This window comes from Streptomyces sp. NPDC054770, assembly GCF_053611985.1.
Genome location: NZ_JBSHBL010000069.1, coordinates 1 through 55,192 on the forward strand (window position 1 = coordinate 1; position 55,192 = coordinate 55,192).

At 70.9% G+C, this 55,192-nt stretch carries 55 protein-coding genes and 1 rRNA gene; 31 read left to right on the forward strand and 25 right to left on the reverse strand.

What is annotated here, in order from left to right:
- Positions 1-273 precede the first annotated feature (273 nt).
- From ACWGKQ_RS39855 to ACWGKQ_RS39870, 4 genes are all read left to right on the forward strand, one after another.
- Positions 274-1,422, forward strand: coding sequence for a S1C family serine protease (locus ACWGKQ_RS39855; protein WP_453296948.1), 1,149 nt, complete (start codon positions 274-276; stop codon positions 1,420-1,422).
- Positions 1,423-1,461: 39 nt separating this feature from the next.
- On the forward strand, positions 1,462-1,695 hold the full coding sequence (locus ACWGKQ_RS39860; protein ID WP_453296949.1) for a hypothetical protein: 234 nt from the start codon (positions 1,462-1,464) through the stop codon (positions 1,693-1,695).
- 100 nt (positions 1,696-1,795) lie between these two features.
- A complete protein-coding gene (locus ACWGKQ_RS39865) occupies positions 1,796-2,530 on the forward strand; it encodes a response regulator transcription factor (protein ID WP_453296950.1) in 735 nt (244 codons plus the stop codon).
- Positions 2,527-3,951 carry a HAMP domain-containing sensor histidine kinase gene (locus ACWGKQ_RS39870; protein WP_453296951.1) on the forward strand — a complete coding sequence of 475 codons (1,425 nt, stop codon included), beginning with the start codon at positions 2,527-2,529 and terminating at the stop codon, positions 3,949-3,951. Before ACWGKQ_RS39865 ends, ACWGKQ_RS39870 begins: the two co-directional genes overlap by 4 nt.
- Here the strand turns inward: ACWGKQ_RS39870 and ACWGKQ_RS39875 are convergent.
- From ACWGKQ_RS39875 to ACWGKQ_RS39890, 4 genes are all read right to left on the reverse strand, one after another.
- Entirely contained in the window at positions 3,923-4,099 is a 177-nt protein-coding gene (locus tag ACWGKQ_RS39875) for a hypothetical protein (RefSeq protein WP_453296952.1), read from the reverse strand. The genes ACWGKQ_RS39870 and ACWGKQ_RS39875 overlap by 29 nt on opposite strands.
- A gap of 161 nt (positions 4,100-4,260) precedes the next feature.
- Positions 4,261-4,542 carry a hypothetical protein gene (locus ACWGKQ_RS39880; RefSeq protein WP_453296953.1) on the reverse strand — a complete coding sequence of 94 codons (282 nt, stop codon included), beginning with the start codon at positions 4,540-4,542 and terminating at the stop codon, positions 4,261-4,263.
- A 112-nt stretch (positions 4,543-4,654) separates the two neighbouring features.
- A complete protein-coding gene (locus tag ACWGKQ_RS39885; RefSeq protein ID WP_453296954.1) occupies positions 4,655-4,897 on the reverse strand; it encodes a hypothetical protein in 243 nt (80 codons plus the stop codon).
- 9 nt (positions 4,898-4,906) lie between these two features.
- On the reverse strand, positions 4,907-5,959 hold the full coding sequence (locus ACWGKQ_RS39890; RefSeq protein WP_453296955.1) for an Lrp/AsnC family transcriptional regulator: 1,053 nt from the start codon (positions 5,957-5,959) through the stop codon (positions 4,907-4,909).
- A 139-nt stretch (positions 5,960-6,098) separates the two neighbouring features.
- Between ACWGKQ_RS39890 and ACWGKQ_RS39895 the strand changes: the two genes are divergently transcribed.
- Positions 6,099-7,013 (forward strand): alpha/beta hydrolase, encoded by a 915-nt coding sequence (locus ACWGKQ_RS39895; RefSeq protein ID WP_453296956.1) that lies wholly within the window; start codon positions 6,099-6,101, stop codon positions 7,011-7,013.
- Between the two features lie 49 nt (positions 7,014-7,062).
- On the opposite strand, the gene ACWGKQ_RS39900 is transcribed toward ACWGKQ_RS39895, so the two are convergent.
- Together ACWGKQ_RS39900 and ACWGKQ_RS39905 are read right to left on the reverse strand one after the other, a co-directional pair.
- Positions 7,063-7,485 (reverse strand): organic hydroperoxide resistance protein, encoded by a 423-nt coding sequence (locus tag ACWGKQ_RS39900; protein WP_453296957.1) that lies wholly within the window; start codon positions 7,483-7,485, stop codon positions 7,063-7,065.
- A gap of 29 nt (positions 7,486-7,514) precedes the next feature.
- Entirely contained in the window at positions 7,515-8,435 is a 921-nt protein-coding gene (locus tag ACWGKQ_RS39905; protein ID WP_453296958.1) for a helix-turn-helix domain-containing protein, read from the reverse strand.
- Between the two features lie 154 nt (positions 8,436-8,589).
- Here ACWGKQ_RS39905 and ACWGKQ_RS39910 point away from each other — a divergent pair, with 154 nt between their 5' ends.
- A complete protein-coding gene (locus ACWGKQ_RS39910) occupies positions 8,590-9,366 on the forward strand; it encodes a PH domain-containing protein (protein WP_453296959.1) in 777 nt (258 codons plus the stop codon).
- Positions 9,367-9,433: 67 nt separating this feature from the next.
- Positions 9,434-10,147: a response regulator transcription factor gene (locus ACWGKQ_RS39915; protein ID WP_453296960.1), complete on the forward strand. Its 714-nt coding sequence runs from the start codon at positions 9,434-9,436 to the stop codon at positions 10,145-10,147.
- Here the strand turns inward: ACWGKQ_RS39915 and ACWGKQ_RS39920 are convergent.
- From ACWGKQ_RS39920 to ACWGKQ_RS39930, 3 genes are all read right to left on the reverse strand, one after another.
- Positions 10,137-11,927: an ABC transporter ATP-binding protein gene (locus ACWGKQ_RS39920; protein WP_453296961.1), complete on the reverse strand. Its 1,791-nt coding sequence runs from the start codon at positions 11,925-11,927 to the stop codon at positions 10,137-10,139. The two genes, ACWGKQ_RS39915 and ACWGKQ_RS39920, sit on opposite strands and share 11 nt — an antisense overlap.
- 497 nt (positions 11,928-12,424) lie before the next feature.
- Positions 12,425-12,586, reverse strand: coding sequence for a hypothetical protein (locus ACWGKQ_RS39925; RefSeq protein WP_453296962.1), 162 nt, complete (start codon positions 12,584-12,586; stop codon positions 12,425-12,427).
- 207 nt (positions 12,587-12,793) lie between these two features.
- A complete protein-coding gene (locus ACWGKQ_RS39930) occupies positions 12,794-14,590 on the reverse strand; it encodes a bifunctional metallophosphatase/5'-nucleotidase (RefSeq protein ID WP_453296963.1) in 1,797 nt (598 codons plus the stop codon).
- 168 nt (positions 14,591-14,758) lie between these two features.
- Between ACWGKQ_RS39930 and mshD the strand changes: the two genes are divergently transcribed.
- A complete protein-coding gene (mshD, locus tag ACWGKQ_RS39935) occupies positions 14,759-15,688 on the forward strand; it encodes a mycothiol synthase (RefSeq protein WP_453296964.1) in 930 nt (309 codons plus the stop codon).
- A 34-nt stretch (positions 15,689-15,722) separates the two neighbouring features.
- Here mshD and ACWGKQ_RS39940 read toward each other — a convergent pair whose 3' ends face one another.
- Genes ACWGKQ_RS39940 through ACWGKQ_RS39955 form a run of 4 tightly spaced genes read right to left on the reverse strand, consistent with a single transcriptional unit; the run spans position 15,723 to position 19,523 of the window.
- Complete coding sequence (locus ACWGKQ_RS39940) at positions 15,723-17,264, reverse strand: ABC transporter permease (protein ID WP_453296965.1); 1,542 nt, start codon at positions 17,262-17,264, stop codon at positions 15,723-15,725.
- Entirely contained in the window at positions 17,261-18,133 is an 873-nt protein-coding gene (locus ACWGKQ_RS39945) for an ABC transporter ATP-binding protein (RefSeq protein ID WP_453296966.1), read from the reverse strand. The genes ACWGKQ_RS39940 and ACWGKQ_RS39945 overlap by 4 nt, the downstream gene beginning before the upstream one ends.
- A 32-nt stretch (positions 18,134-18,165) precedes the next feature.
- Positions 18,166-18,975, reverse strand: coding sequence for a zf-HC2 domain-containing protein (locus tag ACWGKQ_RS39950; RefSeq protein ID WP_453296967.1), 810 nt, complete (start codon positions 18,973-18,975; stop codon positions 18,166-18,168).
- Positions 18,972-19,523: an RNA polymerase sigma factor gene (locus ACWGKQ_RS39955; protein WP_453296968.1), complete on the reverse strand. Its 552-nt coding sequence runs from the start codon at positions 19,521-19,523 to the stop codon at positions 18,972-18,974. Before ACWGKQ_RS39955 ends, ACWGKQ_RS39950 begins: the two co-directional genes overlap by 4 nt.
- A gap of 111 nt (positions 19,524-19,634) precedes the next feature.
- Here ACWGKQ_RS39955 and ACWGKQ_RS39960 point away from each other — a divergent pair, with 111 nt between their 5' ends.
- From ACWGKQ_RS39960 to ACWGKQ_RS40000, 9 genes are all read left to right on the forward strand, one after another.
- A complete protein-coding gene (locus tag ACWGKQ_RS39960) occupies positions 19,635-20,045 on the forward strand; it encodes a GntR family transcriptional regulator (protein WP_453296969.1) in 411 nt (136 codons plus the stop codon).
- The gene (locus tag ACWGKQ_RS39965; RefSeq protein ID WP_453296970.1) at positions 20,042-20,923 is read left to right on the forward strand and encodes an ABC transporter ATP-binding protein; all 882 of its coding nucleotides are present in this window, start codon (positions 20,042-20,044) and stop codon (positions 20,921-20,923) included. Before ACWGKQ_RS39960 ends, ACWGKQ_RS39965 begins: the two co-directional genes overlap by 4 nt.
- Complete coding sequence (locus ACWGKQ_RS39970) at positions 20,920-21,834, forward strand: ABC transporter permease (RefSeq protein WP_453296971.1); 915 nt, start codon at positions 20,920-20,922, stop codon at positions 21,832-21,834. The genes ACWGKQ_RS39965 and ACWGKQ_RS39970 overlap by 4 nt, the downstream gene beginning before the upstream one ends.
- Positions 21,834-22,613 (forward strand): hypothetical protein, encoded by a 780-nt coding sequence (locus ACWGKQ_RS39975; protein WP_453296972.1) that lies wholly within the window; start codon positions 21,834-21,836, stop codon positions 22,611-22,613. The genes ACWGKQ_RS39970 and ACWGKQ_RS39975 overlap by 1 nt, the downstream gene beginning before the upstream one ends.
- Before the next feature lie 196 nt (positions 22,614-22,809).
- Positions 22,810-25,167, forward strand: a complete 2,358-nt coding sequence (locus ACWGKQ_RS39980) for an RNA degradosome polyphosphate kinase (RefSeq protein ID WP_453296973.1) — start codon at positions 22,810-22,812, stop codon at positions 25,165-25,167.
- A complete protein-coding gene (locus ACWGKQ_RS39985; RefSeq protein WP_453296974.1) occupies positions 25,148-26,170 on the forward strand; it encodes a CHAD domain-containing protein in 1,023 nt (340 codons plus the stop codon). The genes ACWGKQ_RS39980 and ACWGKQ_RS39985 overlap by 20 nt, the downstream gene beginning before the upstream one ends.
- Positions 26,167-26,583: an NUDIX hydrolase gene (locus ACWGKQ_RS39990; RefSeq protein ID WP_453296975.1), complete on the forward strand. Its 417-nt coding sequence runs from the start codon at positions 26,167-26,169 to the stop codon at positions 26,581-26,583. The genes ACWGKQ_RS39985 and ACWGKQ_RS39990 overlap by 4 nt, the downstream gene beginning before the upstream one ends.
- A gap of 509 nt (positions 26,584-27,092) precedes the next feature.
- A complete protein-coding gene (locus tag ACWGKQ_RS39995) occupies positions 27,093-27,947 on the forward strand; it encodes a hypothetical protein (protein WP_453296976.1) in 855 nt (284 codons plus the stop codon).
- 104 nt (positions 27,948-28,051) lie between these two features.
- Positions 28,052-28,219 (forward strand): hypothetical protein, encoded by a 168-nt coding sequence (locus tag ACWGKQ_RS40000; protein ID WP_453296977.1) that lies wholly within the window; start codon positions 28,052-28,054, stop codon positions 28,217-28,219.
- 39 nt (positions 28,220-28,258) lie between these two features.
- Here the strand turns inward: ACWGKQ_RS40000 and ACWGKQ_RS40005 are convergent, their stop codons facing one another.
- Positions 28,259-28,600, reverse strand: a complete 342-nt coding sequence (locus tag ACWGKQ_RS40005; RefSeq protein ID WP_453296978.1) for a metal-sensitive transcriptional regulator — start codon at positions 28,598-28,600, stop codon at positions 28,259-28,261.
- Between the two features lie 197 nt (positions 28,601-28,797).
- On the opposite strand from ACWGKQ_RS40005, the gene ACWGKQ_RS40010 reads away from it, so the two are divergent.
- Both ACWGKQ_RS40010 and ACWGKQ_RS40015 read left to right on the forward strand, forming a co-directional pair.
- The gene (locus ACWGKQ_RS40010; RefSeq protein ID WP_366364526.1) at positions 28,798-29,418 is read left to right on the forward strand and encodes a DUF47 domain-containing protein; all 621 of its coding nucleotides are present in this window, start codon (positions 28,798-28,800) and stop codon (positions 29,416-29,418) included.
- A 7-nt stretch (positions 29,419-29,425) separates the two neighbouring features.
- Positions 29,426-30,424, forward strand: coding sequence for an anion permease (locus tag ACWGKQ_RS40015; RefSeq protein WP_453296979.1), 999 nt, complete (start codon positions 29,426-29,428; stop codon positions 30,422-30,424).
- A 488-nt stretch (positions 30,425-30,912) separates the two neighbouring features.
- Here the strand turns inward: ACWGKQ_RS40015 and pstB are convergent, their stop codons facing one another.
- The 4 genes from pstB to pstS all read right to left on the reverse strand — a co-directional run bounded on the left by pstB (position 30,913) and on the right by pstS (position 35,057).
- Positions 30,913-31,689 carry a phosphate ABC transporter ATP-binding protein PstB gene (gene pstB, locus ACWGKQ_RS40020; protein WP_453296980.1) on the reverse strand — a complete coding sequence of 259 codons (777 nt, stop codon included), beginning with the start codon at positions 31,687-31,689 and terminating at the stop codon, positions 30,913-30,915.
- A 39-nt stretch (positions 31,690-31,728) separates the two neighbouring features.
- Positions 31,729-32,775, reverse strand: coding sequence for a phosphate ABC transporter permease PstA (gene pstA / locus ACWGKQ_RS40025; protein WP_453296981.1), 1,047 nt, complete (start codon positions 32,773-32,775; stop codon positions 31,729-31,731).
- Entirely contained in the window at positions 32,772-33,782 is a 1,011-nt protein-coding gene (gene pstC, locus ACWGKQ_RS40030; protein WP_453296982.1) for a phosphate ABC transporter permease subunit PstC, read from the reverse strand. Before pstC ends, pstA begins: the two co-directional genes overlap by 4 nt.
- A gap of 144 nt (positions 33,783-33,926) precedes the next feature.
- Positions 33,927-35,057: a phosphate ABC transporter substrate-binding protein PstS gene (pstS, locus tag ACWGKQ_RS40035; RefSeq protein WP_453296983.1), complete on the reverse strand. Its 1,131-nt coding sequence runs from the start codon at positions 35,055-35,057 to the stop codon at positions 33,927-33,929.
- A gap of 364 nt (positions 35,058-35,421) precedes the next feature.
- Between pstS and ACWGKQ_RS40040 the strand changes: the two genes are divergently transcribed.
- On the forward strand, positions 35,422-36,984 hold the full coding sequence (locus tag ACWGKQ_RS40040; RefSeq protein ID WP_453296984.1) for an FAD-dependent oxidoreductase: 1,563 nt from the start codon (positions 35,422-35,424) through the stop codon (positions 36,982-36,984).
- Between the two features lie 206 nt (positions 36,985-37,190).
- Here the strand turns inward: ACWGKQ_RS40040 and ACWGKQ_RS40045 are convergent, their stop codons facing one another.
- From ACWGKQ_RS40045 to ACWGKQ_RS40055, 3 genes are all read right to left on the reverse strand, one after another.
- Positions 37,191-37,883 carry a phosphatase PAP2 family protein gene (locus tag ACWGKQ_RS40045; RefSeq protein WP_453296985.1) on the reverse strand — a complete coding sequence of 231 codons (693 nt, stop codon included), beginning with the start codon at positions 37,881-37,883 and terminating at the stop codon, positions 37,191-37,193.
- 193 nt (positions 37,884-38,076) lie between these two features.
- Positions 38,077-39,096, reverse strand: coding sequence for a C40 family peptidase (locus ACWGKQ_RS40050; protein ID WP_453296986.1), 1,020 nt, complete (start codon positions 39,094-39,096; stop codon positions 38,077-38,079).
- Positions 39,097-39,182: 86 nt separating this feature from the next.
- Positions 39,183-39,956, reverse strand: a complete 774-nt coding sequence (locus ACWGKQ_RS40055) for a trypsin-like serine peptidase (protein ID WP_453296987.1) — start codon at positions 39,954-39,956, stop codon at positions 39,183-39,185.
- A 101-nt stretch (positions 39,957-40,057) separates the two neighbouring features.
- Here ACWGKQ_RS40055 and ACWGKQ_RS40060 point away from each other — a divergent pair, with 101 nt between their 5' ends.
- Entirely contained in the window at positions 40,058-40,246 is a 189-nt protein-coding gene (locus ACWGKQ_RS40060; RefSeq protein WP_453296988.1) for a SitI3 family protein, read from the forward strand.
- Between the two features lie 260 nt (positions 40,247-40,506).
- Here ACWGKQ_RS40060 and ACWGKQ_RS40065 read toward each other — a convergent pair whose 3' ends face one another.
- The gene (locus ACWGKQ_RS40065; RefSeq protein ID WP_453296989.1) at positions 40,507-41,268 is read right to left on the reverse strand and encodes an SDR family oxidoreductase; all 762 of its coding nucleotides are present in this window, start codon (positions 41,266-41,268) and stop codon (positions 40,507-40,509) included.
- Positions 41,269-41,397: 129 nt separating this feature from the next.
- Positions 41,398-42,306, reverse strand: coding sequence for an oxidoreductase (locus ACWGKQ_RS40070; protein WP_453296990.1), 909 nt, complete (start codon positions 42,304-42,306; stop codon positions 41,398-41,400).
- Positions 42,307-42,359: 53 nt separating this feature from the next.
- Between ACWGKQ_RS40070 and ACWGKQ_RS40075 the strand changes: the two genes are divergently transcribed.
- The 9 genes from ACWGKQ_RS40075 to ACWGKQ_RS40115 all read left to right on the forward strand — a co-directional run bounded on the left by ACWGKQ_RS40075 (position 42,360) and on the right by ACWGKQ_RS40115 (position 53,862).
- Positions 42,360-42,962, forward strand: a complete 603-nt coding sequence (locus tag ACWGKQ_RS40075; protein WP_453296991.1) for a TetR/AcrR family transcriptional regulator — start codon at positions 42,360-42,362, stop codon at positions 42,960-42,962.
- Between the two features lie 297 nt (positions 42,963-43,259).
- On the forward strand, positions 43,260-44,627 hold the full coding sequence (locus ACWGKQ_RS40080) for a S53 family peptidase (protein ID WP_453296992.1): 1,368 nt from the start codon (positions 43,260-43,262) through the stop codon (positions 44,625-44,627).
- 399 nt (positions 44,628-45,026) lie between these two features.
- The gene (locus tag ACWGKQ_RS40085; RefSeq protein WP_453296993.1) at positions 45,027-46,334 is read left to right on the forward strand and encodes a S53 family peptidase; all 1,308 of its coding nucleotides are present in this window, start codon (positions 45,027-45,029) and stop codon (positions 46,332-46,334) included.
- A gap of 336 nt (positions 46,335-46,670) precedes the next feature.
- On the forward strand, positions 46,671-46,979 hold the full coding sequence (locus tag ACWGKQ_RS40090; RefSeq protein ID WP_089101683.1) for a hypothetical protein: 309 nt from the start codon (positions 46,671-46,673) through the stop codon (positions 46,977-46,979).
- 140 nt (positions 46,980-47,119) lie between these two features.
- On the forward strand, positions 47,120-47,947 hold the full coding sequence (locus ACWGKQ_RS40095; protein WP_453296994.1) for a hypothetical protein: 828 nt from the start codon (positions 47,120-47,122) through the stop codon (positions 47,945-47,947).
- Positions 47,937-49,289 carry a hypothetical protein gene (locus ACWGKQ_RS40100; RefSeq protein WP_453296995.1) on the forward strand — a complete coding sequence of 451 codons (1,353 nt, stop codon included), beginning with the start codon at positions 47,937-47,939 and terminating at the stop codon, positions 49,287-49,289. Before ACWGKQ_RS40095 ends, ACWGKQ_RS40100 begins: the two co-directional genes overlap by 11 nt.
- Complete coding sequence (locus tag ACWGKQ_RS40105; RefSeq protein WP_453296996.1) at positions 49,286-50,845, forward strand: SCO6880 family protein; 1,560 nt, start codon at positions 49,286-49,288, stop codon at positions 50,843-50,845. Before ACWGKQ_RS40100 ends, ACWGKQ_RS40105 begins: the two co-directional genes overlap by 4 nt.
- Before the next feature lie 14 nt (positions 50,846-50,859).
- Entirely contained in the window at positions 50,860-52,278 is a 1,419-nt protein-coding gene (locus tag ACWGKQ_RS40110) for an ATP-binding protein (protein ID WP_453296997.1), read from the forward strand.
- Positions 52,279-52,290: 12 nt separating this feature from the next.
- Positions 52,291-53,862: a type IV secretory system conjugative DNA transfer family protein gene (locus tag ACWGKQ_RS40115; protein WP_453296998.1), complete on the forward strand. Its 1,572-nt coding sequence runs from the start codon at positions 52,291-52,293 to the stop codon at positions 53,860-53,862.
- Here the strand turns inward: ACWGKQ_RS40115 and ACWGKQ_RS40120 are convergent.
- Positions 53,859-54,431: a GNAT family N-acetyltransferase gene (locus ACWGKQ_RS40120; protein WP_453296999.1), complete on the reverse strand. Its 573-nt coding sequence runs from the start codon at positions 54,429-54,431 to the stop codon at positions 53,859-53,861. The two genes, ACWGKQ_RS40115 and ACWGKQ_RS40120, sit on opposite strands and share 4 nt — an antisense overlap.
- A 71-nt stretch (positions 54,432-54,502) precedes the next feature.
- Here ACWGKQ_RS40120 and ACWGKQ_RS40125 point away from each other — a divergent pair, with 71 nt between their 5' ends.
- A complete protein-coding gene (locus tag ACWGKQ_RS40125) occupies positions 54,503-55,051 on the forward strand; it encodes an isochorismatase family protein (protein ID WP_453297000.1) in 549 nt (182 codons plus the stop codon).
- Between the two features lie 50 nt (positions 55,052-55,101).
- Here ACWGKQ_RS40125 and rrf read toward each other — a convergent pair.
- Positions 55,102-55,192, reverse strand: a 5S ribosomal RNA gene (gene rrf, locus ACWGKQ_RS40130); the annotation flags it as partial.

Consider the following 55,192-nt stretch of genomic DNA (forward strand, 5'->3'; position numbering starts at 1 on the left):
GGGCGTGGGGGGGGGGGGGGGTTTTGCTGCCGCAGTACCCCCCCCCAAAAAATCAAAAACATCGGGGGGCGGCTGGGGGCCCCTTTTTGGGGGCGCGGGGAACTGCGCGACAAGCCCCCACCGGGCCGCACCCACAGGAAAGCCTTCATGAACCCCGTCTGAGAACCCCGCGCGACCTGCGAGAAGGTTCTTTATATCGGGCAAACGAGCTTCTCGCGGCGTTCTCAGCGGGCACTCAGGAGGCTCTCATGGTCGCGGGACAAGCTATTTGGCATGACCGAGAGCTTCCGCCGCAGCGGCGAGTACGAGAACCCGCAGGGTCCCCAGGGTGACGCCTACCAGGGCGCGTACCCCCAGCAGCAGCAGCACGCCTCCTCCCCCGTGAACCCGGAGTGGCCGCCGCCTCCCACCCACCAGCCGGCGACCATGGAGCCGGCGGCCGACGGCGGTCAGGGCGGCTACGGCGGCGGTACGACCGTGCTCCCCGCCGTCGGCGCCGACGCGGAGCACCCCGAGCACTCGGCCCACGCCAAGCAGAAGCGCACCCGGGGCCCGATAGCCCTGCTCGCCGCGGTCGCGATCGTCGCGGCAGCCGTCGGCGGCGGCACCGCATACGCCTTCCAGGAGCTGACCGGCAAGAACCAGGTCGTCTCCAGCAGCACCACCACCAGCGTGGTGCCCTCCAGCAAGAAGGGCGACGTCGCCACGATCGCCGCCGCCGTCAGCCCGAGCGTCGTCGAGGTCAACGCGACCCTCAGCAACGGCACCTCCACCGGTTCCGGGATCATCATCACCAGCGACGGCGAGATCATCACCAACAACCACGTCATCTCCGGCGCCCAGTCGGTCAAGGTCTCCACCAGCAACGGCAAGTCGTACACCGCCAAGGTGGTCGGCACCGACAGCTCCAAGGACCTCGCCCTTCTCAAGCTCCAGGGCGCCTCCGGCCTCCAGACCGCCACTCTCGGCAACTCCGACGGGGTCCAGGTCGGCGACTCGGTCGTGGCGATCGGCTCCCCCGAGGGCCTGACCGGCACCGTCACCAGCGGCATCGTCTCCGCGCTCAACCGGGACGTGACCGTCTCCACCGACGAGGGCCAGCAGGAGCAGCAGCAGGGCAGCGGCGGCAGCGGCCAGTGGCCGTTCTCCTTCGGCGGCCAGCAGTTCAACGGCGACACCGGCTCGTCCACCACGACCTACAAGGCGATCCAGACGGACGCCTCGCTGAACCCGGGTAACTCCGGCGGCGCGCTGATCGACGCCGGCGGCGACATCATCGGCATCAACTCGGCGATGTACAGCGCCAGTTCCGACTCCTCCTCGTCCTCCTCGGACGCCGGCAGCGTCGGCCTCGGCTTCGCCATCCCGATCAACACCGTCAAGGCCGACCTGGCCAAGCTGCGGTCCGGCTCCACCAGCTGAACCACCCGGTACCAGAGCAAGAGAGCAAGGGAGTACGTCATGATCAAGCAGGTTTCGCACCCGATGACCGCCGACAGCCCGGCCGGTTTCAGCCTGGCCCTTGCCGTGGCGTACGAGCTCCACGCACCGACGGAGGCGGCGGTGGCCCCGACCCCGGCCCCGCGCGCCCCGGAGGTCGCCCCGGCCCCGCAGCTGATGGGGCTCCGTACCTCCGCGGCCCGTCCGCACCAGCGCAAGGTGCCCCTGAGCCGCATGACCCTGGTACGTGGCTAGGGCGTTCGCCCCACCAGCACGCATACCCGACAGCCCGGAAACATGCGAGGCTGAGAGGCGTCCCGACCACGAACCACCGCACCCCGAGGAACCGCGAGCGATGAGCCCCGCCGATGGCGACCGTGAACCCCAGCGCATCCTGATCGTCGACGACGAGCCGGCCGTACGCGAGGCTCTCCAGCGCAGTCTCGCCTTCGAGGGGTACGAGACCGAGGTCGCGGTCGACGGCGCGGACGCGCTGGAGAAGGCGACGGCCTACAAGCCGGACCTGATCGTCCTCGACATCCAGATGCCCCGCATGGACGGCATGACGGCCGCCCGCCGCATCCGCGGGGCCGGCGACACCACCCCGATCCTGATGCTGACGGCCCGCGACACGGTCGGCGACCGCGTCACCGGCCTCGACGCCGGGGCCGACGACTACCTGGTCAAGCCCTTCGAACTCGACGAGCTCTTCGCCCGCATCCGGGCCCTCCTGCGCCGCAGTTCCTACGCGGCCTCGCTCTCCGAAGGAGCCCAGGAGGACGAGGCCCTGACCTTCGGCGACCTGCGCATGGACCTCGCGACCCGCGAGGTCACCCGGTCCGGCCGCCAGGTCGAGCTGACCCGCACCGAGTTCACCCTCCTAGAGATGTTCATGGCCCACCCGCGCCAGGTCCTCACCCGCGAGCAGATCCTGAAGGCCGTCTGGGGATTCGACTTCGAGCCCTCCTCGAACTCCCTCGACGTCTACGTCATGTACCTCCGCCGCAAGACCGAGGCCGGCGGCGAACCGCGCCTCGTCCACACCGTGCGCGGCGTCGGGTACGTCCTGCGCCAGGGCGGCGCGGAGTGAACAGGCTCACCACCCGCTTCCGCACCCTCCCGATCCGCGCCCGGCTGTCGATGCTGGTCGCGGCGGCGGTGGCGTTCGCGGTGGCGGCGGTTTCGGTGACGTGCTGGTTCATCGTGCAGGGGAAGCTGTACCAGCAGCTTGAGAGCGACCTGCAGAAGGTGCGGGGGCCGGCGAACATGGTCGCCCAGAACGCCCTCATCGACTGCACCAGCACGGTTCAGGACACCAGCGGCCTGCGGGTCAGCTACGGCCAGGTGGTCAAGACGGACGGCTCGTTCTGTCTCACTCACGACGCCACGGGCGTGATCAAGGTCAGTCAGGCCGAGAAAGCGCTCATCAAGGCCGGGAACACCGACACCTTCTACTTCAGCAACGGCACCGACGCGGACGGCAACCCGCTGCGCGTGATGACCCAGGTGTTCGCCACCAACAGCGGCTCCTACGTCGGGCTGGTCACCGCCGTCCCCCTGAAGAGCACCCAGGACACCCTCAAAGACCTCGCCCTGATCCTCCTCCTCGTCTCCGGCATAGGAGTCCTCGGCGCCGGAGCCGCCGGCCTGGCAGTCGCCCGTGCCGGCCTGCGCCCCGTCGACAAGCTCACCGAAGCCGTCGAGCACGTGGCCCGTACCGAGGACCTGAGTGTCCGCATCCCCGTGGAGGAGGAGTCGGACGACGAGATCGCCCGGCTGTCGCGCTCCTTCAACAGCATGACCAGCTCCCTGGCGAACTCCCGGGAACTCCAGCAGCAGCTGATCGCGGACGCCGGTCACGAACTCCGCACCCCCCTGACCTCCCTCCGCACGAACATCGAACTCCTCACCCGCAGCGAGGAGACCGGCCGCCCGATCCCCCCGGCCGACCGCAAGGCGCTGCTCGCCTCGGTCAAGGCGCAGATGACGGAGCTGGCGTCGCTGATCGGCGACCTCCAGGAGCTGTCCCGCTCGGAGGGGCAGCGCGGTGAGCGCGTGCAGATGGTGGCGCTTCAGGACACGGTCGAGGCGGCCCTGCGCCGCGCCCGCCTGCGCGGCCCGGAGCTGACGATCACGGCGGACGTCCAGCCGTGGTTCGTACGGGCCGAGCCCTCCGCCCTGGAGCGGGCGATCGTCAACATCCTCGACAACGCGGTGAAGTTCAGCCCGGAGGGCGGCAAGATCGACGTCGCCCTGGACCGCGGTGTCCTCACCGTCCGCGACCACGGCCCCGGCATCCCCGAGGACGAACTCCCCCACGTCTTCGACCGCTTCTGGCGCTCCCCGAGCGCGAGGGCCCTCCCGGGCTCGGGGCTGGGCCTGTCGATCGTGGCGCGCACGGTGCAGCAGGCCGGCGGCGATGTGACTCTGGCCCGCGCCAACGGCGGCGGCACCGTGGCGACAGTACGGCTGCCGGGGGCGCCTACGGCTCCGCCGGAGGCGGGGCAATAGGTTCGGCTTCCTGCCAGAAGATCCAGTGGGCGTCGAAACCCGGGAGCAGCTCGGGCGTGTGCTCGGCGACAGCAGCCCGCAAAGCATCCGGCGTCCGCTCCGGCATCGGCGGGATGACCTGGTCGTTCTCCGTGGCGTGAGCGGTCATGACCGAGGACCTCCTTCGTCGCTTCAGGTCTACGACCATAGCCGCCTCGCACTCCGTGGATCCGTCGTTCGTGTCGTCGTCACGGGATCGGGCATATGTCACCCGAATGTGCGCCGACCGGTCTCTCCCTTGACCCCGGCGGCCGGGGGCTTGCCGGAGGCTCAGTGGAGGCCGAGCGTCCCCGGGGAGTCGATGTCCACCGTGAGGATGCCGGGCGGGTAGTCGCCCTCTTGGCCGGTAAGGATGATCGACATGCCTCCGGTCTCCAGATGTGGCTCGGCGACATACAGCGCGTGGCAGATGTCGTGCCCGCCCCATCCCTCGCGGTACATCGCACCGACCGTGGCCGCCGCTGCCTGGCCGAGCGGGTCGACCACGACACCCGCGAGACGGAGAACGTCGCTGGCAGCGCCCTTCTCCTGCGCTCGGCGTGCATGAGGCACAGCGCGGGGATGTGCAGCCGGTCACCGGGGGTGTGGGCGACATTGTCGGCCAGCAGGTGGAGAGCCCGGTGCCCTCGCGTCATCGCGACGACAGCGGTCGTGTCAAGAATGATCACGCGGCCTTGCCCCGCTGGGCGTGCATCTTCTCGGCGGCCATCGCGTAGATGCCGGCCAGCACGTCCGGCCCCTGGTCGAACTCCTCGTCGGTGAGGGTGCAGCCCATCCGCTCGCGCAGCACCTGACGGGTGGCCGCTACCCGTTCGGCGATCTGCGCGGCGGTGAGCTGCTGTGCCGCCAGGTCCTCGACGAGCTGTCCCAAGGTCAGGCCTCGCTCCTTGGCGACCTGGGCGATCATCGGGCGGCCTCACCCGTTCGTGGCAGCCGCCCCTCCCCGCGATCCCCTGCCGCCTGGTACCGGCTGGACCGGTGCGGGAGTGCGTTTCGCGGCGCGGCTGACGATGGCGGTCTCGACCTGGGTGATGCCCAGGCCGACCAGGTCGCGGGAGAGGAAGCCGTAGAGGGCGGTCAGGTCCGGGAAGTACGCGGCCGCGTGCAGGTTCGAGGGGCCCGACGTCGCGAACGCGCCGTGCACCGAGGGGTGGTCGGCCAGCGCCTGCCCGGCGGCGGCCAGATGGTCGGGGGCCACGTGCAGCAGGAGCTTGGCCTCGATGGGCAGCCCGAGGCGGCGCGGATCCACCAGGACCTGGGTGATCAGGCGGCCCTGGGCGGTCAGTTGGGCGAGCCGGCGGCGCACGGTGCTCTCCGGGTGGCCGGTCCGGGCGGCCAGGGCCGCCGCGGTCAGGCGCGCGTCGGGGGTGAGGGCGTCGATGAGTGCCTGTTCCAGGGCGTCGGCGTCGACACCGTACGGGCCCTCGGAACCGGAAGCCGTCGCCCCGGGCACCGGACCTGCCGGGCTCAGCGCCGCGCGTTCGGGCGTGGTCAGCACCTGGTGACGCCACTCGGAGGTGAGCCGGAAGACGTGCAGGATCGTGGCGCTCTCCAGGGACGTCACCGCCTGGGTGGAGGGCAGTTGGCGGAAGACCAGCGGATCGCGTGAACCCGGCTCGGTGCGGGCGACCGCGAAGATCTCGTCGCCCGCGGTGGTGACGTCGATGAACGGGATGTCCTCGCGTGCCGCGAGCGCGGCCACGATCGTGTCGAGCTTTCCCCGCAGGACCCGGATGCGCAGGAACAGGGCCCCGGCCGAGCCGCCGCCTCGCGGCCGCGCCACCGGTGAGACCACCACGCGCACGGTGCCGTCGGCGCCGAGCGCGTGCAGGCGGCGGCGCACGGTGGCGGAGCTGAGCCCCAGTACGTGGGCCGCCCGCTCCGCGGTGAGGCGGCCGTCGCACTGCAGCGCGGCCACCAGCCGCTGATCCATGAGGCTCAGTACGGAATCCGCCGATGCGCGCGTCATGAAGGGAAGTTTCGCCCATCGGGTGGCCGTGCGGAGCCCGTCTCGGGGACGGCGCCCCAAGCATGGATGGCATCCACCGTGCCCCGGGCCCGCTGTTTCCACAACGGCCCGTAAGCGACGATTCACCACGGAGGTCCATGTGCCCGCGTCCAGGCAACGGGAGAAAGTACGTTTCGCCAGCGGTGACACCTCGTGTGCCGCCTGGCACTATCCGGGGTCCGACGGCGGCTGTGTGATCATGGCCGGCGGCACCTCGGTGACGAAGGAGCCGGCCTCCGACCTGTTCGCCGCGCGGTTCAACGACGCCGGTTTCGCGGTCCTGGCCTTCGACCACCGGCGGTTCGGGGAGAGCGGCGGCTCGCCGCGCCAGATCGTCCGCTTCGACGAGCAGGTCGCCGACTGGCACGCCGCGATCGAGTGCGCGGCCGGTCTGCCGGACGTCGACCCGGACCGGATCTCGGTCTGGGGCTTCTCGCTCGCGGGCGGCCACGTCTTCCGGGTCGCGGCCGACCACCCGCGACTGGCCTGCGCGATCGCGCAGACCCCGCTGGTCGACGGCCCCGCGATCGCCCCCCACGCGCTGCGCTCCATGACGCCCCTGTCGGCGCTGCGACTGTTCGGCCGGGGCGTCGCGGACGCGCTCGGGAGCCTCGTCGGGCGTCCGCCGCTGCTGGTCCCGACCGCCGGACCGCGCGGCGCGGTCGCCTCGCTCACCACGGCCGACGCCATGGACGGCGACCGGGCCCTCGACCCCGACCGCCGCCACGCGAACTGGGAGCAGACGGTCGCCGCACGGATCGCCCTCCAGATCGGCGGGTACCGGCCCGGCCGCCATGCCTCACGTATCCGGTGCCCCCTGCTGGTCGTCGTCTGCGACCAGGACCAGAGCGTGCTCACCGACCCCGCCGTCCGGGCCGCCCGGAACGCACCCCGGTCCGAGGTGGTGCACCTGGCGGGCCGTCACTACGCCCCGTTCCTCGAGTCGCACGAGAAGGCCGTCGCGGCGGAGATCTCCTTCCTGCAGAGGCATCTGGATCCCCGCGATCCCGGGTGAGGGGGAGCGCGGGGAGCCCGCGAGGAGCGCGAGGGGTTCGGCCCCCGGCTCAGACCGTCGCTTCGAGGGTGACCGAGATGTTCCCCCGGGTGGCGTTGGAGTACGGGCACACCTGGTGGGTGGTCTCCACGAGCCGGTCGGCGATGGCCTGCTCCAGGCCGGGCAGGTGTGCCGTCAGTGCGACCTCCAGTGAGAAGCCCCCGTCGTCCAGGGCGATCAGGCTCACCGTGGACCTGACGGTCGACTCGCCCAGCGTCACCTTCTGCTGACCCGCTATCAGGCGCAGCCCGTTGTGGAAGCAGGCGGCGTAGCCGGCGGCGAAGAGCTGCTCCGGGTTGGTCCGGTCGCCGCCGGGGCCGCCCATCTCCTTCGGGACCGCGAGGAGTTCGTCGAGCACCCCGTCGGAGGTGCGGACCTCTCCGTTGCGGCCGTCGCCGGTCGAGAGCGCTTCGGTGGTGTACAGCGTGGACAAGGTGTCTCCATTCACAGGGTGTGCAGAATTCACAGGTGTTCAGAAACGGCGGACGGGTTGCGGGCCGCCGGACGCTCGCGTCCGTCCGGGGCCGTGGCCCGGGCGAGCAGGGTCAGCGCGGCCTGCGAGGCGGAACCCGCCACGGCGGTGACCGCGACGAGTCGCTGCCCTCGCCCGTCCGGGACCGGTACGGCCTGCTGGGTGACGTCCATCGGCCCGACGAGCGGATGCCGCATCCGGTAGGCCGCGGTGTCCCAGGCGCGGACCCGGTGCTCGGACCACAGCTCGGTGAACTCCGCACTGTGCATCACCAGTTCACCGATGAGCGCGGCCAGCAGCGGATCGTCGGGGTACCGGCCGACGGCCAGCCGCAGTCTGCCCACCGCGTCTCTGGCCTTCTTCGGCCAGTCCGCGTACAGCTCGCGGGTATGGGCGTCCCGGAAGACCAGCCGTGCGGTGTTCGGACGCCGGGCCGGGTCCTGCGGGCTCCCCGGATCGAGGTGCCCGGCGAAGAGCGCGTGTCCGGTACGGTTCCAGGCCAGTACGTCGCTGCGGCGGCCGAGCACGACGACCGGAGTGTCCCCGAAGGCGTCGATGAGCTGCCGGGTCGGCTCGGTGATGCGCTCGGGTGCCGGCGGCTTGCGGGTCCGGTCCTTGCCGCCGCCTTTCCGCCCGCTGCCGGCGAGGTCGTACAGGTGACGGTGTTCGGTCTCGTCCAGGCGAAGTGCCCCGGCGAGCGCGTCCAGTACCTCCGTCGACGCGCCCCGTGACAGCCCCTGCTCCAGCCGCGTGTAGTACGACTCGCTCACTCCCGCCAGCCGGGCGAGCTCGTCCCGGCGCAGACCCGGCACCCGCCGCCGCTCGTCGAACTCCGGCAACCCGACGTCCGACGGCTGTAGTTGTGCCCGGCGCGTCCGCAGGAACCGCCCCAACTGCGACTTGCTCTTCATGGACCCGAGTATGGATACGGGCGGCGGCGCGTGCCTGCCCCTGCCAGTGCCAGGCAGGGCGACCACCGGGTCGGCGGCCGGACGCCACAGAGGGCCGTCCTATCCTCTCTCCAGTCGCGCATCCGTTCGGTGCGCCTGGGGGAGGGTACGGGGCATGGACGAGGGCGGCGGCGAACGGGAATACCGGAAACGGCGGAGGCTGCCGTGGTCGTATCTCGGGCTGCTGGGGCTGGTGTTGATGAACGCGTTCATCCAGACCGCCCGGGTGTCCGGTGACCCGCCCGGCGGCGGGGACGGGAACCGGTGGGGGCCGCCGGTGATCGGCGTGCTGCTGCTGGTGACGCTGGCGCGGGTCGTTCTGGAGCAGTACCGGGCGTACACGCGGGTCACCCCCGCCGGGATCACCGCGCAGGGGCCGCTACGGGCCCGTACCTGGGCCTGGTCGGAGGTGTACGACATCCGGGTCGAGCAGGCGCCGCGCGGTTCCGGGCGGGCGGCGCCCCGGTGGCTCACCTACCTGTACGACTTCCAGGGCCGCCGCTTCCTGCTCCCGCACCTCGACGACTGGCAGCTGGACGACCCCTACGCCGAGGTCGCGGAGCTGTGCCTGGCCGCCGCCCCGCACCGCAGCCTCACCTGGGAGCGGCGCCCGGACGTGGAGGAGCGGATCCGGCAGGGCGCCGTGCGGCGCAGGGCGTGGACGTGGGGGGCGTACGGCGCCGTCGCGACGATGGTCGTGATGATCGTGGTCTCCGTGACGCTGGTGATCGCGGGGTGGACCGACCACGTCTTCCTGCTGATCGTGTGCGTGCCGCTGGCCTCGGGCGCCGTCCTCGCCGCCGTACTCCAGTGGTACTGGAGCACCCGGCCGCCGCGCTCCGCAGTGGTGCAGGGGCCCGACTGGGGTCACGGCGGCCCGACACAGCCGTAGCCCATCCACATCCCTCACCCAGCCACGCCACAGCCCCTCGTCACACTTTTGTCGGATGGCGAGTCAGATGGCGAGGAAGATTTTGCTGGCCGACGACGACGCGGCCGTGCGGGACGGGATCAGCCGGCTGCTCAGGTTCGAGGGGTACGAGACGCTCCTCGCCGACGACGGCAGAGTGGCCCTCGATCTCCTCGGGGCCCCGGAGGGCGCGCCCGACCTGGTGCTGATGGACGTGGAGATGCCGGGTCTCGACGGCCTGGCGGCCACCCGGCGGATCCGGGCGTCCGGGTCCACCGTGCCGATCCTGATGATCACGGGGCGGAATGCCGTGGGCGATCGCATCGTCGCCCTCGACAACGGGGCCGACGGGTATCTGGCCAAGCCGTTCGCCGCCGAGGAACTCCTCGCCCGGGTGAGGGCGTTGCTGCGGCGCAGCCCACGGCGGGAGACGGTGGCGGAGCCGGGCGGAGGCCGGGTGCTCGGGTACGAGGACGTCTCGATGGATCTGCGGACCCGGACCGTGCACCGCGGGGACCGGGCCCTCGATCTGACCAGGACCGAGTACGCGCTGCTGGAGCTCCTGCTGCGGCACCCGGGGCGGGTGCTCGGCCGGGACCGGATCCTGCGGGACGTGTGGGGCTACGAGTTCGCGCCCGCCTCCAACACGCTGGACGTCTACATCATGTACCTGCGGCGGAAACTGGAGAGCCGCGGCGAACCGCGGCTCGTGCACACCGTGCGCGGGATGGGGTACACGCTCAGGAGCGCTCCTACCACCTGAGGATCATCGTCTCGTCGGGGGCCGGCGTCGCCGACTCGGCCGCGACGGCCTCGGGGAGCGGGTGGGCCAGGGCCGCGTAGGCGCCGTCGCGGGCGAGGAGTTCGGCGTGCGTGCCCGCCTCCACCAGGCGGCCGTGGTCGACGACCAGGATGCGGTCGGCGTCGGGGGCCAGGGTGAGGTCGTGCGTGATCATGATGGTCGTACGGCCGGCCATGAGCCTGCGCAGCGGGGCCACCACCTGGCGGGCGGCGATCGCGTCCAGGCCCGCCGTCGGCTCGTCGAGGACGAGGACCGGGGCGGCGCGGAGCATCGCGCGGGCGATGGCGATGCGTTGCAGCTGGCCGCCGGAGAGGGCGGCCGTGCCGGGGGCGATGTGGGTGTCGTAGCCCTCGGGGAGGGCGGCGATGAAGGCGTGCGCGGCGGCGGCGCGCGCGGCCTGCTCGATCTCCTCGTCACTCGCGCCGGGCCGGCCGCACTCGATGTTCTCGCGGACCGTGCCGTTGAGGATCAGCGTCTGCTGCGGGAGCAGGGCGACGTTCTCGCGGAGGAACTCCAGGGGTACGTCGCCGAGCGGGACGCCGTCCAGGCAGATCACGCCGGCCGAGGGGTCGTAGAAGCGGGTGAGGAGCTTGGAGAGGGTGGACTTGCCGGCCCCGCTCTTGCCGGTGACCAGGACCAGTTCGCCGGGTCCTGCCGCGAAGTCGACGTCCCGGAGGGAGGCGCGCGGGGACTCGGGGTAGCGGAAGGAGACGTTGTGGAAGCTGACCCAGCCGCGGACGGGCCAGGGGCCGACCGGGCGGGCGGGGTCGGTGACGGCGGGCTCGGCGTCCAGGATCTCGCCGATGCGCTCGGCGCCCGCGGTGGCCGCGGTGAGGGTGAGGCCGAGCTGGCCGAGGTTGCGGATCGGCGGGTAGAGGTAGCCGAGGAAGGCGGCGAAGGCGAGGAGCTGGCCGAGGGTCATGCGGTCGGCGGAGATCTCCCAGACGCCCAGGCCGATCACGGCGAGCACGCAGAGGGTCTCGACGACCTCGACGAACTGCGCGTACATCTCGCTGAGCCGGGCGCCGCGCACGCTCGCCCGCATCCAGGCGCGGGCCTCGACGTCGAGGCGCTTCTCCTCGTCCCGGCGGCGGTTGTACGCCTGGGTGAGGATCACGTTGCCGAGGGACTCCTCCACCACGGAGGTGATCGCGCCGTCGGCGACCCGCTCGTCCTGGGACGCCGTCCTGATCCGGCCGGAGAAGCGGCGGGCGGCGAACAGGAACAGCGGCGCGAGGACGAAGGTGACCAGCGCCAGGTCCCAGCGCAGCCAGAAAGCGGCGGCCGCGTAGAAGACGGCGGAGAAGGCGGCGGCGACGGTGCCGACGACACCGGACACGACCATCTGCTCGATGGCCTCGACGTCACCGGTGAGGCGTTCCACCAGGTCGCCCTGGCGGTGCTGCTGGAAGAAGTGCGGGGGCAGGTCCTGGACGTGCCGGAAGACCTTGGCGCGCAGGCGCAGCACGAATCTCTCGGCGGTCCAGGTGGCCAGCGAGTTGCCGAGGTAGCCGACGAACGCGCCCACCGCGGCGACCAGCAGCCAGGCGCCGGCCGGGCCCCAGAAGGCGGAGAGCGAACCGGCCTTGAGGGCGTTGTCGGTGAGGTCGGCGAAGAGCAGGATCGCGGCGGTCTCGGCGAGCGCGGACACCACGACACACGCGATGATCATCCACAGCCACTTGCGGTCGCCGCGGGTCAGCGGCCAGAAGCGGCGGAAGGCCACGCGGGCTTCTCTCATGGTCGACAACTCCCTTCAGAGGTATCGGGGCGATAGGGGTTCTCGGGGGGTGGACATGGCCGAGGCGGGGCCACCGGTGCGACCACGCGTAACCGGTGACCCCGCCTCACGGCGTGTCTCAGTGCTTGTCGCCGATGGGGCGCTTCGGAGCCGGCTTCTTCGGCGCGGGCTTCTTCGGGGCCGGGGCCGGCTTGCGGTGCTTCTTGACGGGGACGATCTTGTGGAAGCTCATGGTGTTCTGCCTCTCTGCGGCGGCTTGTGCCGTGACGTCTGTCGTGGTTCTGCAACAGTTTCTCTACTGCCCCGCTGCAACAACCTGTGAATTGATTTGAATTACTTCTGTAAATTCTTTGTCAGCGCTCGTCGCCGACCGGGCGGCGCTTCGGAGCCGGCTTCTTCGGCGCGGGCTTCTTCGGAGCCGGAGCGGGCTTGTGGTGCTTCTTGACGGGGACGATCTTGTGGAAGCTCATGATGTTTCCCTCCTTGATGCTGGTGACTTAGCGGTGACCGACAGGGCGCTTGGGCTGGGACTTCTTGCAGTCCTTCTTCTTCGGGGCCGGCTTCGGGGCGGGCTTCTCGGCCTTCTTCACCGGGACGATCTTGTGGAAGCTCATGTCCTTCTCCTTCGTTCCGTCGTCCGCGCCGTTCGCTTTCGACATGGAAAACATTACGTGACCCGAGAGCCGAAGAAAGCCATTTTCAGTTAGACCTCGATGAATTGCGGCTGAGATGAATTTTCAGGAGCAACCGGGAACCGTTCGCTACCTCACATAGGTTTTATCCAGCAGACGCAGCAGACGCAGCAGAAAGGGCCCGGTACGCACGGGTGTGCGTACCGGGCCCTCGGGCCGGGCGGAGACGGGCGACTACTGCACGATCGTGATCCGGTTCGCGGCCGGCGGCGCGAGCGGGCTCGTGGCCGAGGAGTTGGCCGTCAGGTACTGGGCGAGGGCCGACAGGTCGTCGGTGCCGACGAGGTCCCCGGTGCCCTGGCCGAGAGTGGGGAAGCCGTCGCCGCCGCCCGCGAGGAAGGAGTTGGTGGCGACGCGGTAGGTGGCGGCCGGGTCGACGGCGGCGCCGTTCAGCCTGACGGAGTCGGTGACGACGCGGTCCGCGCCGGTCTTCGTCAGGTCCAGGGTGTAGGTGAGGTTCGCGGACGGCTGGAGGATCTTCGGGGCCGCCGCGTTCGTACCGCTCACCTGCTCCTTGAGCACCTGGAGCAGCTGCGCGCCGGTGAAGTCCTGGAGGTTCACGGTGTTGGCGAACGGCTGCACGGTGAAGCCCTCGGCGTAGGTCACCACGCCGTCGCCCTCGCTCCCCTTGGCCGCGTACGTCAGCCCGGCCCGCACCCCGCCCGGGTTCATCAGCGCGAGGTCGGTCCCCGGGTCCAGCTCCCTGCCGTACGCGAACTGGGCGTCGGCGATGAGGTCGCCCATCGGGGACTCGGTGCCGGTGCTGTTGACGTCGGCGGAGATGTAGCCGATGGCGCGGTTGCCGATCGGAGCGGCGAGGGTGTTCCACCTGCTGATCAGCTCGGTCATGTCGGGCGCCTTGGCGACGTCCCGGGTGACCACGTGGTTCGCGGACTTCACGGCCGTACGCGCGATGTCACCGGTGCGGCGGTCGTAGGTCAGCGTGGTGTCCGTGTAGAGGCGGCCGAAGGAGGCGGCCGAGGTGACCATGCGGGGGTGGCCGGCCGGGTCGTCGACCGTGCACACATACGCGGTGTGGGTGTGCCCGGTGACCAGCGCGTCCACGGCCGGGGTCACGTTCTTCGCGATGTCGACGATCGGTCCGGAGATGCCGTCGCCGGCGCCCGGCGAGTCGCAGTCGTAGTTGTAGTTGGCCGAGGACGGGAAGCCGCCCTCGTGGACCAGCGCGACGATCGACTGGACGCCCTGGCGCTGGAGCACCTTGGCGTACTTGTTGATGGTCTCGACCTCGTCCTTGAAGGCCAGGCCCTTGACGCCGTCGGCGGAGACGATGCCGGGCGTGCCCTCCAGGGTGACGCCGATGAACCCGATCCTGACGTCCTTCTTCTTCCAGACCCAGTAGGGCTTGAGGATCGGCTTGTCCGTCTTCTCGTCGAGGACGTTGGCCGCCAGGTAGGGGAAGTCGGCACCCTTGAACTTCTTGCCGGCGTAGCAGCCGTCAGTGGGGTGGCAGCCGCCGTTCTGGAGGCGGGCCAGTTCCCTGGCACCCTCGTCGAACTCGTGGTTGCCGACCGTCGTCACGTCCAGGTCGAGCTTGTTGAGCGCCTCGATGGTCGGCTCGTCGTGGAAGAGGCCGGAGATCAGCGGGGAGGCGCCGACCATGTCGCCGCCGGCCGCGGTGACGGAGTACGGGTGCCCCTTGCGGGCCTGGCGCAGATGGGTGGCCAGGTACTCCACACCACCGGCGTCGATCGTCTTCGTCGTGCCGTCGGCCTGGGTCTCGGTGACCCGTCCCGAGGAGCCGGCCGGCGGCTCAAGGTTGCCGTGCAGGTCGTTGAAGGAGAGCAGCTGGACGTCCTGGTATCGGCCGGGGCGCTGGTGCCCGTGGCCCTTGCCGGAGTGCGCGTCGGCGGGCAGCGCGCTCGCCAGGGCCGCGGCGGTGGCGAGCCCGGCGGCCGAGGCGAGCAGCGCGTACGTACGCCGTCTGGACGGTCTGGACTTCGCTTGCATGGAGCCCCCTGTGGGTCTGCTGAGAAGTGGCCCGGTCCGGCGCAGCCTAGGGTCAACGCGCGTAGCGCAACAGGGGGTTCATGGTTACATCTTGGTTGCCGGTTGCCCTGCCCTTTACCTTTCGCCGGTGTCCCCACTTTGCCGATCAGGCGCCGTACCCTCGTACGCATGACCAGCGACGACACCGCACGGCCGCCCATGTACTCCCGCTCCATCGACACCTTCTCCGCGCTCACCCCGGATCAGGCCGAGGCCGTACGGGAACTGCTGGCGGAGGCCGCGCGGGCCGACGGCCAGCAGCCGGTGTCCGAGCAGGGCCGCCTCCAGCTGACCGGCGGTGCCCGGGAGGGCGTCTCCCATCTGCTCCTCACCGTCGGGGACGAACTCGTGGGCTACGCCCAGCTGGAGGACACCGACCCGGTGGAGGCCCCGGCCGCGGAACTCGTCGTCCACCCGGCCCACCGGGGCCACGGCCACGGCCGCGCGCTGGGCTCCGCCCTGCTGGGCGCGTCCGGCAAGCGGCTGCGGGTGTGGGCACACGGCGGCCACTCGGCGGCCCGCCACCTCGCGCAGGTCCTCGGCCTGACCCTGTTCCGTGAACTGCGCCAGATGCGCCGCCCGTTGACCGGCCTGGACCTGCCGGACCCGAAGCTGCCCGAGGGCGTCACCGTGCGCGCCTTCGTCCCCGGCCGGGACGACGCGGCCTGGCTCGCCGTCAACGCCGCCGCCTTCGCCCACCACCCGGAACAGGGCTCGCTCACCCAGCGCGACCTGGACGACCGCAAGGCCCAGCCCTGGTTCGACCCGGCGGGCTTCTTCCTCGCCGAGCGCGGCACCGAACTCCTCGGCTTCCACTGGACGAAGGTGCACGAGGCGGAGGGCCTGGGCGAGGTCTACGTCCTCGGCGTCTCCCCGGCCGCCCAGGGCGGCGGCCTCGGCAAGTCCCTCACCACGATCGGCCTGCGCCACCTGGCCGACCGCGGCCTGCCGACGGCGATGCTGTACGTCGACGCCGACAACACGGCGGCGGTCGCGGTCTACGAACGCCTGGGCTTCACGACCCACGAGACCGACCTGATGTACCGGACGGAGACCTGAGGGGCCTCGGCGGCCGGGGTCGTCCATGCCCGGGTCAGCCCGCCGGGCAGTCGTCCGGGCCCTTCGGCACCCGCACGCCGAGCAGGCGGGCCGCCTCGGCCGTCGTCGTGTGCGCTGAGACCAACTGCTGCCAGTGGGACTTCACCCGGGCCGCCACCGTGTCGTGCGGCTCCCGCAGCAGCTCCCGTACGACCTCGGTCTGCTGGGCCGAGACGGACATGCTGCCGCCGTCCGAGGTGAGGACCGCGGCCGGGCCGCTGAGGCTGTCGTCGATGCGGAGGTGGCGGAAGGTGGCGGTGGGGGTGGGGTCGTCGGCCAGGGCCAGCCACATCGTCGTCACCACGCGGGCGTCGCACATGTCCAGGGAGGCGTGTTCGCTGCCCGCGACCAGGACCCGGGCGACCCCGACCGCGAACTCGGGGACCCGGTTGCCGCCCCACTGGGTGCCGACGGTGACCGTGCCCGGGGTGGAGCTGGTCGGGAGGGTGGCGTCCGCGGTCAGGTCGGTGATCTCCTGGATGCGCTGGCGGACGGTCAGCCGGGTGGTGGCCTGCGGGCCGGCCGCCTCGGCGCGGACCCGGTGGACCACTCCGGCCCAGTCGACCGTCCAGCCCTTCCAGTCCGGGTACGCGCAGTACCGGGAGCCGTCGCGCTCGACGCACGTCTGGAACTTCGCCGGGTGGTCCGCCTCCGCCTTCCGCGCGGCCTGCAGACCGGCGGAGTCCCCCGGCGACTGACCGGCCACGCCGGCCACCGCGGCCGCCAGGGCCACGGCCGTCGCCGCCTTCAGGACCCGCGCCCGGCCGCCGGCCACCCACATCGCCGCACACACCAGCAGCACCGTGAGCCCCACCAGGTACAGCGCGTGCCAGCCCGCCGGGCGGCCCAGCAGTTCGCCGGGGACCGGGGTGCCGCCGTTCTCCAGCACCACCGGCCACAGCCAGTGCACGGCGTGCGTCCCCGCACCGCCGGGCACCGCGCTGGTGACAAGGCCGAGGGCGAGCAGGAAGACCAGCGGGGCCGCCGGGTGGGGCAGGACCCGGGCCAGCAGCACGCCGAGCGCGCCGGCGAGCAGGACGGTCAGCGGGGCCACCGCCAGTTCGAAGAGCGAGCCGTGGCCGACCGCGCCGGGCCGCAGTGCCGACCAGGCGAACTGGACGTCGACCAGCACGGCCATGCCGACGGCGAAGGGCACGACGGAGAGCGCGTGGGCGAGCGTGCGGCGCGCGGGCGACATCGGCAGCACCCCGAACTGCTCCTCCAGGCCCCGGCGCCGGTTCAGCATCGTCGCCCGGTGCACGCACACCAGCAGGGCGACGGCGAACAGCTCCGGGGCGCCCTGGGTGGTGCGGTCCACGTCGTGCAGGACCGGGTAGGCGTCCATGCCCTCGTCCTGGCCGAACAGGCCGTAGCCGACGTAGGCGAGAAACAGCAGACCGAAGACCAGCAGCGGGATCTGGAGGAGCAGCTGGCGGGCCTCGAACAGGGCCAGGGCGACGACGGACGCGGACGCGGTGTCACGGTCGTGGTCCGCGTGCGCGGCGGCCGCCGGCTCCGTCACGAGTGTCGTCGTCATGCCGCCGCCACCTCCGTGCCCTCCGCGCCCTGCGCGTCGAGGAGCAGCAGGTAGCCGTCCTCCAGGGTCGGTTCGAGCAGGTCGGCGCCGGCGGGCGGGTCGCCGACGTTGCGGAAGGCGCCGGTGCCGGTGCGCCAGCTCGCCCGGGCGCCCGGGGCGCGTTCCGTGCTGCTCCACACGCGGCCGGCCGCGCGGTCCGTCAGCCCGGCCGGTGTGCCGTCGAACCGGACCCGGCCGCCGGCCAGCACGACCACCCGGTTGCAGAGCATCGCCACGTCCTCGGTCTGGTGGGTGGAGAGCAGCACCGTGCGGCCTTCGCCCGCCTCCGCGATCAACTCCCGGAACCGCATGCGCTGTTCGGGGTCGAGTCCGACCGTCGGCTCGTCCAGGACGAGGAACCGGGGGTCGCCGACGAGCGCGGCGGCCAGCGCGACCCGCTGCCGCATCCCGCCGGACAGCCGCTTGATCCGCCTGCCGCGCACGTCGGCCAGGCCCACCTGGTCCAGCACCCGGCGCACCTCGCGGTGGCGGCCGCCCCGGTCGGTGAGCTCCTTGAGGATGGCGACGTAGTCGACGAACTCGAAGGCCGTGAAGTCCGGGTGGAAGCCGGGGGTCTGCGGGAGGTAGCCGAGCGAACGGCGGACCGCGAGCCGGCCGGCCGGGGTGGCCGGGTCCTCGCCGTGCACCGTGAAGGCGCCGCCGTCCGGCGGTACGGCGGTGGCGAGGACCTTCAACAGGGTGGTCTTCCCCGCGCCGTTGGGCCCGAGCAGGCCCGTGACGCCGTCCGTCAGGGACAGGGTGACGCCGTCGAGCGCCGGGGTGCCGCCGTAGCGCACGGTGAGGCCGGCGGCGGAGACAGTGGTGTTCAACGTAGGACTCCAGCGATCAGGCGATCAGTCGGTCAGTAGGGCTTGGCGTCGAAGCGGTCCCGCACCTGGTGCAGCAGGAGCGTCGCCAGCGCGGCGAGGGCGGCAGCCACGGACTGCCCGGCCGTGGTGAAGGCGGCCGGTGTGTGCGCCGGGTGCATCGCCGCCACCGCCATCAGGGCCGTCCACGCCCCGCCGACCAGTCCGGGCCCGAGCAGCGGGCCCAGCCGGACGGAGAGGGCGAGGCCGGCCGCGGTGAGCGCGAGGGCGGGCAGCAGCCAGCCGAAGGCGAGCAGGCCGTAGCCGGGCAGGGCCAGCGCGGCCAGGCAGTTGAGGCCGAGGGAGGCGGTCAGCGCGGCCACCGTGCGGATCATCAGCAGCCGGAAGCCGTGCGTCGGGGCGACCGCGGCGATCTCGTACGTCGGGTCGAGGACCGGTCCGTACGACAGCGCCACCGCGGCGAGCGGGAGCAGCGGGGCGAGAGCCAGGAACAGCGCCGGGGCGTCCACCGCGTGCACCACCAGGACGGTCGCCGCCAGCACGAACGCCACCGATGCCAGCCAGGAGCGGCGCAGCACCGGGGTGGCGGTGAGCAGCCGGGCGGTGGGCTCGGGGACGCGGAGGCGGACAAGCAGCCGTTCGCCCAACCCCGGCCTCGGCGCGTCCAGTTCGGCGTCGAGGCGGTCCCAGCCGGCGTCCAGCGCGACCGGGTCCGACACCGACGCGAGCACCGCACGGCACTCCGCGCAGGAGCCGACATGGGTGTCGGCCGACCACAGCAGCGGCGGCGCCAGCTCGCCGTGCGCGTACGCCCTCAGGTCCTCTTCGGACACGTGCCAGGTCATGCCAACTCCTCCCGCAGCTGCTTGCGCGCCCGCATCGCGCGGGTCTTGACCGTCCCCGGCGGGATGCCGAGCAGGACCGCCGCCTCGCGGGTGGTCAGTCCGTCGATCACCGTCGCCTGGAGCACCGCCCGCAGTTCGGGCGAGAGCCGGACCAGGGCCCCGGCGAGGTCCCCGTGCTCCACCCCCGCGAGCACGCGTTCCTCCGCCGAGGCCTCGTCCCGGTGCCGCAGCCGGGCCAGCGCCTGCCGCAGCCGGCCGCGGGCCCCGTCGCCGCGCAGCGCGTCGACCAGCCGCCGTGACCCGATCCGCCACAGCCACCCGGCGGCGTCGGCGTTCTCGACGTCCTCCCGGTAGCGGGCGGTCCCCCGCCACACCGCGAGGAACGTCTCCTGCACGACGTCGTCGACGACCGCGGGATCCGCGCACCGGCCGCGCAGCCGCGCGGTCAGCCACGGCGCGTACCGGCGGTACAGCTCCTCGAAGGCGCGCCGGTCCGCGTCCGCCGCGACCGCGCGCAGCAGCTCCCCGTCGCTTCTCGTTCCGCTCACGTCTCCTCATCGCACGAGCCCCGCCGACCGGTTCACGGAACCGGCCTTGACTTTCCGAACAATCTTGCACCACCCTTTCACTACTCAATTAGTGAAAGGGTGGTTGTACGGGTGGTCGAGTACCGCATCGACCGGCGCTCCGGCGTCGCCACCTACGTCCAGATCGTCCAGCAGACCAAGCAGGCCCTGCGCCTGGGTCACCTCCAGCCGGGAGACAGACTGCCCACCGCCCGTGAGGTGGTCGAGGCCACCGCCATCAACCCCAACACCGTCCTCAAGGCCTACCGGGAGCTGGAGCGCGAGGGCCTGGTCGAGGCCCGGCGCGGCCTCGGCACCTTCGTGAAGCGCTCGCTCGGCGCCGCCCCGGCCGCCGAGTCCCCCCTGCACGGGGAGCTGGACGACTGGGCCGCCCGCGCCCGCGCGGCCGGCCTGGACCGCGACGACGTGGCCGCACTCTTCACCGCCGTACTCGACACACACTTCGCCGTGCACGAGAAGCACCTGCAAGGAGAGAGTTCATGACCGACACCGCGATAGCGGCGTCCGCGCTCGGCAAGCGGTTCGGCCGGCGCGGGGGCTGGGCGCTGCGCGACTGCACCTTCCGGCTGCCCGCCGGGCGGGTGTGCGCCGTCGTCGGCCCCAACGGGGCGGGCAAGTCCACGCTCCTCGCCCTCGCCGCCGGCCTGCTGGGCGCCACCGAGGGCGAGCTGACCGTCCTCGGCACCACCCCGGCCGGGGCCCGCGCCCGGATCGGCTACGTCGCCCAGGACAAGCCCCTCTACCCGCAGCTCACGGTCGGCGAGACGCTGCGGATGGGCGCCGACCTCAACCCGGAACGCTGGGACGCGGCCGCCGCCCAGGAGGTGGTGGCCGCAGGCGACCTGGACCCGAAATCCCGGATCCGCGCCCTCTCCGGCGGCCAGCGCACCCGGGTCGCGCTCGCCCTCGCCCTCGGCAAGCGGCCCGAACTGCTCCTGCTCGACGAGCCGATGGCCGACCTCGACCCGCTCGCCCGGCACGAGCTGATGGGCGTGCTGATGGTGCAGGCCGCCCAGCACGGCACCACCATCGCGATGTCCTCGCACGTGGTCGCCGAACTGGAGGACTCCTGCGACCACCTGCTGCTGATCGGCGGCGGCCGGGTCCGGCTGGCCGGCGAGATCGACGACCTGCTGGCCGCCCACGCCCGGGTCGCCACCACCGCCGACACCGGCCTCGCACCGCACACCGTCGTCGAGTCCCGCACCACCGGCCGTCAGCTCAGCGCCCTGGTCCGCCCCGCCGGCCCGCTCCCCGACGACTGGCGCGCCACCACCCCCTCCCTGGAGGAGCTGGTCCTCGCCCACCTCCGCAACCCCCAGGCCCCGGCCCTGACCCCCACCGAGGAGGCCGTCGCGTGACCGCCCTGTCCGCATCCGCGCCCGTACCCGCAGCCACGGCCAGGCCCCGGCTGACCCGCTGGCTGCTGCGCCTGCACCGCCCGGCGCTGTACGTGTGGGCGGGCCTGGTGCTCGTCGCCGCCGCCCTGCTCCTCCTCCTGCACGGCCCGCTGACCGACGCGGCGGCCGACGCCTGGCGCCAGTACGACAGCTGCACGGACTGGCAGAGGTGTACGTACGACCAGAACGCGATCCTGCGCTACAAGGACTGGTACAACTACGCCACCCTGGCCGTGGCCACGGTGCCCTTGCTGGCGGCGGCCTGGGCGGGCGGCGCGTTCGGCAAGGAGCTGGAGTCCGGCACCGCCCGGCTGGCCTGGACCCAGTCCAGCACCCCGGTGCGCTGGCTGGCCGTCCGGCTCGCGATACCGGCCGCGGCCGTCGCCGCCGGGACCGCGCTCCTGGTCTGGCTGCACCATCTGGCCTGGGCCGCGGGCAACGGCCGTGTCGACACCGCCAAGCAGTGGTACGACGTCTGGACCTTCCACACCAACGGCCCCACCCTCGTCGCCCTGGCCCTGTGCGGCCTGACGGCGGGCGCGCTGACGGGCCTGCTGTCCCGCCGCACCCTTCCCGGCCTGGGCCTCGGCCTGCTCGTCACCGGCGTGCTCTGGGCCGTCGCCCAGCTGCTCCTGCCTCACCTGTGGCCGACGCGGACCGCCGGCGGAAAGGCCTTCTTCGCCCTCCCCGACAGCTCCTGGACGGTGCGGACCGGCAAGCACGCCGACGTCGCCTACGGCGACTACCACCCCGCCTCGCACTACTGGCCGCTCCAGCTGACCGCCACCGTCCTGCTTCTCGCCGTGACGGCCCTGCTGACCCTGGGCTGCTTCCTGGCGCTGCGCCGCCTGACCGGAAAGACGACCGCCTGATGACCGCCCTGCCCGCCGCTCCCCCGGCCCCGCACCGCTCCCTGAGCAGACTGCACCGCCCGGCGCTGCTCGGGTGGGCCGCGTTCGTGCTGCTGGTGACGGGCTGGCTGCTCTGGCTGCACCTCTCGGAGGTGCCGGCCGAGCGGAGCTGCCAGAGCTTCTTCGCCTACTCCCCCATGGGCGGCCACCCGCGCACCTGCGACTATTCGGCGTTCACCGACGCCAACAACCTCTTCAACGTCCTCGGCGAGGTCCTCAGCTACTCCTGCGTGGCCGTCGCCGCCTGGGCGGGCGGCGCGCTGGTCGGCCGCGAGCTGGAGTCCGGCACCGCGAAGCTCGCCTGGACCCAGTCCGTGTCCCCGGCCCGCTGGCTGGCCGGGAAGCTGACCGCGGCCGCCGTACCGCTGGCCGCCGGGGGCGGGCTGGCGGCGCTGGTCTTCGGCTGGGTGTGGAGTTCCGACCGGAAGTGGCTGGTCAGCAACTGGACCTACGACCGCGTGTTCATCCCGCACGGCCCGCTGCTGCCGGCCCTGCTCCTGCTCGGCCTCGCCGTCGGCGCCCTCGCCGGGATCGCGCTCGGCCGCACCCTCCCGGCGCTCGGCGCGGCCGCCGCCGTGACGCTCGTCGTCAGGCTGTACCTGCGCGAGGCGTGGAAGCCGCTGCACGGCCCGCTGCACGGCTTCTGGTCCGTACAACTCGTCGCCACCGCGATGGTGCTCGCCCTCACCGCCGCGGCCACGTTCGGCGCGTTCCGGCTCTTGCGCCGCCGGGCCCGCTGAGGGACCGTCGGTCCCGCGCGTCCCCCGGACGGGGGAAAGACGTACGGTGCCGGTGAGAAGGTCGTACAGGATCGTCGCTTTCGTGATCCCCAAGGCCTTCAGGGGCCGTTCACAGACGTCCGCGAGCCTCCCCCCGCTATCCCGCACGCCATGTCTTCGTAACCATTGGTTCAGACGGACTTGCGACGCTCAGCCAATGAAGCCCGCCGCGCCTGAGCCTTCGCCGCGCCCCGAGGGGTACGTGGGAAACGGGGTCGTCCAGCTCCCGCCCGCGCGTTCCGACGCGCCTGTGACGGCCCGGGCGCGGAAGAATGGGCTCATGAGTCAGCAGAACGCCCAGGCAGCCGAGGTTCAGCCCGCCCAGCCCTCCGTGGGCTCCATCGCCGCGCACCGCCCGCACACCGTGGCCGCCGCGGTCTCCGACCTGGAACCCGACCTCGACGCCGACCTCGACGCGTACGACGAGACGCAGGCCGACGGGACCCTGCTGCCCCAGGGGCGCTTCCTGGACCGGGAGCGCAGCTGGCTCGCCTTCAACGAGCGGGTTCTGGAGCTGGCCGAGGACCCCGAGACGCCCCTGCTGGAGCGGGCGAACTTCCTGGCGATCTTCGCGAGCAACCTGGACGAGTTCTTCATGGTCCGGGTGGCAGGGCTGAAGCGTCGCATAGCCACCGGTGTGGCCACGCGGTCCGCCTCCGGGCTGCAGCCGCGCGAGGTCCTGGAGATGATCTGGGCCCGCTCCCGCGAGCTGATGGCCCGGCACGCCGCCTGCTACCACGAGGACGTCGCCCCCGCGCTCGCGGAGGAGGGCATCCACCTGGTCCGCTGGGCCGAGCTGACCGAGAAGGAGCAGGCGCGGCTCTTCACGCTCTTCCGGCACCAGATCTTCCCGGTCCTGACCCCGCTGGCCGTCGACCCCGCGCACCCGTTCCCCTACATCTCCGGCCTCTCCCTGAACCTGGCCGTGGTCGTACGCAACCCGGTCAGCGGCCACAAGCACTTCGCCCGGGTCAAGGTGCCGCCGTCGCTGTCCCGCTTCCTGGAGAGCTCCCCGGGCCGCTACGTCCCCATCGAGGACGTCATCGGCGCCCACCTGGAGGAACTGTTCCCCGGCATGGAGGTCGTGGAGCACCACGCCTTCCGCCTCACCCGGAACGAGGACCTGGAGGTCGAGGAGGACGACGCCGAGAACCTGCTCCAGGCCCTGGAGAAGGAGCTCATGCGGCGCCGGTTCGGCCCGCCGGTGCGCCTGGAGGTCGAGGAGTCCATCGACCGCGAGGTCCTCGACCTGCTGGTCCGCGAACTGAAGGTCAACGAGGCCGAGGTCTACCCGCTGCCCGGCCCGCTCGACCTGACCGGCCTGTTCCGCATCTCCGGCCTCGACCGGCCGGAGCTGAAGTACCGCAAGTTCATCGCGGGCACCCACCGCGACCTCGCCGAGGTCGAGTCGGCGTCGGCGCCGGACATCTTCGCCGCCCTGCGCGAGCGGGACGTGCTGCTGCACCACCCGTACGACAGCTTCTCCACCTCCGTGCAGGCCTTCGTCGAGCAGGCCGCCGAGGACCCCGACGTCCTCGCCATCAAGCAGACCCTGTACCGGACCTCCGGCGACTCCCCGATCGTCAACGCGCTCATCGACGCCGCCGAGGCCGGCAAGCAGGTCCTCGTCCTGGTCGAGATCAAGGCCCGCTTCGACGAGCACGCCAACATCAAGTGGGCGCGCAAGCTGGAGGAGGCCGGCTGCCACGTCGTCTACGGCCTGGTCGGCCTGAAGACCCACTGCAAGCTGTCCCTGGTGGTCCGCCAGGAGGGCGAGACGCTCCGCCGCTACAGCCACGTCGGCACCGGCAACTACCACCCGAAGACGGCGCGGCTGTACGAGGACCTCGGCCTGCTCACCGCCGACCCGCAGGTCGGCGCGGACCTGTCCGACCTGTTCAACCGCCTCTCCGGCTACTCCCGCCGGGAGACGTACCGCCGCCTGCTGGTGGCCCCCAAGTCGCTGCGCGACGGCCTGATCGCGCGTATCGAGAAGGAAATACAGCACCACCGGGCCGGACGCCCCGCGTTCGTCCGGATCAAGGTCAACTCCATGGTCGACGAGGCGATCATCGACGCCCTGTACCGCGCGGCCATGGCCGGCGTGCCGGTCGACGTCTGGGTGCGCGGTATCTGCGCGATCCGCCCGGGCGTCGCGGGCCTGTCGGAGAACATCCGGGTCCGCTCGGTCCTCGGCCGCTTCCTGGAACACTCCCGGGTCTTCGCCTTCGGCAACGGCGGCGAGGCCGAGGTGTGGATCGGCAGCGCCGACATGATGCACCGCAACCTCGACCGCCGGATAGAGGCCCTGGTCCGGGTCACCGACCCGGCTCACCGAGCGACCCTCAACCGGTTCCTCGAATCCGGCATGTCCGACTCCACCTCCTCCTGGCACCTGGGCCCGGACGGCGAATGGACCCGGTACGCGACCGACGCCGACGGACGGCCGCTGCGCAACATCCAGGAGACGCTCATAGACGCCCGGAGGCGCCGGCGTGGCACAGCAACACCTTGAACCGACGGACCCCACGGCCCGGGTCGTCACCGGGGAAGCCCTCGCGGGCTACCTGCGCGCCCAGGCCACGGAGTTCCTCCGCGCGCTGCGCCTGCACCGGGAGACCGGGACGGCGAGCAGCGCGGCGGAGTCCGTCGACGCGGCCCGCGCCCTGCGCCGCTCGGCCCGGCGCATCAGCGGCAGCCTGCACACCTTCCGCCCGCTCCTCGACGCCGACTGGTCCGAGGAGATCCGCCCCGAACTGGCCTGGCTGTCAGGCACGTTGGGGCTTGAGCATGCCTACGAGGCCCGGCTGGAGCGGCTGTTGCTGGCGCTGCACCGCCTCTCCGGATCGACGGCCCTGCCGAGCCAGGCGACTTCGGAGGCGCCTCAGGACCGCGGCAACCTCACCGTCGGCGCGGCCAAGGCGGGCGCCCTGCTGGACCGCCAGCTCACCCTCGCCCGCACCCGCGCCCACTCCACCGCCCTCCAGGCGCTCGGCTCCTCCCGCTTCCACGCGGTCGCCGACAAGGTCGCGGTCCTGGCCAGCGAGGTCCCGCTGACGCCCGCCGCTCCCGGCACCGACCTGCGCCCGCCGGCCGCGGCAGCCGAGGAACGCCTCACCGACGCCATCGCCGCGCTCCCCCTGGTCACCGCCGGCCACCCCTACAACGCGGAGGCCCTGGTCCACGGCCTGTCCCCGGACCCCGCCCCGCACCCCCAGGACGGCCCCTGGCACCAGGTCCGCCTCCTGCTGCGCCTGCACCGCTACGCCCGCGAGGTGCTGTGCGGCGAGGGCGCGCCCGTGGACGTACGGCTGTTCGCGGCCGGCCAGGCCCTGAACCGCCACCGCGACGCCTCGGAGGCCGCCGCCGCGGCAGCCGCGGCCGCCCGCACCCCGCGCATCGCCCCCGCGACCGCCTACGCCCTCGGCGTCCTCCACGCCGACCAGCGGCACGAGGTCGAGGCGGCCCGCTTCGCCTTCCAGCAGGCGTGGCAGAAGCAGCGGGCGGAGGCGGTGTGAACGACACCCCGGTGCTGGCGGCGGGCTGCGTCCTGTGGCGCCGCTCGCCGGTCCACGGCGACCTGGAGGTCTGCCTCGTCCACCGCCCCAAGTACGACGACTGGTCCCACCCGAAGGGCAAACTCAAGCGCGGCGAGGCCGCGGACACGGCCGCGCTTCGCGAGGTGGCCGAGGAGACCGGCTACACGGCCACCCTCGGCACCGAACTCTCCACCGCCCACTACTACGCCAACGGCCGCCCCAAGGACGTCCGTTACTGGTCCGGCGAAGCAGGAGAGGGCCACTTCACCCCGAACCACGAGGTGGACAGAATCCTCTGGCTACGCCCACCGGAGGCCCGCCAACGCCTGACCCAGCCAAGAGACGCCGAACTGGTGGACGAGTTGCTGGCTTCACTGCACAACGCCCCATAAGGGGTGTCCCTTTCAGGGCGCGGAACTGGAGCGCCCGTAAGGGGCGCGGGGAACTGCGCGATCAGCCACGACGGCGCGGCGGCGAACCGACGGCATGGAGTGCCCGGTAAGGACGCGGGCTGGGGTGCCCGGTAAGGACGCGGGCCGTGTCAGTTCGCGGCTCCGCCGCGTGGGCGCGGCAAGCCCCACCGGCCCGCAGCCGGCGAACGACCGAACTCACCCTCCGGCCAAGTGACCTTCCGCATCGGTCCGCGCAAGGCTTCTCGCCCTCCGCGCCGGCCCCCGCCACCCACACGTGCACCGGGCGAAACAGAACCGGCCCTGTTCAACCGTGCCCGCGTCGTGCTCCGCCCCCTCCAGGGCCCGCCCGGAACCGTCCTGCTGTGCCACACCGACAACGTTACCCACGCTCGGTAAAGCACTGGTATGCGTGACGGCCCCACCCACCCCTCGTTAAGCGGAACGACAGGGGGCCCGTGACGGACGTACCGGCTGGGGGTAGGCAGGCGATGGATCGGCGGCAGCACTGGCGGGCCGGAAAGACGGCCGTCACCGTAGGGCTCGTGGTCGGCCTCGGCGCGTGCGCCACCGGCTGCGGCGGCGCATCGGCCGAAGGCGTCGCCGGCACCCCCGGCGACAACCCGGTCCCCCTCCTGAAGCGCGCGGCGGACACCCTGCGCGCCACCCACACCTCCAGGGCGACGACCTCGATGGAGATGGCCACCGGCGGCACCCGGGTCACCATCCGCGGCCAGGGCGTCTACGACTACGACCAGCAGTTCGGCAGGCTCACGGTCGTCCTCCCGCAGGACCCCGCCGGTGCCTCCGAACACCGCCCGATCACCGAACTCCTCGCCCCGGGCGCGCTGTTCATGAAGAACCGGGGCGCCGGGGTGCCCGCCGACAAATGGGTCCGCGTGGAGACCGCGACCCTCTCCGACGGCAACCTGGTCACCGGCGGCGCGACCGACCCCTTCGCCGCGGCCGAGCTGCTGCGCGGCACCCGCACGGCGACGTACCTGGGCAGGACCGAGCTCGCCGGGACCACGGTCCGGCACTACCGGGGCATCGCCGACCTCGCGGCCGCCGCCCGCTCGGCGTCCACCGGCGACAGGGCTTCCCTGGCGGCCGCGGCGAAAGGGTTCGCCACCGCCGAGGTCCCGTTCGACGTGTACCTCGACGACCAGGGCCGGATCCGCAAACTGCGGCAGCGCTTCAGCTTCGTCAACGACAGCGGCAAGGGCACCGTGGCGGTCGCCTCGACGACCCTGCTGTACGGTTTCGGCACTCCGGTCGACGTGAAGCTGCCACGTTCCGAGGACATCTACGCGGGCCGGATCGCCGAAAACCAGCCGACGCACTAGTCAGGGAACGGCTCTGTACAACCTGTGAACTAGCCCGTCCGTGCCATGCGCGTTGTGTAGACCGCTGCCTACTCTAGAGAGTCGGTGACGGCAGAGAAGAGGTGATGCACGTGGCTCCGGTCGGCGGTACGGCAGTTCAGGACCACGTGGCCCTCGCCGAGATCGAACTGTGCGGAGAACTGATCATCGCGGCGTCGGCCGCCGAGGACCGGCTCAGCCTGGCGAGCATCGACGAGGTGCTCCGCGTGACCGAGGAGCGCGAGGCAGACTGATTCCGGCCAGCTCCGGCCGCTCCGGTCGGCTCCCCGGCATCAGGTCCGCAGCATGCGGGCGATGGCCTGGGTGGCCTCCTCGACCTTCGCGTCGATCTCCGACCCGCCCTTGACGGCCGCGTCGGCGACGCAGTGCCGCAGGTGCTCCTCGAGGAGTTGCAGGGCGAAAGCCTGCAGCCCCTTGGTGGAGGCGGAGACCTGGGTGAGTATGTCGATGCAGTAGGTGTCCTCGTCGACCATGCGCTGCAGGCCCCGGATCTGGCCCTCGATCCGGCGCAGCCGTTTGAGGTGCTCGGCCTTCTGCTTGTGGTAGCCATGCGTGACCGCCTGCGCGGTTCCGCTTCCGGAGGGCGCCGTGGCGCCGGCCTCGCTGGTCGTCATCGCGTCCTCCGCATCGCCGAGACATATACCCCTAGTGGGTATATGGTAACGAACTTTGCTGGGTATAGGGCCCTCGGGACGCCCCCGTGCTGATCTCGCTGCCCGATGGGCGAAACTGGAGGGCGGCCCATTAGCCGTGGCCGGATGATGCGCTTAGCATCACCCTGACCGAAACCCATGCATACCGAGGACCCCAAGTGCGCTTTCGTCTGACCCCCAGGGAGACGAGCTTCTACGACATGTTCGCCGCGTCCGCGGACAACATCGTCACGGGCTCGAAGCTCCTGATGGAACTGCTCGGGGCGGACCCGTCCGCCCGGGCCGAGATCGCAGAGCGTATGCGGGCAGCGGAACACGCGGGTGACGACGCCACGCACGCGATCTTCCACCAGCTGAACTCCTCGTTCATCACGCCGTTCGACCGCGAGGACATCTACAACCTCGCGTCGTCCCTCGACGACATCATGGACTTCATGGAGGAGGCCGTCGACCTGGTCGTCCTCTACAACGTCGAGGAGCTGCCGAAGGGCGTCGAGCAGCAGATCGAGGTGCTGGCACGGGCCGCCGACCTGACGGCCGAGGCGATGCCCCACCTGCGCACGCTGGACAACCTCACCGAGTACTGGATCGAGGTGAACCGCCTGGAGAACCAGGCGGACCAGATCCACCGCAAGCTTCTCGCGCACCTCTTCAACGGCAAGTACGAGGCGATCGAGGTGCTGAAGCTCAAGCAGATCGTGGACGTCCTGGAAGAGGCGGCGGACGCGTTCGAGCACGTGGCGAACACGGTGGAGACCATCGCCGTCAAGGAGTCCTGAACCGTCGATGGACACCTTCGCGCTCGTCGTGACCATCCTGGTCGCGCTCTTCTTCACGTATACGAACGGTTTCCACGACTCGGCGAACGCCATCGCGACCTCGGTCTCCACCCGGGCGCTGACGCCCCGGGCGGCGCTGGCCATGGCGGCCGTCATGAACCTCTGGGGTGCCTTCCTGGGTTCCGGTGTCGCGAAGACGGTCAGCGAGGGCCTGATCGCGACGCCGCAGGGCTCCAAGGGCATGGGCATCCTCTTCGCGGCGCTGGTCGGCGCGATCGTCTGGAACCTCGTGACGTGGTACTTCGGTCTGCCCTCGTCCTCCTCCCACGCGCTGTTCGGCGGCCTGGTGGGCGCGGCGCTGGCCGGCGGCACGGAAGTCCTCTGGAACGGCGTCGTCGACAAGGTCATCATCCCGATGTTCCTGTCGCCGGTGGTCGGCCTCATCCTCGGCTACCTGGTCATGACGGCCATCATGTGGGCCTTCCGCCGCGCCAACCCGCACAAGGCCAAGCGCGGGTTCCGGATCGCGCAGACCGTCTCCGCGGCGGGCATGGCCCTGGGCCACGGTCTCCAGGACGCCCAGAAGACGATGGGCGTCGTCGTCATGGCACTGGTGATTTCCGGCCACGAGACGTACGGCGACCCGATCCCGGTCTGGGTCAAGATCGTCTGTGCCGTGATGCTCTCCCTCGGCACCTACGCGGGCGGCTGGCGCATCATGCGCACCCTCGGCCGCAAGATCATCGAACTCGACCCCCCGCAGGGCTTCGCGGCCGAGGCGACGGGTGCGTCGATCATGTTCACCACGGCGTACCTCTTCAAGGCGCCGGTCTCCACCACCCACGTCATCACCTCGGCCATCATGGGCGTCGGCGCGACGAAGCGCGTGAACGCGGTCCGCTGGGGCGTGGCCAAGAACATCGTCATGGGCTGGTTCATCACGATGCCGGCAGCGGCCCTGGTGGCAGCGGCAGCCTTCGGCGTCGTGGACCTGGCGTTCCTGTAACCACCTCTGCCCACCCGCCCACCCGACTCGGTTTGCAGAAGAGGCGAGGTCGAGGAGCCCGACAGGCGCCCGGCACACAGCACTGTGGAGCCACCGCCAGACCATCGCCCCGCAAGGGGCACGGGGCTGTGCCGATATGCGGCTCCCCCGCGCGGGCACGACCCACCCCACTCGATTCGTAGAGGGGCGAGCACCATCGCCCCGTAAGGGGCACGGGCTGTATTCGATCTGCGGCTGCCGCCGCGCGGGCACGACCAGCCACGTACCACTCGCAGCCGACGTCGAACACGCGCCCCGTCAGGGGCGCGGGGAACTGCGCGAACAACCCCCACCGGCCCGCACCCGACACACGACCCACCGGCACACGACCCACCGGCCCCCATCAGTGGGCGCACACGCAGACGGGCCCGCCCCCGGGAGCCAGGGGCGGGCCCTTTGCGTCCTCGCGGTGGCACCGCCATGCAGCACCGCGAGGGGTCAGGTACGGCTCAGCCGAAGCGGCCGGAGATGTAGTCCTCCGTCGCCTGGACCGACGGGTTGGAGAAGATGCGCTCCGTGTCGTCGATCTCGATCAGCTTGCCGGGCTGGCCGACCGCGGCCAGGTTGAAGAACGCCGTACGGTCGGAGACCCGCGCCGCCTGCTGCATGTTGTGCGTCACGATGACGATCGTGAAGCGCTCCTTCAGCTCGCCGATCAGGTCCTCGATGGCGAGGGTGGAGATCGGGTCGAGGGCGGAGCAGGGCTCGTCCATGAGCAGCACGTTCGGCTCGACCGCGATCGCGCGGGCGATGCACAGACGCTGCTGCTGACCACCGGAGAGGCCGGAACCCGGCTTGTTCAGGCGGTCCTTGACCTCGTTCCAGAGGTTCGCGCCCTTGAGCGACTTCTCGACGATGTCGCCGAGCTCGCTCTTCTTGAAGTTGCCGTTCAGGCGCAGACCCGCCGCCACGTTGTCGAAGATCGACATCGTCGGGAAGGGGTTGGGGCGCTGGAACACCATGCCGACCTCGCGGCGCACCGCCACCGGGTCGATGTTGGCGCCGTACAGGTTCTCGTCGTCGAGGAGGACCTTGCCCTCGACGCGGCCGCCGGGGGTGACCTCGTGCATGCGGTTGAGCGTGCGCAGGAACGTCGACTTGCCGCAGCCGGAGGGGCCGATGAACGCCGTGACCGTGCGCGGCTCGACGTTCATCGAGATGTCTTCGATGGCCTTGTGGGAGCCGTAGTAGGCGGTGAGCCCGCTTACGTCGATTCGCTTGGACATTGCTTCTTCACTTCCAGAGAGTCGGTCGCTGTCGGCCGGTCAGCGACCGGTCTTGGGGGCCTTCCAGCGGGCGATGCCGCGGGCCACCAGGTTCAGGATCATCACGAAGGCGATCAGCGTGAGCGAGGCCGCCCAGGCCCGGTCGTAGGCCGCGTTGGCACCGGCGCTGTTCGCGTACTGCTGGTAGATGAACAGCGGCAGCGACGACTGCGCACCCTCGAAGGGGTTGTTGTTGATGAACGGGTTGCCGAACACCAGCAGCAGCACCGGCGCGGTCTCACCCGCGATACGGGCGATGGCCAGCATGACACCGGTCGTGATGCCGCCGATAGAAGTCGGCAGGACCACCTTCAGGATGGTGCGCCACTTGGGCACGCCGAGCGCCAGGGACGCCTCGCGCAGCTCGTTCGGGACGAGCTTGAGCATCTCCTCGGTGGAGCGCACGACCACCGGCATCATCAGGATGGCCAGGGCCAGCGATCCGGCGAAGCCGAACGGCTCCATGTCGAAGATCAGCATGAGGCTGAGGATGAACAGACCCGCGACGATCGACGGGATACCGGTCATCACGTCCACGAAGAAGGTGACGGACTTGGCGAGGCGGCCGCGCCCGTACTCGACGAGGTAGACCGCGGTGAGGATGCCGATCGGGGCGCCGATCAGGGTGGCGAGGCCAACCTGCTCCAGGGAGCCGATGATGGCCGCGTAGGCACCGCCGCCGGGCTGCGAGTCGGCGACGACCCCCATGGAGTGGGAGAGGAAGTAGGGGTCCAGGACCTTCACACCGCGCGAGACGGTCACCCAGATCAGGGAGACCAGCGGGACCACGGCGATCACGAAGGCGACCCAGACCAGGGAGGTCGCGACGCGGTCCTTGGCCTGCCGGCGGCCCTCGACCCGGGCGGCGATCACATAGGTGCCGAGAACGTAGAGGAGGCCGGCGATCAGACCCCACTGGACCTTGCTGTCCAGGCCGCCGACCAGGCCGATGGCCACGCCGAGGACGATGGCCCCGCCGACGATGGCGTAGGCGGACCACTTGGGGAGGGTGGCACCGCGCAGGGTGCTGGCTGCTGCGGTGCTCATGCGTTGGCCCCCGAGTACTCTGCGCGGCGCTGGATGATGATGCGGGCCGCGCCGTTGACCAGCAGGGTGATGACGAAGAGGACCAGACCGGAGGCGATGAGCGCGTCACGGCCGTCCGAGGTCGCCTCGCCGAACTTGCTGGCGATGTTCTGGGCGAAGGTGCCGCCGCCCGGGTTGAGCAGGCTGGCGTGGATGTCGAAGTCCGGGGAGAGCACGGTGGCGACGGCCATCGTCTCGCCGAGCGCACGGCCGAGGCCGAGCATCGAGGCGGAGATCACGCCGGAGCGCCCGAAGGGCAGCACCGCCATGCGGACGACCTCCCAGCGGGTGGCGCCGAGGGCCAGGGCGGCCTCTTCGTGCATCTGCGGGACCTGGCGGAAGACCTCGCGGCTCACGTTGGTGATGATCGGCAGGATCATGATCGCGAGCAGGATCGAGACGGTCAGGATCGAGCGCGGGGCACCGCCGTCCCAGGAGAAGATCCCGGTCCAGCCGAAGTAGTCGTCCAGCCAGCCGAACAGGCCGGTCATGTGCGGTACGAGGATCAGGGCGCCCCACAGGCCGTACACGATGGACGGCACGGCGGCGAGCAGGTCGACCACGAAGGCGACCGGGCCGGCCAGGCGGCGCGGCGCGTAGTGCGTGATGAACAGCGCGATCGCGACCGCGACCGGGACCGCGATGGCCATGGCGATGATCGAGGAGACGATCGTGCCGAAGGCGAGGACCGCGATGCCGAAGGTCGGCGGGATGAGGTTGGTGTTCCACTCGAAGGTGGTGAGGAAGTTGCCGTGGTCGCGGTTGATCGCGAGGGCGGCCCGGTAGGTGAGGAAGACCGCGATCGCGGCCATGACCACCAGGAGCAGGATGCCGGAGCCGCGGGAGAGTCCGAGGAAGACCCGGTCACCGAGGCGGGTGGCACCGCGGGCGTTGCGCTTCTGCTCGGCCGCGGAGGGCTGTGGGGGCGTAGGGGGAGATGCGTCTGCTGTCTGCGTCGATATGTCCATCGGGTTCTCCGGTCTGCGGAGTCGCCTGCGGGGGCGGCTCGGAGGAGCCGAACGCCCCGCACGTAGGGGTGTACGGCTCCGGGCGGCGGTGCACCGGACGGTGCGGCCGGGTTCCGTCCGGAACTCGGCCGCACTCGCGGATCTTTAGCTCAGGCCCTCGATGGTGGTGCGGACCTTGGCGATGATCTCGTCGGGGACGGGCGCGTAGTCGATCGTGGAGAGGACCTTCTGGCCGTCCTCGGAGGCGATGTAGCGCAGGAACGCCTTGGTCGCCGGGAGGGTGTCGGCCTTGTTGCCCGCGTCGCAGACGATCTCGTACGTGACCAGGGTCATCGGGTACGCACCCTCGGCCTTGGTCTTGTAGTCGAGCTGGAGCGACAGGTCCTTGCCGGTGCCGACGACCTTGGCGGCCGCGATGTCGGCGGTGGCGGACTCGGTGGACGGGGCGACCGGCTTGCTGGCACCCGTGTCGATCGAGACGGCCTTGACGCCGTCCGTGACGTAGGAGAGCTCGAAGTAGCCGATGGCGCCGGAGGTCTGCTTGACCTGCTGCGCGACACCCGCGGACTGCGGAGCGGACTGGCCGCCCTTGGCCTGCCAGGCCTTGCCGCCGGAGTACTTCCAGTTGTCCGGGGTGGCGGCGATCAGGTACTTGGTGAAGTTGTCCGTCGTACCCGACTCGTCCGAGCGGTGGAACGCCTGGATCTTCAGGTCCGGGAGCTTCGCGGAGGGGTTCAGCTTCTTGATCGCCGCGTCGTTCCACTTGGTGATCTTGCTGTCGAAGATCTTGGCGATCGTCGGCGCGTCCAGGACCAGGTTGTCGACACCCGGGACGTTGTAACCGAGGGCGATCGGGCCGCCGACCATCGGGAGGTCGATGCCCTGGCCGCCGGAGCAGACCTTCTTGGAGGCCGTGACCTCTTCGGGCTTCAGCGCCGAGTCGGAACCGGCGAAGGCGATCTGGCCCTGCGTGAAGGCGGTCACACCGGCACCGGAGCCGGAGCCCTTGTAGTTGATCTGCACACCACAGGCCTGCGAGAAGCTCTTCACCCAGGCGTCGATCGCGTTCTTCTGCGCGGAGGAGCCGTCGGCGAGCAGCTGGCCCTTGGCGTTGTCGCACTTGATGGAGCTGGCGTTGGCGGAGGCCGAAGACGTGCTCGAACCGCTGCTGCCACCGTTGTCGTCCGAGCCGCACGCCGTGAGGGCCAGGGCGCCGGAGACGGCGACAGCACCGAGAGACAGGGCGCGCAGCCGGTTCTTGCGCTGAAGCTTCACTTTCGGGGGTTCCTTCCAGAGGCGCCACCTTCGGCGGCGTGCGAAGTAGGTGGTGGGCGAGGGCCTCCTGCACTGCGCATTAACGACCGCTCACCGCACCCGGTACGGCCGAAATTAGGCAGAACAGGTGAAGCGGCCGATGGCCATAGGTGAACGGGGGGTGAACCCCTGCCGTCGACCCGGTTAGGTCACGGAACGCTCACGGTGAGGGCACGCGCTGGTTCCAACGGCCGGGTTAAGCGAACAAGTCTTCGGCGTTCGGCATCACAGCCGTTACGACGTCACAGCGTTCGTCGCACCGGACGGGAACCCGTGTGCGACAGAACGTCGTCTCGTCCCACGACAGCCGACGAAAGGCACGGGCATGGAACGGCGTACCTTCATAGCGGGCGGGGCGGCCACCCTCGCGGCGACCGCACTGACGGGGTGCAGCTCCGGCGGCGCCACCGCATCCCACACGACCGGCGCGCCACTCGCGACCACATCCTCTCGTACGGCGCTGAAGACCACCAGCGCAGCGGCCGCGGCCAACTGGACCGCCCTCGCCCACGCCCTGGACGGCACCCTGGTCCGCCCCGGCGAGGCCGCCTGGACGACGGCCCACCAGCTCTACAACACCCGCTTCGACGGCTTGAAGCCGGCGGCCGTCGCGTACGTGGCGCACGCCGACGACATCCGCACCACCCTGGCGTACGCCCAGGCGCACGCGCTGAAGGTCTCGATCCGCAACGGCGGCCACTCCTACGCGGGCTACTCCTCCGGCGACGGCCGCCTGATACTCGACGTCTCCAAGCTGAACCGCATCCGGGTCAGCGGCGGCACGGCGGTCGTCGGCGCCGGCTCCAAGCTGATCGACGTCTACCGGGCCCTGGCGGCCAAGAGCGTGACCATACCGGCGGGCTCCTGCCCCACCGTCGGCGTCTCCGGCCTGGTCCTCGGCGGCGGCCACGGGGTCGCGTCCCGCGCGTACGGCCTGACCTGCGACAGCCTCACCCAGGCGACGCTGATCACGGCGGACGGCACGCAGGTGGTCGCCAACGCGAGCACCAACAAGGACCTCTTCTGGGCACTGCGCGGGGCCGGCAACGGCAACTTCGGCGTCGTGACGGAGCTGCAGTTCAGGACCCACCCGACCCCGCAGGGCGTGACGGCGTACCTGACCTGGCCGTGGGCGAAGGCGGCGCAGGTCCTCAAGGCCTGGCAGGAGTGGGGCCCCTCCCAGCCGGACGAGATCTGGTCCTCCCTGCACCTGGAGAACTCGGGCAGCGGCCCGCGCGTCTCGGTGGCCTGCTTCTCCATGGGCACCTACGGCGAACTCCAGAACGCCGTGGACGCCCTCGCCCACGCGGCCGGCGCCAACGCCTCCTCCGTCTCCCTGCGCCGCCACGGCTACGAGGAGGCGATGGAGATCTACGCCGGCTGCTCCTCCTTCTCCACCGAGCCCCAGTGCCACCTGCCCGGCTCCACCCCCGGCCGCTCCCCCCAGGGCAAGCTCGGCCGCGAGACCTACACGGCCCGCTCCGACTTCTTCGACCGCTCCCTGTCGGCGGCCGGCATCCAGACCGCCCTGCGGCAGATCTCCGCGGTCCGGGGAGGCGCGGGCAGCATCGCGTTCACGGCGCTGGGCGGGGCGGTGAACCGGGTCTCGCCGACGGCGACGGCGTTCGTGCACCGCCGGTCGCGGATGCTGGCGCAGTACATCGTGTCCTGGGGGGCGGGGGCCTCCGGCAGCACCGGCCAGGCCTGGCTGAACGCGGCGCACACGGCGATGAAGCCGTATGCCTCCGGCGCGGCCTACCAGAACTACACGGACCCGACGCTGACGAACTGGAAGAAGGCGTACTACGGCGACGCCGCGACGAAGCTGGGCACGGTGAAGAAGCAGTACGACCCGCAGCGGTTCTTCTCGTACGCGCAGGGGTTGTAGGGAGGGGTGGCTCGGCGGGTTGCGTACCCGCGGGTGCGCGGGGGCTGGTCGCGCAGTTCCTCCCCCAGCCTTCGGCCGGGGGGACCCCCAGCGCCCCTTACGGGGCTACTCAGCTGCGGGCAGTCGTGCCGCTGGGGCGGCACGGGTGGGCGCAGCGGCACCCTGCCGGCGCCGGTAAGCGTCCCCACCCCCCACCTCAGCCCCGCCTACGCCGCCAGGTCCCGCTCCTCCGACTCCACCGTCGTACGGCCCCCCGGCACCAGTCCCACCCGCGCCGACCGTCCCCGCACGATCCACCCCACCCGCGCCGAGCCCTCCACCGCCTTCAGCACCGGCGTCAGCAAGGCGGTCGCCAGCGGGGAGAGGAGAAGGACGACCGCCGTGCCCAGGGCGAACCCCCCGACGACGTCCGTCGGGTAGTGCACCCCCATGTACACCCGGCAGAACCCCTCCGCCAGCGCCAGTCCGATCCCCGCCAGCCCGAACCTCCGGTTGGCGACGAACAGCCCGACCCCCATCGCCATGGTGATCGTCGCGTGGTCGCTCACGAAGGAGTAGTCGGTCTTGCCGGAGACGAGGACGTCGAGTCCCTGGTGGGTGAGGAACGGCCGGGGCCGCTCGACGAAGCCGCGGATGGGAACGTTCACGAGGACGGCGATCGCGGCGGCGAGCGGCGCCCACACCAGCGCGGCCATCGTGGACGCGGCGTCCTCGGCCCCCCGGCGCCGTACGGACCACCAGCACCACACCACCAGCAGCACCATCGCGACCAGCAGCCCGTACTCCCCGACGAACTCCATGGCCCGGTCGAACCAGTGCGGTGCGTCCTTGGCCAGGCCGTTGATGTCGTAGAGCAGGTCGACGTCGGGGTTCGATCCGGATTCGGCGATTACAGCCATCGCGCTGCGGCCCCTTCGTCGTCTTTCCGGGACGCACCTGCTGTGCGTCGCTCGCTGCCACCCCCGTGGTCGGCTACGTCAACAGGAACGCACGGCCCACACCACTACGTTCCAGGTTCCACCGAATGATCACGCAGACGTTATCGAAGAGAGACACAAACCCCCAGCTCAGGGGGTGGGTTATACGCTCGGTTCACACCGTCGTGGGGAGCGCTTTCGCGCCATCCTCGGTGACCCGGGTGGCCCCGAAGTAGTCGGCCGAGTCGATGGGGTCGAAACGGATCACGGCCCCGGTGTAGGGCGCGTCGATCATGTAGCCGCCACCGACATAGATCCCCACGTGGTGGATGGCGCGGGAGTTCGAGAGGTCGGTGGAGAAGAAGACGAGGTCTCCCGGGAGCAGCTCCTTGCGGGAGGGATGCGGCCCGGCGTTGTACTGGTCGTTGGCGACCCGCGGCAGCGTGATCCCGACGCTCGCGTACGCCGCCTTGGTCAGCCCGGAGCAGTCGAAGCGGCCGCCGTCCGCGGCGGTGCCGTTGCCGCCCCAGAGGTAGGGGGTGCCGAGCTTGTTCTGGGCGTAGTTGATGGCCCCGGCGGCCTGCTTGGTCGGGGAGAGCCGGCTGACGGGCGCGGCGAAGCTCTCCTCCAGGGTGGTGATGGTCTTGACGTAGTTCTGGGTCTCCTTGTACGGCGGCACGCCCTTGTACTTGATGACCGCGTACGCCCCCGCGTTGTAGGCCGCGAGCATGTTGTCGGAGACGTTGCCGGGCACGTCCTTGACGTAGGAGGCGAGCTGGCAGTCGTAGGAGGCGGCCGACGGGATCGCGTCGTTCGGGTCCCAGACGTCGCGGACCCCGTCGCCGTTCCCGTCGATGCCGTGGGTGGCCCAGGTCCCCGGGATGAACTGGGCTATCCCCTGCGCGGCCGCCGGGCTCTGCGCCTTCGGGTTGAACCCGCTCTCCTGGTAGAGCTGTGCGGCGAGCAGGGCGGGGTTGAGGGCGGAGCAGAGGTTGCCCCACTTCTGCACGAGCGTCTGGTACGCGGCGGGTACGGCGCCCTTGGCCAGGGTCTTGCCGGTGCCGCCGACCTCGCCCAGAAGGTTCCCGGCGACGACGTACACGCCGACGACGAGCAGCATGACGAAACTCAGCCCGAGCGCCGCCGTCGCGCCACCGATCACCCATACTTTCCGCACGCCCCAACCCTCCCCCATGCCAGGGCTGTTCAACGCCATTTCGGCCGAGAGTGGCGCTATTTCACAGGAAGACGGCGCACATGACGCCCCCTCAGCCCGTCGGCTCAGCCGCCGGTGGCGTCCTTGTACAGCTCGGCGGCCTCCCGGCCGAGCACCACGCTGTACGAGACGTCGGGGGTCAGGCCGCCCTGTTCGTGCCCGCCCAGCACTCCGACCACCTCGTGGTCCCCGTTCACCCACGGACTCCCACTCGTACCGCCGGTGAACTCGGGGCAGTCGATGCGCTGTTGGGTGGCGCTGTGCGGGACCGGCTTGTTGGTGCAGCTGACCGGCACCTCACGGGAGTCGGGGTAGCCGGTGACGGTGACGGCGGTGGCGCCGGTGGCCACACCCGCGGCGAACCGGTTGCTCCCGGTCACGTCCTCGACCCGCTTCCCGTCCCTCTCCTCCACGGCGGCGAAGGCGACGTCGCTGTCCTCGCTCTGCCCGTGGGCCCACCCGTCGGGCAGGTACCGCTTCCCGATCTTCCACACCCCGTACGGCGCCTGCCCGTCCCGGTATCCCGGCACGAACACGAGCCCCGTGGCGTCTCCGTCCCCGTCGATGCAGTGCGCGGCGGTGACGATCAGGTCCCGCTGCGGGCTGTGCACGACGGAGGCGGTGCAGAAGTGGTTGCCGGACAGGCTGCCGGCCTTGTCGGCGCCGAACAGCGCCCCGACCCGGGCGCTTTCCGCCGTGGTCCCGACCACCGCGGTCACCCCGAACGGCCCCGCGGCCTCGTCGGCGGCCGCGACGGAGGCCGACATGGCGGCCAGCACGACCACACCGCAGAGCGCGACGCGTCGCGAGGTGGCAGAGATGCGTGAGGTGCGCTTCATCAGGCCCTACTGTCTCCCACAAAGGTGAGAAACGGTTCCCGACTTCACTGAGTTTTTCCCGGGAACCGCCCTTGCGGCCGTCCGGCGTCACCGCAGGGGTCGTGCTGCTCACGTCCCGGCTGCTCGAACAGGTGCCGGGAGATGCCGTGCTGCACCTCGAATACGAGAGCGCGAAGCTGGTCCGTCGTGCGGGAAGGACGAGCCTGAGTGACGACACGGAACTGTGGACGGCACACCGTCTCGCACTGATTTCACAGGAGTACGACCGCACCACGTACAAAATCGACTAGCCCAGATACCAGAGACGACCAGCTGTTCAGAGGACACCTCGACACGGTCAGCGGGCTGCTCGGCATCCCTTCGAGGATCAGAGATCTCGACGGCGGGAACCGCGCTCTGGACATACGGGGCCTCGAAACACTCTGCGCCCGGGCGATCGCCGAGTACCACGAGAGCGATCAGGGGATCTTCCGTTCTCTGCCCGTCGGTGCCGATGACCTGACGGGCGGCGAGGCCTCTCCGGTCAGCAGAGCTCCGGCGGGACTCACGCTCAGAACGTCGTCGTCATCCCCCCGTCCACCGCGATGGTCTGCCCCGTGATGAAGGACGCTGCGTCGCTCGCCAGGAAGACGACGATTCCCGCGATCTCCGCCGGGCGGCCCCAGCGGCCCAGGGCGGTGCGGGTGCGCAGCCAGCGCTCCCACTCCGGGTCCTCGGCGAGTTCCGCGTTGACGTCCGTCGCGAAGGTGCCCGGGGCGACGGAGTTCACCGTCGTACCGCTCGGGCCCAGGTCGGCGGCGAGCGCCCGGGTCAGTCCGTCCAGGCCCGCCTTCGCCGTGGCGTAGGCGACGTCGCCGATGCGGCCGAGCTGGCCGACGACGGACGAGACGTTGATGATGCGGCCCGGCGTGCCCCGCGCGGCCAGGCCCCGGGCGACCGTCTGGCTCAGCGCGTACGCCGACGTCAGGTGGACGTCGAGCAGCGCGGACAGCTCTTCCGGGGCCATCTCCTCGACGCCCCGGCGGTCCCGGTGGCCCACGTTGTTGACCAGGATGTCGATCGCGCCGACGGCGGTCACCGCCTCCTCGGCCGCCTCCCGGTCGGTGACGTCGAAGGCCGCGCCCGTCACGTCCAGGCCGTCCTCCTCGCGCAGCCGGGAGGCCACCGCCTGAAGCGTCGCCGCGTCCCGGCCGTTGAGGACCACCCGCGCGCCGGCGCCCGCCAGGCCCCGCGCCATCTCCAGGCCCAGCCCCCGCACGGAGCCGGTCACCAGGGCCGTACGTCCGGTGAGGGTGAAGTCCACGGCGCCCACCGCGCCACCTCCCGGAAGGCCGTCGTATCCGTCGTGTCGGTCGTGAGCGCTCACCGTATCCGGCCGCGCGGACAGTCCCGCCGCACGTCCACCACCTGGGCGGTCACCCGGCCGTGGTGTTCACGACGTTCACGCGGCTCCCGCCCCGGGCGCCCACGTCACGCCCGTCATCTCCTCCGACAGCGTCCACAGCCTGCGGGCCGCCGCCGGGTCGCTGGCCGCCGCGCTGCGGCCGACCAGGGTCGGCGCGCCCCGCATCTCGCCGAGGCCGTCCGGGCCGACGTAGCTCGCGCCCGGCAGGTCCTGGGTCGCCGCGTACAGCGTGGGCAGGGTGCCCGCGCGGTCGTCCTGGGCGACGAGGCGGTTGCTGAGCCGCAGGACCTGGCGGGCCACCGGGTTGGCGTGGTGGCTCTGCAGGTTGGTGTTCGCGTAGCCGGGGTGGGCGGCGAGCGCGCGGACACGGGAGCCGGCCTCCGTCAGCCGGCGCTGGAGTTCCAGCACGAACAGCAGGTTCGCCAGCTTGGACTGGGCGTAGGCGCGGGTCGGGTTGTAGCTGCCCTTGAGGTTCACGTTGTCGAAGTGGATCACTCCGTCGCCGCTCCGGTGCAGGCCCGAGGAGACCGTGACCACGCGGTCCGTGACGTACGGCAGCAGCAGGTTCGTCAGTGCGAAGTGGCCCAGGTGGTTGGTGCCGAACTGCATCTCGAAGCCGTCCGCGGTGCGCAGCTCCGGGAGCATCATCACGCCCGCGTTGTTGATCAGGAGGTCCAGCGGCCGGTCCCAGCCCGCGGCGAACTCCCGTACCGAGGACAGGTCGGCCAGGTCCAGGCGGCGGACCTCGGTGCTGCCGTTCACCCTGGCCGCGGCCGCGCGCCCGCGCTCCGGGTCCCGTACCGCGAACACCACATGCGCACCCGCCCGGGCCAGCGCGTCCGCGGCGGTGAAGCCGATGCCGCTGTTGGCGCCGGTGACCACGGCCGTACGGCCGGAGAGAGCGGGCAGGTCGGACGCGTTCCATGTGCGATTCTTCTCAGCCATGGCGCCAATGTAGGCGTCGACAACAATGCTGTCAACGACAACATCGGGTTACGATGGCACCCATGTCGCGAAGCCGCCCCTACCACCACGGAGACCTGCGCGCCGCCCTGCTCGCCGGCGCCGAGCGCACCCTGCGCGAGAAGGGCACCGCCGCCCTGTCCCTGCGCGAACTGGCACGTGACACCGGGGTGAGCCATGCCGCCCCCGGCCGGCACTTCAAGGACAAGCAGGCCCTGCTGGACGCGCTCACCCTCAGCGGGTTCGAGCGCCTGAACCAGGCCCTGGCCGCGGCGAACCGCCCGGACACCGCCCTCGAACCGCGCATGACCGCGCTCGCCCGCGCCTACGTCACCTTCGCCGTCGACAACCCCGAGCTGCTGGAGCTGATGTACTCCCGCAAGCACGACCCGGACCTCGGCACCGAACTGGCCGCCTCCGCCGAGCTCTCGCTGGGCTCCTTCGTGCAGCTGGTCGCCGACGCCCAGCAGCGCGGCGAGATCGTCCAGGGCGACCCGGAGGCCGTCACCCTCGCGGCCGCGGCCGGCGTCCACGGCCTGGCCGCGCTGGCCACCAACGGCACCCTGCGGCCGGACGTGGTCCTGGCCGGCCTGGAGCAGCACATCCACCTCCTCCTGCACGGCCTCAAGCCCCGCTGATTCCGGTCCACTTGAGGGCTCGCGGCCGCTCGGTACGCCCCGATCAACGCGCATTGAGCCCCACCCCGGACGGGCTTCAGGTCAACCGGACCCCAACTTCCGGCCATCCAGCCCCCAATGATCAGTAAGCCCCACCCGCCCTTCAGTAACGCGGAAGTCAGGATTCCGAAATCCACCTTGTTGTCGCGTACTCAACAAGGGAATGGTTCGTCGCGGGCCGCCGCCCCCACCGGCCACCACACCGGTGGTTCCCCCACCCGCAGGCCTCTGTCCCAACCTCTCCCAGGAGGCTGTACGTTGCGTACGCCCAACTCCCCCCACATAGCCGGTAGATGGCGCCGTATCGGCTCCGCCGCCGCGGCCACCGCCGCACTCCTGGCCGCCGGCCTCGGCACCGCGGCCACCGCCACCGCGGCCACCGCGACCCCCGCCACGGCCCACAAGGTCAGCACCAAGGCCATCGCCGCCCAGGTCGCCAAGGCCCACGTCCAGTACGAGAAGGCCGGCTGCGGCGCCACCCCGAAGAAGGGCTTCGCCGCCTGCAACGCCCTGCGGGTCACCGGCGGCACCACCGCCTTCATGGAGAAGCAGGCCGCCCTCCGGGGCACCACCCCGAAGACCGTCAAGCCGAACGCCGCCTCCGCCTCCCCCACCGGATACGGCCCCTCGGACATCCAGTCCGCCTACGGCCTGACGGACGCCGCCGCCTCCAACGGCTCGGGCGAGACCGTCGCCATCGTCGACGCCTACGACGACCCGAACGCCGAGGCGGACCTGGCCACCTACCGGTCGTACTACGGCCTGTCGGACTGCACGACCGACAACGGCTGCTTCAAGAAGGTCTCCCAGACCGGCTCCACCACCTCCCTCCCCTCCGCCGACAGCGGCTGGGCCGGCGAGGAGTCCCTCGACCTCGACATGGTCAGCGCGACCTGCCCGAACTGCAACATCCTGCTCGTCGAGGCCAAGTCCGCCTCCGACGCCAACCTGGGCACCGCGGTGAACGAGGCCGTCAAGCTGGGCGCCAAGTTCGTCTCGAACAGCTACGGCGGCTCCGAGTCCTCCTCGGACACCTCGTACGACACCTCGTACTACAAGCACGCGGGCGTGGCCATCACCGCGAGCGCCGGTGACGAGGGCTACGGCGCCGAGTACCCGGCCGCCTCCCGCTACGTGACCGCCGTCGGCGGCACCGCCCTGAAGACCTCCTCCAACAGCCGCGGCTGGACCGAGTCGGTGTGGAAGACGTCCAGCACCGAGGGCACCGGCTCCGGCTGCTCCGCCTACGACGCCAAGCCCACCTGGCAGACCGACACCAGCTGCTCCAAGCGCATGATCGCCGACGTCTCGGCGGTCGCCGACCCGGCCACCGGCGTCTCCGTCTACGACAGCTACGGCTCCGACGGCACCGGCTGGAACACCTACGGCGGCACCAGCGCCTCCTCGCCGCTGATCGCCTCGGTCTACGCCCTGGCCGGCACCCCCGGCAGCAGCGACTACCCGGCCGAGTACCCCTACGCCGCGGCCGGCACCTCCGCCCTGAACGACGTGACGAGCGGCAACAACGGCACCTGCTCCACCTCGTACTACTGCACCGCCAAGTCGGGCTACGACGGCCCGACCGGCTGGGGCACCCCCGAGGGGACCGACGCCTTCACCGGCTGAGCCCTTCGGATCGACCTCCCCGTCGGGTCACGGGGAGCCGCCACCGTAAGGGGGACGTGGGGTCCCCTCGGCGGCAGGGAAAGAGAGACGGGCCACGGCATCCGGCCGTGGCCCGTTTTTCATGTCCTTGGCAACTCCCATGCATCTCCTGTGAGTTGAGTCAAGTACCCGCCACCCGCAAGACAACGGACAGCCATCGAAGGGTCACGCGAAGGCCTCGTTCAGCAATGCGGAAGTCAGGATTCCAGCAGCCTCTTGTTGTCGCGTACTCAACAAAGGATTCTCTTCGCGGGCCGCCGCCCTCGCCGCCGGGGAACCCGCACCGGCGGCGAACGCACCAGATCGCACCCGCACCGCCCCTGTTCCAACCCCCGTTCCGGAACTCAGGAGGCTGCACGTATGCGTTCCACTCCCCCCAACAGACCGTCCGCACGCGGTGGCTGGCGCCGCATCGGCGCCGCCGCAGCGGCCACGGCCGCGCTGGTCTTCACCGGCTTCGGCACCGCCGTCCAGGCCGACGCGGCCTCCACCGCGTCCAGCAAGGTGACCTACGTCTCGACCCCCTGTGCCACCCCCAAGCACACGGGTGACCTCACCTGCAAGTCCTACCGTGTCACCGGCGGCCTCACCGCCTTCCAGAAGATGCAGGCCGCGAGGACCGGCATCACCCCCAAGGCCGCCGACGCCTCCACCCCCTCCGGCTACAGCCCGACCAACCTCCGGTCGGCCTACGGCCTGACCTCCGCCGCCGCCTCCAACGGCTCGGGCGAGACCATCGCGATCGTCGACGCGTACAACGACCCGAACGCCGAGGCGGACCTCGCCACCTACCGCTCGTACTACGGCCTGTCGGCCTGCACGACGGCCAACGGCTGCTTCAAGAAGGTCAGCCAGACCGGCTCCACCACCTCGCTGCCCACGTCCGACGCCGGCTGGTCCGAGGAGATCTCCCTCGACCTCGACATGGCATCCGCGATCTGCCCGCTGTGCAACATCACGCTCGTCGAGGCCACCAGCGCCAGCTACGCCAACCTCGGCACCGCGGAGAACGAGGCCGTCGCCCTCGGCGCCAAGTTCGTCTCCAACAGCTACGGCGGCTCCGAGTCCTCCTCCCAGACCACGTACGACACCTCGTACTACAACCACGCGGGCGTAGCCATCACCGTCTCCTCCGGTGACAGCGCCTACGGCGCCGAGTACCCGGCGACCTCCCGGTACGTCACCGCGGTCGGCGGCACCAAGCTGTCCACCTCCTCGACCACCCGCGGCTGGACCGAGACCGTCTGGAAGACGTCCAGCACCGAGGGCACCGGCTCCGGCTGCTCCTCCTACGACGCCAAGCCCAGCTGGCAGACCGACACCGGCTGCACCAAGCGCATGGAGTCCGACGTCTCCGCGGTGGCCGACCCGGCGACCGGCGTCTCCGTCTACGACTCCTACGGCGTCACCGCCGGCTGGTACACCTTCGGCGGCACCAGCGTCTCCGCGCCGATCATCGCCGGCGTCTACGCCCTCGCCGGCACCCCGGCCAGCGGCACCTACCCCGCCCAGTACCCGTACGACTACGCGGGCACCTCGTCCCTCAACGACGTAACGAGCGGCAACAACGGCACCTGCACCACCTCGTACTTCTGCACCGCCACCACCGGCTACGACGGCCCGACCGGCTGGGGCACCCCCGAGGGCATCAGCGCCTTCGCCAACTAGTACCGGCTCCCCTTCTGTGACGGGTCGCGGCAACCAGCCGCGGCCCGTTCGTCATGAGAACATCGAGACGGTGGCATTCACCCGACTGGCCGTCATAAACCGTGCCAGGTCGTAAAAGGGGTCAACGACGGAACCACACGACAGGTTTCGCCCAGGCCTCATTGCCCGGCGTGACCTGCCGTGATACACAGAGTGACCGTACGATGCCTTCATACGAAACCCGCCAATCAATGACGTCAAGTCGACATACTCCGGCGACGTTGTCGGCGACAATGATGCGTGACCTCTGCACCCGGCAGGGGCGGACATAACTACCCACCAGGGGCGGTGACTTACATGTTCCTTGCAGCCGACAAGGGTGACATCAACACCATCATCGGCGGAATCGCTCCGGACTGGGGCCCCTTCGGCAGCCTGGGCAACGAGGCGAAGACGATGATCCAGGTGGTCATGGCCGTCGCCATCCTGCTCTGCCTCGGCATCGCCGTCTGGGGAGCCGCCAAACAGCGCATCGGCGCCACAGCCCTCCGCGACACCTTCAGCGCCGAACAGGGCAAGGGCCTCATCATCGCCGGCCTCACCGGAGTCTTCATCATCGGCTCCCTCGGCACCCTGTTCACCATCGTGTACGGCATGGCCGTCTAGCCGCCTGGACCTCTTCATCCCCCGTTCCGAGGTTGCGTTTCCCTGATGTCGAGTCACCACACCGCGCCCGCGCGGGAACCAGCACGGCTACCGTCGTACTGCTACGCGTTCCGGTACGACGTGGAGGGGGAGTACCCGGCATGAGCCTCGGAGACGAGCCCGGTTACCCGGAGACCGGCCACACCCGCACCCGCCTTCCCGACGACCCCTACGGCGGCGCCCGCCGCGGCGGCCGCTCCTCCTCACGGAGCCTGGTCACGGTCGTCGGCGTGGTCGTCCTCCTGATCGCGGCGATCGCGTTCGCGAACAGAGGCGGCAACGACGGCTCCTCGGACAGCACCGACACCGGCAGCAACGGCAACGCCGGACAGCCGGTGACGTCCTCGACGGCGGCCAGCGGGACCAAGCCGGTGGAGACGAAGAGCGACGGCATCCCGACGGGATACGCGCACAGCCAGCAGGGCGCCCAGAGCGCCGCGGCCAACTACGCGACGGCGCTGGGCTCCGACGGCATGTTCATCACCGCGACCCGGCACTCGATCGTGCAGACCGTCGCCGACCCCAGCGTCATGAACAGCATGCAGTCCGGCTTCGACACCGACTACTCCACCGACTTCCTGAAGAAGGCCGGCCTCAACGCCGACGGCACGGCTCCCCAGGGCAGCACCTTCGTCAGCCGCACACTGCCGGCCGGCGCCAAGGTCACGTCGTACAGCACCGGCGCCGCCACCGTCGAGGTCTGGTGCAACGGTTTGTTCGGCATGTCCGGCGAGAAGTCGACCAACCCCGTCACCAGCAACTGGTTCACCGTCACCATCAAGCTGAACTGGAGCGACGGCGACTGGAAGGTCCTGGGATCCAGTCAGAGAACCGGCCCCACCCCGGTCACCGGCGACAACCCCGTGTCCGGAACCGACGAGATCACCAAGGCGGTCCAGGAATTCGGAGGGTTCACCTATGCCCGCTAGCCGGCACCACGTGCTCAAGCTGACCGGACTGGTGGCCTGCGTGCAGACCTCCGCCGTCCTCCTGGCCACCCGCGCCTTCGCGGACCCCTCACCCAGCGCCTCCGCCACCGCCAGCCCTTCTCCCACCCAGAGCGGCGGCAACTGCGCCGGAATGAGCGGCCCGTCCCTGCAGCTCTGCGAGAGCGGCTCCGGCGGCAGCAGCGGCAGCTCCACCGATCCCCTCACCTCCACCCTCGACCCCCTCTCCTCCCTCGCCCAGGGCTGCGCCAAGGCCGCCTCCTGGACCGTCGACAAGCTCAGCGGTGCCGTCAAGGAGACCGCCAACGTCGACTTCACCAACGAGAAGTTCCTCCAGCAGTACGCCGTCGTCTTCGCCGCCTCGACGATCCTCACCCTGCTGCTGTGGCTGCTGGCCGTGGCGAAGCGGGCGGTGCGCGGGGTCCCCCTGTCCACCGCCATCTCCGAAGCCATCGGGTTCCTCTGGCTCACCGTCCTGGCCTCCGCCTTCACCCCCCTGATCCTCTACACGGTCGTCTCGGCCACCGACGGCGTCACCGACGTCCTCGCCAAGACCACCGGCGACCAGACCGACACGTTCTTCGGCACCTTCTCCGCCGCCCTCAACAAGGGCGACAACATCGGCGGCGGCCCGATCATGCTGATCGTCGCCTCCCTGGTCAGCATCCTCGCCGCCGGCGTCCTGTGGCTGGAGCTCGTCATCCGCGCCGCCCTGCTCTACGTCGGCGCCCTCCTCGGCACCGTCGTCTACGCCGGCCTCGTCGACAAGAACCTGTGGGGCCACGTCCGCCGCTGGGCCGGCATCATGATCGCCGTCATCCTCGTGAAACCGGTCATCGTGATAGTGCTCGGCCTCGCCGGCGCCCTGTCCTCCGACGGCGGCCCCGACGCCTTCTCCGCCGTCGTCTCCGGCCTCGCCATCATCCTGCTCGCCATCTTCGCCAGCGCGATGATCTACCGCTTCGTCCCCGGCTTCGGCGACGAGATCGCGGCCGGCCGCAGCAACCGCATCATGCAGGGCGCCGAAGGCAAGGCCGCCGCCGTCATCAGCAGCCCCGCCAACCTCGTCGCCCAGGGCATCAGAACCCACAGCGCCCGCGCCGACAACAACGGCGGCGGGGGCGGCGGCGGTTCCGGCGCCTCCGGTGCCCGCCCGTCCAACCCCGCCTCGGGCGGCGTCGCCGCGCACAGCACGCGCACCCCGAACGGTGGTGGCGGCGGAACTGTCCCCTCCGCCGCACCCGCACCCCGCGCGCCCAGCCCGGCGAACACCCCGCACGCCAGCAACACCCGCAACAACAGCTCGGGAGGTGAAGGGCGTTGACGACAGAGTCCCACCTGTCCCATCCGATCACGCCCCGCCGTACGTATCTCATCGGCCGCGCCAGGCCGAACGCGATCATCGGCAGGAACCGTGAGTCCGGCGAGATCGCGCTCATCATCGCGGGCGCGTTCCTCGGCATGATGTGCGGGCTCCTCGTCCCGGTCCTCTCCCTGCGGATCGTCCTGCTGATGGGCTTCCCGCTGCTCGCACTGGCCGCGGTCTACGTGCCGTACAAGCGCCGTACGTTCTACAAGTGGTTCGAGATCAACCGCAGTTACAAGCGGAGCCTGCGCCAGGGCACGGTCTACCGGTCCACCGCGTCCGAGGCGGGCACCCGGATCGACGGCCGCGAGGTCGAGGTCGGACCGCCGCCCGGCATCGGCCGCATCAACTGGCTCGCCGCACCCTTCGGCCCCGACGAGATCGCCGTACTCCTGCACGCGGACCGCAAGACGGTCACCGCCGCCATCGAGATCGAGGGCCCCGGCGTCGGCCTGCGCGACTCCGAGGACCAGGAAGCCCTCGTCGACCGCTTCGGCACCCTCCTCAAGCACGTGGCGAACGGCGACGGCTTCGTCACCCGCCTCCAGATGCTCGCCCGCACCCTCCCCGCCGACCCCGACGCACACGCCAAGGACGTCGCCCAGCGCGGCGACGACAAGGCCCCGGACTGGCTGTCCCGCTCCTACGACCAGCTCCAGTCCATGGTCTCCACCAGCAGCGAGCAGCACCGCGCCTACCTGGTCGCCTGCATGCACTACTCCCGCGAACTGGCCGCCGAGGCCCAGGCGATGGCCCGCGCGGCCCGCCCCCGGTCCGGCCGCAAACTGGACCGCGACGCCGGTCTCGCGGTCGTCATGGCCCGCGAACTCACGGACATCTGCTCCCGCCTCCAGGAAGCGGACATCCGCGTCCGCCAGCCCCTCGGCCAGGGCCGCCTCGCATCCCTGATCCACTCCATGTACGACCCGGACCACCCCATCGACCACATCCAGGCGATGACCCAGCGCAACGCCTGGCCGGCCGAACTGGACGCCATGGAGCCCACGTTCCTCCAGGCCAAGACCCGCGAGTCCAGCACCAGAGAGCCCTGGTGCCACGCCACGGCCTGGGTGAAGGAGTGGCCGATGACCCCGGTCGGCGTCAACTTCCTGGCGCCCCTCCTGGTCCACACCCCGGACGTCATCCGCACGGTCGCCGTGACGATGGACCTGGAACCCACCGAGGTCGCCATCGAACGCATGCTCACGGAGAAGACCAACGACGAGGCGGAGGCGTCCCGCGCCGCCAAGATGAACCGGACCGTCGACCCCCGCGACATCGCCGCCCACACCCGCCTCGACCAGCGCGGCGAGGACCTGGCCAGCGGCGCGGCCGGCGTCAACCTGGTCGGCTACATCACCGTCTCCTCCCGCACCCCGGAGGCCCTCAACCGCGACAAGCGCACGATAAGGGCGTCCGCCGGAAAGTCGTACCTGAAGCTGGAGTGGTGCGACCGCGAGCACCACCGCGCCTTCGTGAACACACTGCCCTTCGCCACCGGAATCCGAAGGTAGAGGCTGATGCGCTGATGAGGGACCCGCTGTCCGTCCTCACCGAAGCCTTCACGTCCTTCCTCTTCGGGAAGGTCGAGACGACCCGCTCACCGGTGCGCACCTCCACCGGCCAGGCCCAGGCGGTCTACCTCCCCACGGCCGCCCCCGGCCTCGGCGACTCGGGCGTCATCATCGGCCGCGAGGTGTACTCCGGCAAGGGCTACATCTACGACCCCTTCCAGCTCTACGGCCAGCAACTCCCGGCCCCGCACTGGCTCGTCCTCGGCGAGTCCGGCAACGGCAAGTCGGCCCTGGAGAAGACCTACGTCCTCCGGCAGCTGCGCTTCCGCGACCGCCAGGTCGTCGTCCTGGACGCCCAGGGCGAGGACGGCGTCGGCGAATGGAACCTCATCGCGGAAGAACTGGGGATAACCCCCATCCGGCTCGACCCGATGGCGGCCCTGGACCACGGCATCCGCCTCAACCCGCTGGACCCGGCGATCACGACGACGGGCCAGCTGGCGCTGCTGCGGACCATCATCGAAGTGGCGATGGGCCACGGCCTCGACGAGCGCGCGGGATTCGCCTTGAAGGTCGCCCACTCCTACGTCAACGAGTCGATCCTCGACCGCCAACCCGTCCTGACGGACATCGTCGAGCAGCTACGACACCCCGAGCCGGAGTCGGCCGAGGCGATGAACGTCGCCATAGACGACGTACGGGCCTGGGGCCTGGACGTCGCCCTGGTCCTGGACCGCCTGGTCGACGGTGACCTGCGCGGCATGTTCGACGGCCCGACCACGGTCGGCATCGACCTCGACGCCCCGCTCATCGTCTTCGACCTCTCCCACATCGACCGCAACTCCATCGCCATGCCGATCCTGATGGCGATCGTCGGCGTGTGGCTGGAGCACACCTGGATCCGCCCCGACCGCAAGAAGCGCATCTTCCTGGTCGAGGAGGCCTGGCACATCATCGCCAGCCCGTTCGTGGCCCAGCTGTTCCAGCGGCTGCTGAAGTTCGGCCGACGGCTCGGTCTGTCGTTCGTGGCGGTGGTGCACCACCTGTCCGACGTCGTGGACGGCGCGGCGGCCAAGGAGGCGGCGGCGATCCTGAAGATGGCGTCGACGAGGACGGTCTACGCCCAGAAGGCGGACGAGGCACGGGCGACGGGCCGCGTGCTGGGCCTCCCCCGCTGGGCGGTCGAGATCATCCCGACGCTCACCCCCGGCATCGCGGTCTGGGACGTCAACGGCAACGTCCAGGTGGTCAAACACCTGGTCACCGAGACGGAACGCCCGCTCGTCTTCACCGACCGCGCGATGACCGAGTCGTCCAGCGACGTCCTGTTGTCCGCGGACGACGCCCTGGTCGCCGCCGAACTGGAAGCGGAGCAGCGGGCGGCGGCCTTCGTGGAGCAGCACCTCGGCGACTCCGAATCGACGGTGGCGTAGGGAGGACCGTTCGTGAGACCGGACCCTCGGCAGGAACGCGATCGGCGCGATCAGCAGGGCGGCGGGATTCCCGACGGCCTGCTGATCGGCATACTCGGGTTCCTGCTCGGCGTCACGATCATGGTGTGGACGGCGACGGGACTGGCGGCCTGGTTCGCCCACGGCAGCTGGCCGTCGACCGTCGACCTCTCCCACACCCCGCTCGCGATGCGCCACCTCATCGGCGCCCCGCACGACATCACGGGCGCCTGGCCGGACACCCCGGCGGCCCGGCTGGCGGGCTGGGGGCTCTTCTGGGGCCTGTTCATCGGCCAGGTGATGGTTCTGGTCGTCCTCACCGTGTTCGTACTCGGGACGGTCACCCGGTGGCGGGCCGGGAGAAGAAGACGGGCCGCGGCGGCGAGGGGCAGGGGGGCGGCGACCGGGCTTCCGGAACCGCGCACCGAGCCGGAGACGGTGGAGAGGACCCTCGTCAGGGAGCCCTTCCGGGAACCCGCCCGGGAGCCCTTCCAGGAGACGACCCGCCGGCTCCCTGCGGAGCCGGCGATCCCGGTGGAGCCGGTCCCGACGGCCATGGTCTCCCACACCCCCGTCGTACCCGCCCCAGAGCACCCCCTTGAGCACATCCGCCCCGCCCCCGACGGTGACCGGCCGGGCGCATGGACCAGGATCCACATCGCACCGCGGGAGAGCCGGCAGGCGACCGCGACCCAGGCCATCCAGGACGCACCAGGCGCCGCCCTCGTCGTCACCTCGAACCCCGCCCTCTGGTCGGAGACGAAGGACGCCCGAGCCAAACTCGGCCCCGTCCTCCTCTACGACCCGAACCACCTCTGCGACACCCCCGCCCGCTTCCACTGGTCCCCCACGGCCCACTGCGGGGACAAGCACACCGCGATCCAGCGCGCCCAGGCACTTCTCACCCCGGTCAAGCCGACCGCGAAAATCGATCAGGCGGTCACGGACACGGCCGAGACCCTCCTGCGCAGCTACCTCCACGCCGCCGCCCTGGAGAACCGCACGATCCGCCACGTCCACCGCTGGGCACAGGGCACCGGCGTCCAGGACGCCGTACGAACCCTCCGCACCCACCCCAAGGCCGCCCCCGGCGCCGCCGGCGAACTGGAAGCCGCCCTCACCTCCCACCCGGAACGCCGGGACATCGCGCAGGAGTTGACGGCCAGGGCGCTCGCCGCCCTCTTCACGGTCAACATCCGCGAGGCCTGCACACCCAACCGATCCGATGCCCTCGCCCTGGATTCCTTCATCGATGAAGGGGGCACGCTTTATGTGGTCGGTGAATCCATCGAGGACCCCAGGACCAAGCCCGGCGCCATGCCCCTCCTGACGGCCCTCGCCTCCAGCGTGGTCGAGCACGGCCGGCGCATGGCCGAACGGTCATCCCCCGGTCGGCTCGACCCACCACTGACCCTGGTCCTGGACGACGTGGCGGCCGTGGCACCGCTCCCGCAGCTCCCCGACCTCCTGGTCACCGGTACCGGCCAGGGACTGCCGACCCTCGCCCTGCTCCGCTCCCACGAACAGGCCCGATCCCGCTGGCCGCACCGGGAACTGCCGGTCTAGGCAGGCCACTCCAGAACGAACTCGACCTCGCTCTCGGCCTCCGCCTCGTCGTCGGAGAACGGCACCAGAACCCCGCTCGGCACGAACCCGGCCTTGCGGTAAGCCCCCTGGGCCCGCGGGTTCTCCGTATGCACCAGCAGCCGTACCCGCTCCGCGCCCCGCTCCCGCGCCCACTCCGCACCGGCGGCGAACAACGCCTCGACCAACCCGCTGCCCCGGTGCTCGGGCTGTACGAACACCCCTACGACATGCCCCTGCCGCCGCTCGACGGGAAACCCGGCCCAGTCCGTGGTCCCGGCCTCCTCGATCAGCACGGTCACGGTCCCGGCCCACTCCCCGTCCGCGGCCACCGCGACGAACTGCCGTGCACCGCTGGGCTCCGCGGCCGAACGCTCGGCCCGCTCCCGATAGAAGGAGTCCGGCCGATCCAAGGCCTCCTCGTAGCTCTCCAGGAACGCGATGTCCGCGACCGGGTCCCGCAGCGCGGCGAGCCGCAACCGCTTGACGGCCTCCCACTCGTCGGAACGTATCGCGCGAATCACGTAATCACCGCTGGTCGTAGCATTCATGCGGTCACGCTAACGCCCACCGGCCACCGTACTCACCTGGTTTGTCAGTGCCGCCGTCTACGGTGGGCGTCATGACGACTCTTCCGAACCGTCCGAACACCGCCCTGCTGATCGTGGACGTGCAGAACGGGGTGGTGGACAGCTCCCACAACCGCGACGAGGTCATCGTCAACATCAACACCCTGCTCGCCAAGGCCCGTTCCGAGGCGGTCCCCGTGGTCTGGATCCAGCACTCCAGCGACGAGCTGAAGCCGGACAGCGCCCCCTGGCAGTACGTCCCTGAGCTGACCCGCGAAGCGACCGAGCCCCTCGTCCACAAGCGCTACGGAGACTCCTTCGAGGACACCGAGCTGGAGTCCGTCCTCGCCGAACGGGGCGTGGGCCGCGTGGTCGTGACCGGCGCCCAGACCGACGCCTGCATCCGCTCCACCCTGCACGGCGCGATGGTCCGCGGCTACGACGCGACACTGGTCGGCGACGCCCACACCACAGAGGACCTCACCGCGTACGGCGCGCCGGCCCCCGAACAGGTCATCTCACACACGAACCTCTACTGGAGCTGGCAGGAGGCCCCGGGCAGAAAGGGCGGCACGGTCGAGACAGCGGACGTCAGTTTCTGAATAACGCAGAAAACCCCCGCATCAATGATGCGGGGGTTTTCTCAATATTTGTTCGGCGGTGTCCTACTCTCCCACAGGGTCCCCCCTGCAGTACCATCGGCGCTGTAAGGCTTAGCTTCCGGGTTCGGAATGTAACCGGGC

What these genes read in the sequence shown, in the direction of transcription:
- ACWGKQ_RS39855 (WP_453296948.1), top strand. Translation starts at nt 274, where the DNA reads ATGACCGAGAGCTTCCGCCGCAGCGGCGAGTACGAGAACCCGCAGGGT.
- ACWGKQ_RS39860 (WP_453296949.1), top strand. Translation starts at nt 1,462, where the DNA reads ATGATCAAGCAGGTTTCGCACCCGATGACCGCCGACAGCCCGGCCGGT.
- ACWGKQ_RS39865 (WP_453296950.1), top strand. Translation starts at nt 1,796, where the DNA reads ATGAGCCCCGCCGATGGCGACCGTGAACCCCAGCGCATCCTGATCGTC.
- ACWGKQ_RS39875 (WP_453296952.1), bottom strand. Translation starts at nt 4,099, where the DNA reads ATGACCGCTCACGCCACGGAGAACGACCAGGTCATCCCGCCGATGCCG.
- ACWGKQ_RS39885 (WP_453296954.1), bottom strand. Translation starts at nt 4,897, where the DNA reads ATGATCGCCCAGGTCGCCAAGGAGCGAGGCCTGACCTTGGGACAGCTC.
- ACWGKQ_RS39890 (WP_453296955.1), bottom strand. Translation starts at nt 5,959, where the DNA reads ATGACGCGCGCATCGGCGGATTCCGTACTGAGCCTCATGGATCAGCGG.
- ACWGKQ_RS39905 (WP_453296958.1), bottom strand. Translation starts at nt 8,435, where the DNA reads ATGAAGAGCAAGTCGCAGTTGGGGCGGTTCCTGCGGACGCGCCGGGCA.
- ACWGKQ_RS39910 (WP_453296959.1), top strand. Translation starts at nt 8,590, where the DNA reads ATGGACGAGGGCGGCGGCGAACGGGAATACCGGAAACGGCGGAGGCTG.
- ACWGKQ_RS39915 (WP_453296960.1), top strand. Translation starts at nt 9,434, where the DNA reads ATGGCGAGGAAGATTTTGCTGGCCGACGACGACGCGGCCGTGCGGGAC.
- ACWGKQ_RS39920 (WP_453296961.1), bottom strand. Translation starts at nt 11,927, where the DNA reads ATGAGAGAAGCCCGCGTGGCCTTCCGCCGCTTCTGGCCGCTGACCCGC.
- ACWGKQ_RS39925 (WP_453296962.1), bottom strand. Translation starts at nt 12,586, where the DNA reads ATGTCGAAAGCGAACGGCGCGGACGACGGAACGAAGGAGAAGGACATG.
- ACWGKQ_RS39930 (WP_453296963.1), bottom strand. Translation starts at nt 14,590, where the DNA reads ATGCAAGCGAAGTCCAGACCGTCCAGACGGCGTACGTACGCGCTGCTC.
- mshD (WP_453296964.1), top strand. Translation starts at nt 14,759, where the DNA reads ATGACCAGCGACGACACCGCACGGCCGCCCATGTACTCCCGCTCCATC.
- ACWGKQ_RS39940 (WP_453296965.1), bottom strand. Translation starts at nt 17,264, where the DNA reads ATGACGACGACACTCGTGACGGAGCCGGCGGCCGCCGCGCACGCGGAC.
- ACWGKQ_RS39950 (WP_453296967.1), bottom strand. Translation starts at nt 18,975, where the DNA reads ATGACCTGGCACGTGTCCGAAGAGGACCTGAGGGCGTACGCGCACGGC.
- ACWGKQ_RS39965 (WP_453296970.1), top strand. Translation starts at nt 20,042, where the DNA reads ATGACCGACACCGCGATAGCGGCGTCCGCGCTCGGCAAGCGGTTCGGC.
- ACWGKQ_RS39975 (WP_453296972.1), top strand. Translation starts at nt 21,834, where the DNA reads ATGACCGCCCTGCCCGCCGCTCCCCCGGCCCCGCACCGCTCCCTGAGC.
- ACWGKQ_RS39980 (WP_453296973.1), top strand. Translation starts at nt 22,810, where the DNA reads ATGAAGCCCGCCGCGCCTGAGCCTTCGCCGCGCCCCGAGGGGTACGTG.
- ACWGKQ_RS39995 (WP_453296976.1), top strand. Translation starts at nt 27,093, where the DNA reads ATGGATCGGCGGCAGCACTGGCGGGCCGGAAAGACGGCCGTCACCGTA.
- ACWGKQ_RS40000 (WP_453296977.1), top strand. Translation starts at nt 28,052, where the DNA reads ATGCACGTGGCTCCGGTCGGCGGTACGGCAGTTCAGGACCACGTGGCC.
- ACWGKQ_RS40005 (WP_453296978.1), bottom strand. Translation starts at nt 28,600, where the DNA reads ATGACGACCAGCGAGGCCGGCGCCACGGCGCCCTCCGGAAGCGGAACC.
- ACWGKQ_RS40015 (WP_453296979.1), top strand. Translation starts at nt 29,426, where the DNA reads ATGGACACCTTCGCGCTCGTCGTGACCATCCTGGTCGCGCTCTTCTTC.
- pstB (WP_453296980.1), bottom strand. Translation starts at nt 31,689, where the DNA reads ATGTCCAAGCGAATCGACGTAAGCGGGCTCACCGCCTACTACGGCTCC.
- pstA (WP_453296981.1), bottom strand. Translation starts at nt 32,775, where the DNA reads ATGAGCACCGCAGCAGCCAGCACCCTGCGCGGTGCCACCCTCCCCAAG.
- pstC (WP_453296982.1), bottom strand. Translation starts at nt 33,782, where the DNA reads ATGGACATATCGACGCAGACAGCAGACGCATCTCCCCCTACGCCCCCA.
- ACWGKQ_RS40040 (WP_453296984.1), top strand. Translation starts at nt 35,422, where the DNA reads ATGGAACGGCGTACCTTCATAGCGGGCGGGGCGGCCACCCTCGCGGCG.
- ACWGKQ_RS40045 (WP_453296985.1), bottom strand. Translation starts at nt 37,883, where the DNA reads ATGGCTGTAATCGCCGAATCCGGATCGAACCCCGACGTCGACCTGCTC.
- ACWGKQ_RS40050 (WP_453296986.1), bottom strand. Translation starts at nt 39,096, where the DNA reads ATGGGGGAGGGTTGGGGCGTGCGGAAAGTATGGGTGATCGGTGGCGCG.
- ACWGKQ_RS40055 (WP_453296987.1), bottom strand. Translation starts at nt 39,956, where the DNA reads ATGAAGCGCACCTCACGCATCTCTGCCACCTCGCGACGCGTCGCGCTC.
- ACWGKQ_RS40070 (WP_453296990.1), bottom strand. Translation starts at nt 42,306, where the DNA reads ATGGCTGAGAAGAATCGCACATGGAACGCGTCCGACCTGCCCGCTCTC.
- ACWGKQ_RS40075 (WP_453296991.1), top strand. Translation starts at nt 42,360, where the DNA reads ATGGCACCCATGTCGCGAAGCCGCCCCTACCACCACGGAGACCTGCGC.
- ACWGKQ_RS40085 (WP_453296993.1), top strand. Translation starts at nt 45,027, where the DNA reads ATGCGTTCCACTCCCCCCAACAGACCGTCCGCACGCGGTGGCTGGCGC.
- ACWGKQ_RS40090 (WP_089101683.1), top strand. Translation starts at nt 46,671, where the DNA reads ATGTTCCTTGCAGCCGACAAGGGTGACATCAACACCATCATCGGCGGA.
- ACWGKQ_RS40095 (WP_453296994.1), top strand. Translation starts at nt 47,120, where the DNA reads ATGAGCCTCGGAGACGAGCCCGGTTACCCGGAGACCGGCCACACCCGC.
- ACWGKQ_RS40100 (WP_453296995.1), top strand. Translation starts at nt 47,937, where the DNA reads ATGCCCGCTAGCCGGCACCACGTGCTCAAGCTGACCGGACTGGTGGCC.
- ACWGKQ_RS40110 (WP_453296997.1), top strand. Translation starts at nt 50,860, where the DNA reads ATGAGGGACCCGCTGTCCGTCCTCACCGAAGCCTTCACGTCCTTCCTC.
- ACWGKQ_RS40120 (WP_453296999.1), bottom strand. Translation starts at nt 54,431, where the DNA reads ATGAATGCTACGACCAGCGGTGATTACGTGATTCGCGCGATACGTTCC.
- ACWGKQ_RS40125 (WP_453297000.1), top strand. Translation starts at nt 54,503, where the DNA reads ATGACGACTCTTCCGAACCGTCCGAACACCGCCCTGCTGATCGTGGAC.